Below are 49,523 nucleotides of genomic sequence, written 5' to 3' on the forward strand. Positions count from 1 at the left end.
TTGGGTGTTTGCTTTGCAATTTGCTGATTTTCAGCGTTTATTGCGGAGAGACAGGGATTCGAACCCCGGGTACCTCGCAGTACAACGGTTTTCAAGACCGCCGCAATCGACCACTCTGCCACCTCTCCAAAACTCCTTCTTCAGGGAGTGCTTTTCTCTTAAAGCGGTGCAAAGGTACAAATCATTTTTAATTCTACAAACTTCCTGCCGTTTTTTTCGCAAATAAATATTACTTTTGCATCATGATATACCCACAGAACTTTGAACATAAAATAGGTTTCGACCAAATACGCCAGTTGCTAAGCGAAAAATGCCTTAGTACGTTAGGCGAAGAAAGAGTGACCGATATGACATTCTCCGACTGTTATGAAGAAGTAGAAGAACGTCTGAATCTCGTCACCGAATTTGTCCGTATCATAGAAGAGGAAGATAATTTTCCGGCCCAATACTTTTTTGATGTGCGACCGGCACTGAAACGCATACGTGTAGAAGGAATGTATTTAGATGAACAGGAATTGTTCGACCTACGCCGCTCGCTGGAGACAATACGCGACATCGTGCGGTTTCTGAAGAAAGAAGATACAGAAGAGGAAGAATCCCCCTACCCTTGCCTATGCCATCTTGCCAAAGATATCTTAGCCTTTCCGCAACTTATTCAAAAGATAAACACCATATTGTCACCTTACGGAAAGATAAAGGATAACGCTTCTGCCGAACTGGCACGCATCCGCCGCGAACTGACAAATACCATGAACAGTATTTCCCGTTCGCTGAACAGCATCCTGCGCAATGCCCAATCGGAAGGCGTCGTAGATAAGGACGTTACCCCTACCATGCGCGACGGTCGTCTGGTGATCCCTGTAGCACCGGGACTAAAACGAAAAATCAAAGGTATCGTGCATGATGAATCGGCAAGCGGAAAGACTGTCTTCATCGAACCTGCCGAAGTCGTAGAAGCCAACAATCGTATCCGGGAACTTGAAGCTGACGAACGTAGAGAAATAATCCGTATCTTAATCGAATTCTCCAATCTGTTGCGCCCTTCCATTCCGAGTGTATTGCAATCGTATGAGTTTCTGGCAGAAATAGACTTCATCCGCGCCAAAAGCCTGTTTGCCCTACAAATTTCAGGCATAAAGCCCACATTGGAACACACGCAAATACTGGATTGGACCATGGCTGTGCACCCGTTGCTACAGCTCTCTCTCGCCAAACATGGCAAGAAAATAGTTCCACTGGATATTGAATTGAACAGACAGCAACGCATCCTCATCATATCCGGTCCGAATGCCGGTGGCAAATCTGTCTGTCTCAAGACTGTAGGCCTGCTGCAATATATGCTGCAATGTGGTATGCTTATCCCCATGCACGAACGCAGCCATGCAGGCATCTTCAGCAGCATATTCATAGACATAGGCGACGAGCAGTCCATAGAAGACGACCTGAGTACCTACTCCTCCCATCTTACAAACATGAAAATCATGATGAAGAACTGCAACGAGCGGAGCCTCATCCTGATTGATGAATTCGGTGGAGGTACGGAGCCACAGATAGGAGGCGCCATTGCCGAAGCCGTATTGAAGCGTTTCAATCAGAAAAAAACTTTTGGCGTCATCACTACGCACTATCAGAATCTGAAGCATTTTGCCGAAGATCATGAAGGCGTAGTCAATGGAGCCATGTTGTACGACCGCCACCTGATGCAAGCACTCTTCCAACTCCAAATAGGTAATCCCGGAAGTTCGTTTGCTGTAGAGATAGCCCGGAAGATAGGCCTTCCGGAAGACGTCATTGCCGATGCATCGGAAATCGTAGGCAGTGAATACATCAATGCCGATAAATACTTGCAAGACATCGTACGCGACAAGCGCTACTGGGAAGGAAAACGCCAGACCATCCGCCAACGCGAAAAATACATGGAAGAGACCATCTCACGTTACCAGACCGAGATGGAAGACTTGCAGAAATCCCGCAAAGAGATCATACGAAAGGCCAAAGAGGAAGCCGAACAGTTGGTAAAGGAAGCCAATGCCCGAATTGAAAATACCATTCGTACCATCAAAGAGGCACAGGCAGAAAAGGAAAAGACCCGTCAGGCACGCCAAGAACTGATTGACTTCCGTGAATCGATGGAAGCCCTCGCCTCTAAAGAACAAGAAGAAAAGATAGCCCGCAAGATGCAGAAACTGCAAGAAAGGCAGCAACGGAAGAAAGACAAAAAAGCAAAAGAGACAAAAAACGGTCTTTCAGCACAGGAACAGGAAGCACTAAAAGCCAAACAAGAGGCTGAACGCCTGGCAAGCATCGTTCCTGGTGCAATGGTGAAGATAAAGGGACAGAGTTCGGTGGGCGAAGTAATGGAAGTGAATGGCAAGAACGCCGTCGTTGCTTTCGGCAGCATAAAGACTACCGTGAAAGTGGAACGTCTGGAACGCACCAATGCTGCTCCTCAAAAGACAAACAGCTCTGCCAAAAATACATTCCTCAGCACTCAGACGCAGGATAGCATGTATGAGAAGAAGCTGAACTTCAAACAAGACATTGACGTGCGCGGAATGCGTGGCGATGAAGCACTTCAGGCAGTGACCTACTTCATTGACGATGCCATCCTTGTCGGCATGGCACGCGTACGTATCCTCCACGGAACGGGTACAGGCATTTTGCGTACCCTTATCCGCCAATACTTGCAAACCGTTCCCGGCATAAAGCACTTTGCCGACGAACATGTACAGTTTGGCGGTGCAGGCATTACAGTAGTCGACCTATAAACATATATCAGACATGAAATCAATCAAAGAACTCTATCGTATCGGCATAGGTCCTTCGAGCAGTCACACAATGGGACCTCGCAAAGCCGCTGAATTGTTTCTGAAGAAACACCCGGAAGCCTCTTCTTTTGAAGTCACTCTATACGGCAGCCTCGCAGCTACAGGCAAAGGGCACATGACCAATATCGCCATTACGGAAACGCTGCAACCCGTTGCTCCGGTAAAGATCATTTGGGAACCGAAAATATTCCTCCCTTTCCACCCCAACGGGATGAAGTTTGTATCCTTGGATGCAGAAGGTAAAGAGACTGATTCTTGGACAGTCTTCAGTGTGGGTGGCGGAGCTTTGGCTGAAGAGAACAATGACACTTCCGCCGTCAACACGCCAGACATCTACGACATGAACCACATGACCGAAATTCTGCAATGGTGCGAAAGAACCGGAAAAAGCTACTGGGAGTACGTAAAGGAGTGTGAAGAGGAAGACATTTGGGACTATCTGAACGAAGTATGGAAAACCATGCAGGCGGCTGTTCGCCGTGGATTGGAACAGGAAGGTGTATTGCCCGGTCCGCTGAATCTGCGCCGAAAAGCCTCAACCTATTACATACGTGCCAGTGGCTACAAGCAATCCCTGCAATCACGCGGATTGGTATTTGCCTACGCCCTTGCCGTAAGCGAAGAGAACGCTTCGGGCGGAACCATCGTAACTGCCCCTACATGCGGCTCATGTGGTGTAGTACCGGCAGTACTTTATCACCTTGCCAAGAGTCGGGATTTTAGTGATGTACGCATTCTGCGTGCCCTTGCCACGGCCGGCCTTATTGGAAATATTGTGAAGACCAACGCCTCTATTTCAGGAGCGGAAGCAGGATGCCAGGCAGAGGTAGGTGTGGCTTGTTCCATGGCTTCAGCAGCTGCCAACCAACTGTTCGGCGGCAGTCCCGCCCAGATAGAATATGCAGCCGAAATGGGGTTAGAACATCATTTAGGTATGACGTGCGATCCTGTTTGCGGGTTGGTGCAAATCCCTTGCATCGAACGGAATGCATACGCTGCCGCCCGTGCTTTGGACGCCAATCTTTATTCTTCTTTTACCGACGGAATGCACCGTGTTTCTTTTGATAAAGTAGTGACAGTAATGAAAGAAACCGGAAATGACCTGCCTTCACTCTACAAAGAAACCAGCGAAGGTGGATTGGCTAAAGATTATCATCCTATGGGAGAGTGATTCATTCACTCCCCCTTCCCTTTAGTTTAGTTCATGCTGTCCGTCGGATGTAAATCTTCCAACAGTTCTTCTTTCATCATGGTTATTTTCCCATCCGGCGTTATAGTCAACGACAAAGGGATATAAAGGTCGGTCTGCGGATAACAGATACTTGCTGCGTACACAATCCCTTTTGGAGTCGTTTTATCATACACAAGACCTTCCAGGATAAATTGTTTCATATATTTAGCGTCTACCAATGAAGCGAAGTCTCCTTTGGTGAAAACTTTATCTACAATGGTTTTTCCGCCGGAAGTTAAGCGCAATGAAATACTGTTATCCACGAATTTTTCTCCTTCTTCATTGGTCACAATGGGTAAATGGTCATCGGGACGACGAACCACTTTGGACTGATAATCTTTGCCTCTATAAGTAAACGTTGTTTTAATATCAGATACCTGCATGCGTTGTAGACCATTAGCATCTACAGAATCTTTCATCAGTACCTGTATATCCGAGTCATCTCCTCTTTTCTGTGAAGAACAAGCAGTCAGCAAACACAACGCTACCCCTATACAGAAGTAAAAAATGTTTCTCATCACATCATTTGTTTACAATTAATGGGAACAAAGAAACAAAAAGAGAGGCAAAAATACAAGAAAAAGACAAAATAAATAAAAGACGGGCGAACCACCGTCCGCCCGTCTTAAACTAATACCTGTTTATGTATATCATACCTATTGAATTATATATTTATAAGACAAAAAGCAAGATAGAAGGTTTAATAGAATGTTCTTCTTTAACAAAAAACAAGATAATGAAACATATAACCTATAGTAATGGTACGCTGATGCATCTTTACTAATCCTTTGAAAGTAGCGTAATAGTTGGATACCGAGTTGATAGACATTAGCGATTATTATGTTCAAGTTACTTGGTGTTCAACAAGTATTCACGGAACTTCAAGTCCATATTCACATCGCCAAAGGTGCATTACCCTTTGACGAATCACTAAACCAACAATAATAGAATGTCCGTATTCTGAGTATGTTTACATAAATAGCCGAGTATGTTTACATAAATAGCAAAGTATCTTAAGATACTTTACTGAACATCTCTACATGCTATTTTTCCTGATTTCTTCTTGTCTGGTAGAAAACAGCACTATCGTATTCATATAGTCCATTGATAGATTCCATCACACGGCTTACCCGTTTAGAACTTCGCTTTGTAAACTGGTACTATTCCACAATCAACAACCATGTTCCCATAAATACAAAAGCTTGCAGCTCAATGAGCTGCAAGCTTTTGCTTATTGTTTATTATCTATTTCCTTATCGAAATCATTTGACCTCCTCAAAATCAACATTATCTCAGTATGAGCAACTTGCGTACACGTGTTGCAATTATATCGCAAATCCGAAAATAAGCACCCATAAGCAACCACAACTCTTGACTGTAAAAGTACGATTTTTGTTCATAAATAAAGAGATGTAAACGCATAAAAATCAAAAGTATGGCACAAATTTAACAGAATCTCCACTTTTATCCTTACCTTTGTACATGATATTGGGGAGTTGTACCCTAACAATTATAAGGAAACGATGCAGATATATAACAAATTCAAGTTGTAAAACTATTTATTATATTGAGATATGTCAATATGGAGCAAACTCATAGGAATCAAGAAAACCGAGGATAGAAACAATATCATCGGCAATAAAACCACCTCTGTACCATGTAGTGCCCACAATTATGCCATAGTAGATGTTGAAATAGGCTTGAAAGACCATAGAATCCATGATATAGGAGCCCTCAAGCACGATAACACGACATTTCATAAAACCTCAAAAGAAGAACTATTCATTTTCTTAAACGATGTAGACTACATCTGCGGACACAATATCGTTCACCATGATGCTAAATACTTGTTTACGGACAAAATATGCCGTTGGATTTTAGTTGATACACTTTATGTTTCCCCTTTACTGTTCCCTGAACACCCTTACCACAGGCTTGTGAAAGATGACAAACTGATGAGCGAACAAATGAACAATCCGGTGAACGATTGCAAGAAAGCAAAAGACTTATTGTTGGATGAAATAGCATGCTGGCATTCATTACGGAAAGAAAAGTGTATACTATTTGCATCGCTGCTGAAGGGCAAGAAGGAATTTGAAGGATTTCTCAGTATGGTAAGTGCGGAGTATATCCATAAAGGAATACCTGAACTTATTAAAGAACTTTATGCCGGAAAGATTTGCCAACATGCCGATCTTAACATGCTCATCAACCAATATCCATGCGGATTGGCATACGCATTGGCTCTGATTGACACCACCGATTACCGCTCCATCACTCCCGGATGGGTACTTTATAATTATCCGGAAGTGGAATTTATCATAAAACTCCTGCGATACACAACTTGTAAAGAAAGCTGCGACTACTGCCATACGCAATTGGATGTGCTCCATAACCTAAAAACATTTTTCGGATATGAGCGCTTCCGGACATACGAAGGCGAGCCACTACAAGAACGTGCTGCCCAAGCTGCGGTAAAAGGGAAATCGCTGCTGGCAATATTTCCTACTGGCGGTGGTAAATCACTTACCTTCCAACTGCCTGCACTCATGGCGGGACATTCCGTGCACGGGCTTACGGTTGTCATCTCCCCCTTGCAGTCCTTGATGAAAGACCAGGTAGATAACCTTGCCGACAGAGGCATCACGGATGCCGTAACCATAAATGGGATGTTAGATCCCATCACAAGATCGCTGTCAATACAAAGAGTACAAGACGGAGAAGCCTCGTTGTTGTATATCTCTCCCGAGATGCTCCGTTCAAAAACAATCGAGAAAATATTGATGACGCGCCACGTTGTAAGGTTTGTGATAGACGAAGCGCACTGCTTTTCTTCATGGGGGCAGGATTTCAGAGTTGACTATCTCTACATTGGCAAATTCATCCAAAAATACCAGCAAAAGAAAAAATGCAAAACCCCGATACCTATATCCTGTTTCACGGCCACGGCAAAACAGAAAGTAATCCAAGACATCTGTGACTATTTCAAGCAGACTTTGGATTTGAACTTGGAATTATTCGCATCAACAGCCTCAAGAACAAATCTACACTATTCCGTCATACATGTAGAGAATGACAATGACAAATATTTAAAACTGAGAGAACTTGTAGCAGAAGCCTATTGTCCGACAATTGTTTACGTGTCACGCACTAAATGGACAAAGGAACTGGCTGCAAAACTGACTCGTGACGGTTACAAGGCACTCCCTTTCAATGGGAAAATGGAAGCCGATGAAAAAATTGCCAACCAAGATGCTTTTATGAACGATCAGGCACACATCATCGTGGCTACGTCTGCATTTGGTATGGGAGTCGATAAGAAAGATGTCGGTCTTGTAGTTCATTATGATATTTCCGATTCGCTGGAAAATTATGTACAGGAAGCTGGCAGGGCAGGTCGTGATCCTGGCCTTAGCGCACGTTGTTATGTGCTTTACAGTGACAATGATTTGGACAAGCATTTTATATTGCTAAACCAAACGAAACTTAGCATTAGTGAAATACAACAGATATGGAAAGCCGTCAAAGACCTTACCAAACACCGTATGAAAGTCAACTGTTCTGCGTTGGAAATTGCCCGACAAGCAGGATGGGATGATTCGGTATCTGACATTGAGACCCGTGTACGAACAGCATTAGCTGCTTTGGAACAAAGCGGATACTTGGTAAGAGGGAACAATGTACCTCATGTATATGCCACGGGAATAATGGTAAAGAATATGGATGAAGCAAGAGAACGCATAGCAGCATCACTACTTTTTGGCAGCGATGAAATGGAAAAGGCAGTACTTATCATCAAGTCATTGATTTCTCAAAAACATATCGCCAAGGCTCAGGATTCGGAAGCAGAATCACGAATCGATTATCTAGCAGACATGTTGGGACTGAGCAAAAGAGATGTTATATCTGTAGTGGAGCGCATGCGACAGGAAGGTATATTGGCAGACAGCAAAGATATATCTGCCTATTTGCAGGATGCAGGTGATTCGGAACGAAAATCGCAATTGCTTCTTGAACGTTTCGCCAAACTTGAGCAATACATCCTCAATCACATTCCCGATGAGTCTTTACGAATATCATGCAAACAACTGAATGAGAATGCCGTGAACGACGGTATCAACACCTCCAAAGAAAAAGACATTCGGACATTACTCTATTTTCTCACCGTCAAGGGATATACGCGTAAAAAAGAAGATGCGGTTCATAATATAGAAATAAGTCGTCAGGCAGACTTAGAGTCTACCATCAGGCGATTTGAAAAACGATTGGAGATAAGTCGCTTTTCCGTGGAGTGGCTATACAGATTGGCTTTAGATGCAGAAGCGAAAAATGTACCCAGCAAAGCCATCCAATTCTCCGTGGTAGAACTTTTGAACCAAATAAAATCAAGTTCTCAATCTCTTTTCGGGGGACTTGACGACATTCAATTGGAAGACGTGGAAGAAGCACTTCTGTATTTGTCGAAAATCGGTTCACTAAAACTTGAAGGCGGATTTTTGGTACTTTATAATGCCATGAATATCCAAAGAATAAAGGATAACAAGTCGAGATACAAGCAAGACGACTATCGGATGCTCAACGAATTCTACAAGTTGAAAATCCAGCAAGTGCATATTGTAGGTGAATATGCCAATCTGATGGTAAGAGATTATCATGCTGCCTTGCAATATGTTCAAGATTATTTCCAGATGGACTATAGGAAGTTTGTCGCAAAATATTTTAAAGGAAACAGAGTAAGCGAGATACAGCGTAATTTGACACCACAGAAATATGAGCAATTGTTCGGACAATTGTCCAAACGGCAAATGGAAATCATTTCCGACAAGGTTTCACGTTGCATTGTAGTTGCTGCCGGTCCGGGCAGTGGGAAAACACGTGTATTGGTTCACAAACTGGCCTCACTCCTGTTACTTGAAGACGTGAAACATGAACAGCTCTTGATGCTGACATTTTCAAGGGCAGCCGCTACGGAGTTCAAACAACGGCTTATGGAGTTGATAGGTAATGCGGCCCATTTTGTTGAAATAAAGACATTCCACTCCTATTGCTTTGATCTACTGGGACGGATCGGAAATCTTGAAGATTCAAAGAATGTCGTTTCAAAGGCTGCTGAAATGATATGTCAAGGAGAAGTGGAACCCAATAAGATTGGCAAGACGGTATTAGTCATAGATGAGGCTCAGGATATGGGAGCTGAAGAGCATGCACTTGTAAAGGCATTAATGACTAATAATGAGGAAATGCGTGTGATAGCCGTGGGAGACGACGACCAAAACATCTATGAATTCCGCGGTTCCGATTCCGGTTATATGTACCGATTGGCACAAGAAAGCGGAAGCACGTTTGTCGAAATGACCGAAAATTACCGCAGTGCACGCCAGCCGGTGGATTTTGCCAACGGATTCTTAAAAAACATACATAAAAGGATAAAATGTACACCAATTATCTCCATGAGAAAAGAAAAAGGTTGGGTTGAAGTGATACGCTATCAATCAGAATATATGTATCAGCCACTCGTCGAAAACTTGCTTCAACATAGGGGTAAAGGAACTTCTTGTGTACTGACCCAAACAAATGAAGAGGCCGTTATCCTGATGGCTCTTTTGCGGAAACATGGCATAAATAGTAAACTGATACAATCAATGGACGGCCTGCGTTTTTGGAATATGGCCGAAATGAGATATTTCCTGAGGTATATAAACAAGCGGATAAAAACACCGTTAATCACGGAAGAACTGTGGGAAGAAGCCAAGCATAACACCTTCTCTACTTATGACAGGAGTCTAAGCTTGATGTATGTGAAACGTTGCATAGCCCAGTTTGAACAAACCAACAAGAGTAAATATTTCAATGACTTCAAAGAATTTGTATTTGAGTCATCAGTGGAAGACTTCTGCGACGTATCAGGGGCCGACGTTGTGGTATCAACTATTCACAAGGCCAAAGGCAGAGAGTTTGACGATGTGTATATGCTCATATCCGACAATTATGTCAAGGATGCCCATCTGATGCGTCGATATTACGTAGGAATAACCCGTGCGAAAAACAGGCTGTTCATACATACAAACGGTGATTGTTTCAATCATCTGAGTGCAGACCGATATCTTATGGATCAACGACAATATGATATGCCCGAAGAAATCGTACTACAACTCTCTCACAAAGATGTCAATTTGGGATTCTTCAAAGAACGAAAACAAGAAATCCTGGCATTGAGAGGTGGAGATTCTTTGACCTACAGAAATTTCTTTTTGTATAGTTCATTGACAGATAAACCCATAGCTAAGTTGTCATCAAAAATGCAGGATACATTATCCGAATGGGAACAAAGAGGTTACCAGGTGAAATCCGCATCTGTACGGTTCGTGGTGGCATGGAAACCTAAAGATGCACAAAAGAATGAACCAGAAACAGCTGTTCTTTTGGCCGACTTGATACTTTCTTTGTAAGCTAAAACGTTTGAAATTATCACAATATAATTATCTTTGTGATAAGAATTAAAATATTATACGAATAATAAGGGAATAATGCAAATTCAAAACAATGCATTGATAGCAGAATGCTCGGCTTACGATTTCAAGGAAATGCTGGAACGTAAGAAAGTGAAGTCATGGCTCAAATCCGTATCGGCTTTTGCCAATACGGATGGTGGCAGTTTGTTCTATGGAGTGAACGATGACGGAGTGATTGTGGGTTTGGAAAATCCACAATCCGATGCTGGCTTTATCAGCGAAACGATAAAGGCAAGACTTGACCCTGTACCGGAAATACAACTTATCCCGATAGAGCACGAAGGACATACGCTGCTCGAAGTGAAAGTAAAGGCAGGAACGCTTACACCTTATTACTATTATCAGGATGGGACACGTACTGCATATGTACGAGTTGGCAATGAAAGCGTAGAGTGTAATTCGCAGCAACTTCTTTCACTGGTATTGAAAGGTACGCACATGACATGGGATTCACTGCCTACACAAGTGGATGCCAGCAAACACTCTTTCATCATCCTTACCAATACTTTCCGTGAACAAACCCATCAGGAATGGAATGACAAGTATCTGGAATCATTCGGTCTGGTTACTCCTGAAGGTAAATTGACCAATGCCGGATTGTTGTTCGTGGATAACTGTACCGTATTCCAATCGCGTATCTTCTGCACCCGTTGGACCGGACTTTATAAAGATGATGCCATCAGTTCCGTAGAACATCGGGCTAACCTAGTATTGCTATTGAAATACGGCATGGACTTCATCAAGAACTACACCATGAGCGGATGGGTGAAAATGCCGAACTATCGTCTGAACCTCCCCGATTATTCCGACCGTGCAATCTTTGAAGGGTTGGTAAACCATCTTATCCATAGAGATTATACCGTGATGGGTGGCGAAGTACATATTGACATTTACGATGACCGAGTGGAACTGGTATCGCCCGGTGCCATGCTTGACGGTACACAAATTCAAGACCGTGACATATACAAAGTGCCGTCCATGCGCCGCAATCCCGTCATTGCGGATGTGTTCACACAGCTGGACTATATGGAGAAACGTGGCTCCGGTTTGCGCAAGATGCGAGAGCTTACGGAGAAACTACCCAACTTCCTGCAAGGAAAAGAACCGCAATATCAAACGGAAGCGACTTCTTTCTATACCACTTTCTATAATCTGAACTGGAGTGAGAACGGCAGAATACCTGTTGAAGAAGTGGCAGAGAGAATAAATAGTTCGGTGAAAAAGTTCGGTGTAAGTGACAAAAGTTCGGTGAAAGGTTCGGAGATAATGCAAAAAGGTTCGGAGAAAACCTTCGGTGAGAGAAAAAAAACTTCGGTGAGAATCTTCGGTGACAGGGAAAAAACTTCGGTGACAAAAGGGAATTCTTCGGTGAAGTCCAAACGCTTAGGACGAACAGCCCAAAGTATCATTGATTTGGTTATAGCTGATGCACTGATTACTGAAGAAAAAATGGCAGAGAGAATCGGTGTAAGCAAACGTGCCATTGAGATGCAAATAGCCAATCTTCGTGCCAAAGGGATTCTAATTCGTGAAGGTGCTGATTTCGGTGGCTATTGGCGCATTTTAACCAATCCTCAAACAAAACAATAACCTTATGGGAACATCTTTCATACATAGCAACCATGAACCCCATAAACGCAAAAAGCGTGCAACTCATTGAGCTGCACGCTTTTGCTTATTGTTTGTTATCTGTTTCCTTATCGGAATCATTTGACCTCCTCAAAATCAGCATCCTGCACGTTATCACCATGCTTATTGCTGTCTTGAGCACCGCCTTGCTGACCGGCATTCATATCAGGACCAGCCTGTGCACCGCTTTGAGCATACATCTCAGCACTTGCAGCCTGGAAGGCAGTGTTCAGTTCTGCCATTGCAGCATCTACAGCAGCCAGATCTTGAGCCTTATGAGCATCTTTCAGTTTCTGCAGAGCAGCCTCAATCGGAGCCTTCTTGTCGGCAGGTAACTTATCGCCCAATTCCTTCAATTGATTCTCAGTAGTAAAGATCATTGAATCCGCCTGGTTCAACTTATCAATTTTCTCACGCTCTTTCTTGTCGGCTTCAGCATTTGCTTCGGCTTCAGCTTTCATCTTTTCGATCTCTTCCTTGCTCAAACCGCTGGAAGCTTCGATACGGATGGCCTGTTCCTTACCCGTAGCCTTGTCCTTAGCAGAAACCTTCAAGATACCGTTAGCATCAATATCGAATGTCACCTCAATCTGAGGAACACCACGGCGGGCAGGAGCAATACCTGTCAGATTAAACTGACCGATAGACTTGTTCTGGGCAGCCATAGGGCGTTCGCCTTGCAGCACGTGGATGGTAACTTCCGTCTGATTGTCGGCAGCCGTAGAGAAAGTCTCGCTCTTCTTGCACGGAATAGTAGTGTTGGCATCGATCAACTTGGTCATTACACCACCCAGTGTCTCAATACCCATTGACAATGGAGTAACATCCAACAATACCACACCCTTGATTTCATCCGTCAACACGGCACCCTGTACGGCAGCACCAACTGCTACCACTTCATCCGGGTTCACACCTTTAGAAGGAGCTTTGCCGAAGTAGTCTTCAACCAACTTCTGTACGGCAGGAATACGAGATGAACCACCTACGAGGATTACCTCGTCGATATCGGCATTGCTCAGACCGGCATCAGACATGGCTTTCTTGCAAGGTTCGAGACAAGCCTGAATTAAGTTGTGAGCCAAAGCCTCAAATTTAGCACGCGTCAACGTCTTAACCAAGTGCTTGGGTACACCACCTACCGGCATAATGTACGGCAAGTTGATTTCGGTGCTCGTAGAAGAAGACAGTTCAATCTTAGCTTTTTCTGCAGCTTCTTTCAGACGTTGCATTGCCATCGGATCTTGAGTAAGGTCGGCTCCTTCATCGTTCTTGAACTCTTCTGCCAACCAGTTGATGATCACTTGGTCGAAGTCATCACCACCAAGGTGTGTATCACCGTTCGTAGACAATACTTCGAACACACCACCACCGAACTCAAGGATAGAGATATCAAACGTACCACCACCAAGGTCGAATACGGCAACTTTCATATCCTTGTTTGCCTTGTCGATACCGTAAGCCAATGCTGCGGCTGTCGGCTCGTTGACAATACGTTTCACTTCCAAACCGGCAATCTGACCGGCTTCTTTGGTTGCCTGACGCTGAGAGTCGGAGAAGTAAGCCGGAACTGTAATAACAGCTTCTGTCACTTCTTGTCCCAAATAATCTTCAGCAGTCTTCTTCATTTTCTGAAGAATCATAGCCGAAATTTCCTGCGGAGTATATAAGCGTCCGTCTATATCTACACGAGGCATATTGTTATCGCTCTTCACTACCTTGTAAGGCATACGGTCTACTTCTTTCTGTACCTGATCCCAAGTTTCACCCATGAAACGTTTGATGGAGAACACAGTTCTGGTGGGGTTTGTAATAGCCTGACGTTTAGCAGGATCACCTACTTTACGTTCACCACCATCCACGAATGCTACAATAGAAGGAGTAGTACGTTTACCTTCGCTATTTGCTATTACTACAGGTTCGTTTCCCTCAAATACGGAAACACAAGAGTTTGTAGTTCCTAAGTCTATACCAATAATTTTTCCCATAATCGTTACTATTTTTATTTGTTATTATTCAAATTCTGTTTGTCCGCCTTAGCGGTGGACGACAATAAAAATACAAACGTCGTGCCAAATTGTTCGAGAAGTTTTTTTATTTTATGGCATGACAGAATTGCTGCCAGTTTGGCAGTATTTCCGTTCCTATATTAAGGAAGAAAAGGTACAGCATGTATGACAGAATATCATACTACCAGAAAGAAAACGATTATACAACCGAACCTTACAAAACAAAAGCAGGATGCCAACCCTTTCATTGACATCCTGCTCTGCTCTTTTTCCGTTCATTCGGACTATTTCTTTATCAGCACCATCACCAACACATTATCCGCATCATATAGACCAATGCCCCTACCCTCCAACTGACCGAAGGATTGCACATCATCCAAAGCTTTCAGTACACGGCTTTCCACTTCCATATTGGGACAAGCCATCATCGTAGTTATCAATTGTGAAAAAGAGATTTCAGACGGTTTTTCACTATCTGCCACAAAATCGCCATTGATCAGATTGCAACCGGCATTGCCATGTATTCTCTTCTCATTTAGATTAAACTCGATAAAGGGCTGCTTCTCCATTCCCTCAGGGATGGCTTGACCACCTGCTTCCACAATCATCCACTTTCCATTCAAATCTGATAGTTTCACTGTTGGAGTTTTCTTTTGTAACACAATAACAGGACGACGGGAGGAACCGCACAGAGCGATGTTCTCCTTACCCAATTCCTTATATTTCTTCACCTGTCTCAAAGTTGACAATACGTTTTGCTCTAGCGTCATGTCCGGACACATCATACGTGTACTTGCCATAGTTCCGAGATCGATTGTACCGGGTTTGGCATTCACATCGAACGAACCCATCATACGATTGCAACCACTATTACCAGATACTTTTCCGGTAGTGGTATCAAAACTGATAAAAGGGAATGCTTGATTAGGCGAAGGAACTACGGCTACGCCATTTATTTCTATAATATTCCATTCACCATTGATGGAAGACAACATCGCTGCATCTTTTGATGAGCGACATGATGACATAGTAGTAACTAAAACTCCTGCCATAAAGAGAGAAACAAATACATTTTTCATTATCATTCGTTGTTTAAGTTTATTTTCAATGTGCAAATATAACACAAAACAGACACATATACAAATATATCCGTATCATGTTGAGATGCAACAAAAAAAACGGTATACACCTTATTTATATTATATCCGAACCAGATGCAGCAGAAACAAAATCCGCAAAATCTGTCCGATCCTGTTCTCTATAAACCAATAACCCCAAGAAAAAGCAGTTTGTTCGATGATAAATACTTTTTTCTGAAAGTATTTGGCGGAATTTTAGAGCCTGTTTAAATTTTGTTCAGCCTTCTTTTGAGAGTGCCTTTTGAGGATGTTTTTCTGTTTTTATGAGAAGCATAGCGGGCTATGTGATGGATAAAAAGAGGAAAACAAACCGAGAAGAAACTCAAAAGCAGCTGAATAAAAAAACTTTTTGAAGAAAAATTAAACAGGCTCTTAATGTTTATCTGCGAATTAAATCCTATATTTGCTCACCAATTAAACAGGTGGCAAGCACAAGCTACGGGCAACAGGTCGTTTTCAGTATGATAGTCGAAAAAAAGAGGTATCAGACCACCCGAACAGTCCGGCTATCGACAGGTCCTAGCGTAAGCTCGTCACGAATCAATGCAATATGAATTTAACTTTAACAATGTTACTAAAAAATGGGTAAAGTTCTTATTATCGGTGCAGGCGGTGTAGGTACCGTCGTTGCGCACAAAGTGGCTCAAAATCCGGATGTATTCACAGACATCATGATTGCAAGCCGCACAAAGTCTAAATGTGACGCTATCGTAAAAGCAATCGGTAACCCCAACATCAAGACCGCACAGGTGGATGCCGACAATGTAGACGAACTGGTAGCTCTGTTCAATGACTTCAAACCCGAAATCGTGATAAACGTAGCACTCCCCTATCAGGACCTCACCATCATGGAAGCTTGTCTGAAGAGCGGAGTAAACTATCTGGATACAGCCAACTACGAGCCGAAAGATGTAGCCCATTTTGAATACAGTTGGCAATGGGCATACAAGAAACGTTTCGAAGAGGCTGGTCTGACTGCTATCCTCGGTTGTGGTTTCGACCCGGGAGTGAGTGGCGTCTACACTGCATACGCAGCCAAGCATCACTTCGATGAAATGCAATACCTGGACATCGTGGACTGCAACGCTGGTAACCATCACAAGGCATTCGCCACCAACTTTAATCCAGAAATCAACATCCGCGAGATTACCCAGAACGGACGCTTCTACGAAAACGGCGAATGGATAACCACCCAGCCAATGGAAATACACAAAGACCTGACCTATCCCAACATTGGGCCGCGCGACTCCTATCTGCTCTATCACGAAGAGCTGGAATCGCTGGTGAAGAACTTCCCCACCATCAAGCGCGCACGCTTCTGGATGACATTCGGACAGGAATACCTGACCCACTTGCGCGTAATCCAGAATATCGGCATGGCGCGCATCGACGAAGTGGACTATAATGGAATGAAGATCGTTCCGTTGCAATTCCTGAAAGCCGTATTGCCCAACCCGCAAGACTTAGGCGAAAACTACGAGGGAGAGACCTCCATCGGATGCCGCATCCGTGGCGTGAAGGACGGAAAAGAGCGTACGTACTACGTCTACAATAATTGCAGCCACCAGGAAGCCTATAAGGAGACCGGCATGCAAGGCGTGAGCTACACTACGGGCGTTCCTGCCATGATAGGTGCCATGATGTTCCTGAAAGGTTTGTGGAAAAGACCGGGTGTATGGAATGTAGAGGAGTTCGATCCCGACCCGTTCATGGAGCAACTGAACAAGCAGGGGTTGCCTTGGCATGAGGTGTTCGACGGAGATTTGGAGGTATGACCCTAATCCGCCATTCTTAGTTTTTAGGTTTAATCATATATTCTGATATCGAATAGATTATGCAAATCGGAGATAAAGCGCCCGAAATACTGGGCATCAACGAGAGAGGCGAAGAAGTCCGTCTCAGCAACTATAAAGGGAAGAAGATAGTACTCTACTTCTATCCCAAAGACATGACCTCAGGATGTACGGCGCAAGCCTGCAACTTGCGGGACAACTACTCTGAACTGTGCAAGGCCGGCTACGAGGTAATCGGCGTAAGCGTAGACAACGAGAAGTCGCATCAGAAGTTCATTGAGAAAAATGAACTCCCCTTCACCCTCATTGCAGACACGGAGAAGAAACTGGTGGAGCAATTCGGAGTATGGGGAGAAAAAAGCATGTATGGACGCAAGTATATGGGAACCTTCCGCACTACTTTCATCATCGACGAAGAAGGGGTGATAGAGCGCATTATAACGCCCAAGGAAGTGAAGACCAAAGACCATGCCGCACAAATCCTGTAAATGTAACTTCACGACGGAGCGAAAAGGAGTTATCGGAACGGATGATGCGATAGCTCCTCCGGTTCCGACTATTAAATAAACAACTAATCATTAATCACTAAAATAATGGCAAAGAAAGACGAACTTAATTTTGAGAGCGAAAATAATACGGCTCCCAGCGAAAAGCTGAAAGCGCTGCAAGCTGCAATGGACAAGATAGAGAAGAGCTTCGGTAAAGGCTCTATCATGAAAATGGGAGATGAAAGCATTGAGCAAGTAGAAGTAATCCCCACAGGTTCTATCGGACTGAACGTGGCACTTGGCGTGGGTGGTTATCCACGCGGGCGTATCATCGAGATCTATGGTCCGGAATCTTCCGGTAAGACCACACTGGCAATCCATGCCATCGCTGAGGCGCAAAAGATGGGGGGTATCGCCGCATTCATTGATGCAGAACATGCCTTCGACCGTTTCTACGCTGCCAAGCTAGGTGTGGACGTAGATAACCTGCTGATTTCGCAACCGGACAACGGAGAACAGGCATTAGAGATAGCAGAACAGTTGATCCGTTCTTCCGCCATCGACATCATCGTGGTGGACTCTGTGGCTGCCCTGACCCCGAAAGCTGAAATCGAAGGAGACATGGGTGACAATAAGGTAGGCTTGCAGGCACGCTTGATGTCGCAGGCTTTACGCAAGCTGACCTCTGCCGTCAGCAAGACGCGCACAACGTGTATCTTCATCAACCAGTTGCGTGAAAAGATCGGCGTAATGTTCGGCAATCCGGAAACGACTACCGGTGGTAATGCACTGAAGTTCTATGCTTCCGTACGTTTGGACATCCGTGGTGGTCAGGCTATCAAGAATGGTGATGAGGTACTGGGCAAACAGACCAAAGTGAAAGTCGTGAAGAACAAAGTGGCACCTCCTTTCCGCAGAGCAGAATTTGACATCATGTTCGGCGAAGGTGTATCCCGTTCTGGCGAAATCATCGATTTGGGTGCTGAGTTGGGTATCATCAAAAAGAGTGGTTCTTGGTTCAGCTACAACGACACGAAGCTGGCTCAAGGGCGTGATGCAGCCAAGCAAGTCATTGCCGACAACCCTGAATTGGCAGAGGAACTGGAAGGACTGATTTTCGAGGCTTTGAAGAAAGAGAAATAAACAAATTCATTCGTATAAGGAAAAGGGGAGCCGGTTTCGGTTCCCCTTTTCTACAACCATTTACACCTATCAGCTGACGCTTCACTCCCAGTTCTTAAAACGCTCTTCCAGCATCTCCATGCTCTTTTCAAAGCGCTTCCACTGATCAGCATTCATCCGCTTTTTCAGATATTCGCTATCTTTCAATTTAGTTATGTCTTTCAGGCTCTCCAATCCTTTTAGGCCCTCCAGGTTCTTCAGATTCTCCAGACCTTCCAATCCTTTCAGTTCTTCCAGTCCCTTTAGGCCGCCCCATATATCAGCACTACCCAAGGTGCTATTGCCATCAATGTAATAGATGCTACCACCCTCGTTCATGCTGGTATTCTGATACATCATGATGTTCTGAATGTCTTTCAGAGTCATCTCTCCCACCAAATAAATGAACTTCAAGGTAGCGGCACCGTCGATAATCATGATCAGCTCCTTCACTTTGTCGCCCTTCCTATTGATGTAGAACTCGGAACTTGAGACGTTTCCTTTCTGCTTCATCAACAGTTCATATTTGGAAGCCTGCACCAGCGTACGCAAGTCCTTACGCATGTCCTTCTTGACAATGTTGTCCATCGTAGAAAGAATCTGCACACAATCCAACTGACCGGACACCTTTCCTATATAGATATCCTTCGTGAAGAGATTGGAGTTCATTTCGATCATTGCCTTCGAGATATAGACCGAAGAGACTCCTTTCATGTCATTGTAAGTATTGAATATGTTTTTCTGCGCATGGCAGAGCAGGGGTAACATCAGCAACACACCTGCCAATAAGATCTTGTTGAGTTTCATAATCGTTTATCTTTGTATTTCCTTTTTCACTTCTTGCACCACTTTCCTCATATCAGCCTGAGTCTCTTCCACCTGCGTGATGCCTTGGTTTAGGTTGGTTGAGACCTCTATCAGCGTTGCCTGTAGCACGCGATAGGCTTCTTCCGGATCGGAGAATGTATCTTGTGGCGTAGGCACGCAGACATCATGCCTCATCCAACCGACTCCATAGCCGATGCCGACAAGCAACAATACGGTAGCGGCAACGCCCCTGATCCAACGCCAGTTGCGTTTGGCCCTGTTCACACGGAAGAAATGACGTTCTTCTTCCGCCTTTTCATCAATCAGCAGGGTCAGTTTGTCTTCCAATCCCGCAGGTACCTTCATATCCATTTCTGCCGCCTGACAAAGGGTGAGAAAAATCTCTTTCTCCTTCAGCAGCCGTTCGGGAACCTCCTTTGTCCTGAAATAATCTCTCAGCGCCTCTTCTTGGCTCTCGGTAGTGTTCCCCTCATAAAACTCGGCGAGTAGCCTTTCAATTTCCTCAACTTTCATTGTTATTCCATTTATTAAATTCCTCACGTATCTTCTTCCTCGCCCGGGACAGCAGTACACGGACGTTCGTAGCATTCAGACCGGTCAGCCGTTCTATCTCCTCGTAAGAACAACCTTTGACGTCACGCAGATTCACAATCCGTTGCTGTTGCTCAGGCAGATGGGAAATGATGTCTTTCACTTGCCGTACTTCGTCGCGCATTTCCAGATTGTCTGTTTGAGAGACGTCCTGTATGGCGGTCAACTCTATCGTCTGCCTGGACAAGAGGTACTTTCCCGAACGAAGCAAGTCAAAGCACATGTTCTTCACCAGAGTGACACTGAATGCTTCCGGATTGCTGATAGCCGTCAGCCCTTCGCGCTTGTCCCACAGCTTCAGATAGGCTTCCTGCACCAAGTCTTCCGCATCCGCCGCGTTCTCCAGCAGGCGGTAGGCTACGCAGTATAACTTGCGGTGATAGGGCAAAAACTCTTTTTTAAAATGCTCAGCATCCATCGGCTTTTCTGTATCTCGATCCTGTTTATTTATGGTATTTGCTGATTAGACGTACGAAGGCGGTATTTTGTTACAGGAAAGAGAGAAAAAAAATCGCTCCTGCCAGTTTCATGAACTTGCAGGAGCGAAATGCCTTCATCTGAGATGCAGATGCTTTTTACCCGAAAGGCAGACGGTCTTTTCCGCACAAGCCTCTTCCGAAGAGAGGAATTATGCCAATACGGGTACCAGATATTTAGTCAGCAGATAGCCTCCGCCCACCAGCCAGATGTAGAGAAGGAAAGCCAAGACAAACGGTTTGGCACCTGCCTGTTTGAACTTGTCAATGCTGGTGTCTGTTCCCAGTGCCGTCATTGCCATGGTCAGCATAAAGGTGTCAATGTATTCTATCGCACCATTCAGAGGGATGTCTTTCACAGTCTCCGCCCCCGTCAGGTATTGCAAGAGGGAGTTCAGACAGATGATGCCAATGAAACCAAACGCGAACCAAGGGATAGTAATCTTGCTCTTCACCGGACGACCCTCGGCGTCTGCACGCTTACGCCCTGCCAAGGCAAAACTCATGATGACCAATACGGGCGCCAACATCATCACGCGTATCATCTTGGTAATCGTAGCCGGACCAGCAATACCCAGAGCATCCGTTGGGTCCATCGCATTGCCTGCACCTGCCACGTGGGCTACTTCGTGCAGGGTACTTCCCGTATAAATGGCCACTCCCATGTTGCCCAGCCCGTCAAGCAGTCCGGCGCGATACATGATGGGGTATAAGAACATGGAAATCGTACCGAATATAACTACCGTAGAGACGGCAATGGCTGTCTTATGCCCTTCACATCTCACCACCGGCTCGGCACCCAGCACGGCTGCCGCACCGCAGATGGCACTGCCGGTAGAAGTCATCAGTGCCGTATCTTTATCTATCTTCAGCAGACGGCCGAACCAAATACCCAGAAATATGGTGCCTGCAACGATAATCGTATCAATGACCACCGCCGGAAGCCCCACTTCTGCCACCTGCGTCAGTGTCAGGCGAAACCCATACAACACGATGCCGGCACGCAGCACTTGCTTGGTACAGAACTTGATGCCTGGCACCCACGTCTCCGGCAAGCGGTTGCGAAGACTGTTGGCATACACCATACCCAGGATGATGCCGACGATGAGCGGACTGAATGACAGGCTCTTTACGAAGGGAATATCAGCTATGTAGAAAGCTGAAAAAGAAAATAAGGCAATCAGCAAAATACCATGCAGGGTGTTGCCTCTGTTTCCATGACTGAACATATTGTTTTGATTTAGTATGAATAATATTTATGTTTTAACTGGTGCAAAGATAAACCTTTCCATCTGTCTATGCTATTTCCATCTGATTATACATGATAACCGAAAGTAATAATTGCCACTAAAGCGTCCGGCTATGGTGTATGGCAAACTGCATGAAAGCGGGCACAAGGCCACTCTCCTGCCCTTGCTGACGGACAAAGCAGAAGTCACGGAGCATGGAAATATCCTTCAGTTCCACCACACGGAAGGTCCCTGCCGCCAGCTCCTTGCAAATAGAACGGATAGAGATGATGCCCATGCAGTCGGTGCTCTCTAAAAAGAGTTTGATGCTTTCTGTACTGCCGAGATACATCAGCACATGAAGCGCAGAAAGCTTGATGTTATGCTGAGACAGGGCGCGTTCTATGACGTCGAGCGTGCCGGAGCCTCGTTCGCGGAGGACAAGAGGAATGTCCGTCAAATCTTCGGGAGCCAGTTCGTCGGAAACGGAAAGCTTGCTCTTGGCATGTACTACGGCAACCAGTTCATCTTCCAGAAACGGAGTATATTTCAGGTTGGGCGAACGGTGGACACCTTCCACCAGTCCCAAATCGATACGATGTTCCTGCAAAGCAGTCTCTACCTCACGCGAGTTCCCGTTCATCAACGAAAGGTTTACCTGCGGAAACTTCTTGATGAACCGGGCAAGCAAAGGAGGCAAAACGTACTGGGCTATCGTAGTACTGGCTCCCAAACGCAACTCTCCCGTATATTCGTTATTCAGCAGATGCATCTCATACTCCAGCCGTTTGTAGTCTTCCAGAATCCGGTCGCAATGTTCCAACAGTAATTTGCCGGATTCTGTCAGGCTGATTTTGTTGCCTTGTCTGTCAAACAGACGTGTCTGATAGGCACTCTCCAGCTCTTGTATATGCTTTGTGATGGCAGGCTGACTGACGAACAGCTCCTGCGAGGCTTTCGTGAAGCTCAGATTCTTCGCTACGGACCGGAAAACTCTTAAACGAAAATCGGACACAACGGTAATAGGAATTAAATGTTAATAATAGAGATGTTCAGTCACAATGCATTATTTCAGTTCTTCAGCCTTAATACCCAAAGCCCGCATCACGGAGTATCCCAACGAATCCCACCGGCATGCCGACGGGTGTTGTAACTTGTCCATACTGAACAAAAACACTTCTTTGGCTTTCTCGGGAGTTCTTTCTTTCAGGTTCTCGTTCAGGATATCCGTCAGTTTACCGCCATAGTTCTCCACCGAAGGCACCAACATCAGCCGTTTCACATCAGCAGAATTCAAAGCGATCGTCAAGAGGTCAAGATAGAGGTTCTCGCGTGAAACAAATCCTTCAGAAGAAACGGAGGTAAAGGATAATTCGCCCAATGAATTGGAAATCCCCACACCGTTCAAGTCGTTTTTCAAGTCGGATGGGTCGCAATGAGACAACGAACCAGCCTGTCCGTCATAGACAAACAGCACTTCTATCTGATTACCACCCTCGCGGACGCCGGAATCCAATGCCACGTAAGTAGCCCACTCTTCCACATAAATGTCCTGCAATGGACGATTCAGCTGCATCTCAAAGTATTTCTTCATTCCTCCAACCACGGCATTAAAACATGCCACATCTACTAATATCACGTTCTCTGCGAGCTTTATATCATCAGTCATAACATTTTCTTTTTTACATTCGAGCGATAAAGATACAATAATACTTTCATCCATGCATGCGATTTACTTAAAATTTGCATGTTACGGAACGGTTCCTCCACTTAAAGTGAGGTAGAGAAGAAAAGAATTAGAGAGGTTAAAAGAGTTAGAGAATTAACAAGGAGTTATCAGCCGATCTCTCGGCTTAAGAGTTTAAACCGAGAGCTTTATTAAGTGGAGAACCATATTAAGTGGAAAGTAGAAAATGGAGAATGGAGAGCTAATGCATAAGGGAATAAAACCGTATGAGTCCCTATGCAAAGGAGTATCTTATGCCTTACAAAGATATTTTTCCTAGAATAAAAACTCTATCTCAGCCCGCGAGATGTACATCTCAGCAGGCGAGATTTGTATCTCGCGAACTGAGATGTACATCTCGCCTGCTGAGATTAACTTTTCTCCCTAAGTCTAACCACTTCTCTCAGTATGCGAAATGGTTTCGTTTGCCGTCTCTTTCATCTTTATTACGTATATATAATATATAAGAAAGCCTCCTATATAGCTGGATAAGTATCATATCGTCACTCAGGAGAGACATTTTGTCATCTCACAGCTCCTTTTTGCTGTAATTTTGTCATAAATAAGCAATTGGCAAATCTTTTGCGCCTCGTCAGGTGTTATTGAAAAAGAAAAAAGAAAGGAGACATCAAATATGAATTTCAACAACTTTACCATCAAATCGCAAGAAGCGGTACAAGAAGCGCTGAACCTCGCCCAAAGTCGCGGGCAGCAAGCCATTGAACCGGTTCATGTGATGAAGGGAGTGATGAAGGTGGGCGAGAACGTCACTAACTTCATCTTCCAGAAGTTGGGCATGAACGGACCGCAAATAGCCATCGTGCTTGACAAGCAAACGGATTCCCTGCCTAAAGTTTCGGGCGGAGAACCTTACCTGAGCCGTGAAACAAACGACGTATTCCAAAAAGCGACACAGTATTCCAAGGAAATGGGCGACGAATTCGTTTCACTGGAACATCTGTTGCTGGCGTTGCTCACCGTAAAAAGCACCGTCTCCACCATCCTGAAAGATGCGGGAATGACGGAACGCGAATTGCGAAATGCCATCACCGAACTGCGGAAAGGTGAAAAGGTGACGTCACAATCCAGCGAAGATACTTATCAGTCATTGGAGAAGTATGCCATCAACCTGAACGAGGCTGCGCGAAGCGGCAAGCTCGACCCTGTTATCGGACGCGATGAAGAGATTCGCCGAGTACTCCAGATCCTGAGCCGCCGCACCAAGAACAACCCTATATTAATAGGTGAACCGGGTACCGGAAAGACTGCCATTGTAGAAGGGCTTGCCCACCGTATCCTGCGCGGCGACGTTCCTGAAAACCTGAAAAACAAACAGGTCTATTCGTTGGACATGGGTGCACTGGTGGCAGGTGCAAAGTACAAAGGCGAGTTCGAAGAGCGCCTGAAGGCAGTCATCAATGAAGTGAAGAAATCGGATGGAGACATCATTCTGTTCATTGACGAAATACACACCTTGGTGGGTGCCGGAAAGGGAGAAGGAGCAATGGATGCCGCCAACATCCTGAAACCGGCACTGGCACGTGGCGAGTTGAGAAGCATCGGCGCCACCACCCTCGACGAATACCAGAAATATTTCGAAAAGGACAAGGCACTGGAACGCCGTTTCCAAATCGTCTATGTGAATGAACCAGACACGTTGAGCACCATTTCCATCCTGCGCGGATTGAAGGAACGTTACGAGAACCATCACCACGTCCGTATCAAAGATGACGCCATCATTGCTGCCGTAGAACTGAGTAACCGCTATATCACAGACCGTTTCTTGCCGGACAAAGCCATCGACCTGATGGATGAGGCTGCCGCCAAACTCCGTATGGAAGTCGACTCTGTTCCGGAAGAGTTGGATGAGATCTCACGCAAAATCAAACAGCTGGAGATTGAACGCGAAGCCATCAAACGGGAGAATGACCAACCGAAGTTGGAACGTATCGGCAAAGAGCTTGCCGAACTGAAAGAGCAGGAGAAGTCATACAAGGCAAAATGGCAAAGCGAAAAGACTTTAGTCAACCGGATACAGCAGAATAAGATAGAAATAGAGAACCTGAAGTTCGAAGCCGACAAAGCGGAACGCGAAGGAGACTACGGTAAAGTGGCAGAAATCCGTTACGGCAAGTTGCAGGCTCTGAACCGGGAGATTGAAGATACCCAAAAGGAGTTACATGCCATGCAGGGCGACAAAGCCATGATCAAGGAAGAAGTGGATGCCGAAGATATTGCAGATGTAGTATCCCGCTGGACCGGAATTCCCGTTAGCAAGATGCTGCAAAGCGAAAAGGAGAAATTGCTGCATCTGGAAGACGAGCTTCACCAGCGTGTCATCGGACAAGATGAAGCCATCCAAGCCGTGTCGGATGCTGTCAGACGTAGCCGCGCGGGCCTGCAAGACCCCAAACGTCCTATCGGTTCGTTCATTTTCCTCGGAACAACAGGTGTAGGTAAAACGGAACTTGCCAAGGCACTTGCCGAGTTTCTCTTCGACGACGAGAGCATGATGACACGTATCGACATGAGCGAATATCAGGAGAAGCATAGTGTATCGCGCCTGGTCGGAGCGCCTCCGGGATATGTAGGCTACGATGAAGGTGGTCAGTTAACAGAAGCTATTCGCCGGAAACCTTACTCTGTCGTACTGTTCGACGAAATTGAGAAAGCCCATCCGGATGTTTTCAACATCCTGCTGCAAGTGCTGGACGACGGACGGCTGACTGACAATAAAGGACGTGTGGTGAACTTCAAGAACACTCTCATCATCATGACCTCCAACATGGGAAGTGCATACATCCAAAGCCAAATGGAGAAACTGAACGGTAACAACAAGGAGCAAGTGATTGAAGAGACGAAAAATGAAGTGATGAATATGCTGAAGAAGACTATTCGTCCGGAGTTCCTGAACCGTATAGACGAGACCATTATGTTCTTGCCTCTCAACGAAAGTGAGATAAAACAGATTGTGACACTACAGATCAAGAATGTGCAGAAGATGCTCGCCCGAAATGGCGTGGAACTGGTATTGACAGAGAAGGCTATAGAATTCCTGACGAAAGTGGGATATGATCCGGAGTTTGGTGCCCGTCCTGTGAAACGAGCCATACAGCACTATCTGCTGAACGATTTGTCGAAGAAGTTATTGGCACAAGAAGTGGATCGCAACAAACCCATTACTGTAGATGCCGACAACAAAACATTGGTTTTCAATAACTGACTTCAGACATTTAGAGCCTGTTTAAATTTTGTTCAGCCTTCTTTTTGAAGAAAATTAAAACTGGCTCTTACATGATAAAAAAGAAAAAGGAGGGTGAACATTCCTTCATCCTCCTTTTTTCTTTTTTTATCAAGCTTCTTCTTCTGATGTCTCTGCGGCATCTTCAAAATCTGTCATTCCACAGGATACCAGCAAGTTGTACCAAGAAATAAGTTTCTTTATATCCGTCACGTAAACACGATCACGGTCAAAGTTAGGCAATACTTCCGCCAAATAAGCACGAAGTTCGTCAGCAGTGGCTTTCTTTAAATCAATTGCCACAGCCGCGCCATTCTCCTTTGTCTTCATGGCAAGAAAGACATTCTTCAAAGGCACATCTTCCGTATCTGTATACATGGCTATATCACTCAGAGAGATTATTTTTTCATTGCCATAGGCAGGAAAACGCCTTTTATCCATAAGAGACTCAACAATCAGCATATTTCTACCTTGCGAAACAAGTTTATACAACCCCGGCTTACCGGAGATAGACAAAATAGTCTTCAACATAGTATATTCTATTTTTTATTAGTAATGTTTTTATTTTTTCGATGGGCAAAGGTAATCAATATTTTTAGATAGAGAAGTCATTACTCCTAAAACCTGCGGAATTAACGGAGTTTCACCATCGTTTACAATTACAAAATTGGCCCTGTCGCGCTTCTCTTCATCGCTCATCTGACTACGAATACGACGTTCCACCAAATCCCGCAAAGCAGCATCCCGCCGCATGGCACGTGCTATACGCACTTCCTCAGAGGCATAAACCATCATCACGACATCCACTTCATCAGAGAAACCGGATTCAATCAGTATGGCAGACTCCATCGCCACAATTGGACAAGCAGAATGCCTTCCTACCCAATTGCGGAAATCATCGCGCACTCGCGGATGAATAATACCATTCACCGTATGGATATGTTCCGGATTGCCAAAAATATAAGAAGCGAGCAAAGGTCTGTTCAACTCCCCTCCCACATAAACTTCTTCGCCCAGCAAAGCTATCAGTTCCCTACGAATCGAAGGATCTGAAACAGTCAGACGTTTCGATTCCGTATCAGAGATGTAAACGGGTATCCCCATCACCTCCAAGAGGCGGGAAACTACACTTTTTCCACTGCCGATTCCCCCAGTTATACCTATTTTAATTGCCATATTCAGGAGATACTTGTTCGATAAGAAAATCAACTTGCTCCGGAGTAATACGAACCTGGTTAACTCCTTTCGGTAACGATTTCAATTTCACTGTGTACTTATCCGACCCCAGCTTCAATAGTTCTTCATAAGAAACATGCACATGAAAATCATTTGCCGATATCTGTCTGAAACGACTTAATCCCACCTGAAAAGTAACATTCACCTTGGAAGGAAATGCACGCAACACTTTACCTGCCGGGAAATTGATACCCAGCAACGGCACTTCCACTGTTTTCTCAGTATAAATATCCACCGGAAAAACGATTTCTACCGAAGCTGGTGAAAACTTGACTCCCTTCTGTCCAAGCAAGACAACCTGTTGTTTCAATGTGTCAGAGATGTCTTCGAACTTCACAGGTTGAGTGTAAGCAACAGTTATGGTGTCCAACACTCCTTTCGGAGCATAAGCAAGTACAGAATCAGGTTTGCAGATCGTATCGGAAATATAATATTGCCGACCGGCACTCACCGTTCCCTGCAACTTGACCGGCACCAATTTAGAGTCTCCCGTAGAATAAATATACTCCAACGTATCCGGCTTTACGGAAAGCAATTTGGTAGATATGTTCAACTGGCTAAGCAATCTCTTCTCAAATTGTGAAGAGTAAATACGGACATGACTATCCTTCCCTTTATAATCGGAAAAATCAAGAGTAAGAGGAAAGAAACTCTTTCCTAACATGTAATTGAGCAATACTGTCCCCTTGTCTTTTACCCGAATATACAATTCAGATGGTGGTTCGGAAGTAATGACTACATCATCAGGCACACCTTTCAGACGTACCGGAATTGAGAATTCAGTCTCATAATCATTATTCAGCGTTTGAAGTAACCAGAACCCACTCGCAACAAAGAAAAAAAATAAAAAAATTAAGAACTCCCTGCTCTTGTCACTGAGCAGAAAGTCCTTAACTTTTCTTACTGTAGTCAAATATATACGTTGTATGTTCCTACGATTAATCATAGGCTCACCTTTTCATATTTATTTAGCAGTCTGATTGCCATTCACATCAGCAGCCGCCGCAAATATTGAATTCTTGTCTATTCTGATCTTGACACCAGAAGCTATCTCAAGCAGGATATCATTGTCGTTAATCTCCTTAACCACACCATGAATACCACCGGCAGTAATCACTTTCTGATTTACCTGCAATGATTTACGAAAGTTTGCAATCTCTTTCTGCTTCTTGTTCTGTGGACGAATCATAAAGAAATACATGATGGCAAACATGGCTATTAACATAATCCACATCATGCTTCCATTAGCTCCTGCCGCAGGGGGAGCCTGCAGAAAAAATACAGTCATTAAATTCATAATTTATTCAGTTTTAATTTTTAATACTCAACAAAGGTATCAGTTTTTCGTCAACTTACCCTCTTTTTTCAATTGATTAACTATTCCGTCCAACGTACCATTGACAAAGCTTCCGCTTTTTATCGTACTATAAACCTTAGCTATCTCAACATACTCATTCAACGAAACACTCACCGGAATGTTCGGGAAACTTAAAATTTCGGCTAATGCACACTGCATGACCACCACATCCATAAAGGCGACACGGTCCAAATCCCAATTACGCGTATTTTCACTAATCAGATGACGATAATAATCACAATTCAATATAGTGCGACGGAACAACCTGCGTGCGAACTCCTGGTCTTCTTCATCCTTGAACTCCGGCAACAAAGTCTGATTGGCACCGTTCTTTTCTTCGAAACGCTTAATAGTCTTCAGCACAAAAGTGTCCACAATCTCTTTATCGTCATTCCAATAAAGACTCTGATCCTCAAGTAATGCATCCAATCTCTCATTATTGAAAACAAACGTCTTGTAGAGTTTCCTCCATAATTCACGGTCGGCTTCGTATGATCTATCAGCCGAAGCCATATATTCCTTATATATATCGGAAGCTATAATCTTCTCATACAATCCCTTGATAAAATCCTCATCGTTATCCCAAGAACGCTTCTGATTGGCAGCGAAATCAAGCAACTGCTTGTTCACCTCCAATTGAGAAATGAACTTGTTTTCTACGAATTTCATGTTGGGATACAACTCCTCGGCAGTCGGAGCAAACTTAGCTTTTGCAGCATCAATACGTTTTTGTGCGTAGGTCGTCAGAGCTACCATCAACATCAGCAGATAATTATAAAGGTCGTAGGCTTTGGAAAGACTAAAGAACAACTCTTTCTCCGCTGAGTCTAAATTTTTACTGCCATTTTGATAATAAGCGTATACAATCTGTATAATCTTAAGACGAATAAGAACTCTGTTTATCATAAATCTATTTAATCGTTACAGTTTTAACGAATGCAAAAGTAGATATTTTTAATGAGTTTACGCAAATAAATCACATTTTTTAATGCAGATATTCATTATCCGGGCATTTTCTTTTGACAATTTAAAAAAAATCTTCAATTTTGAAGCCAAAATAAAAAGAGACCTATTAGAAAATATGGAAGAGTTAAAAAAGAAAAACAGTGCAGACCTGAATGATAAAGAGATTGTATTCTCAAAACCCATTAAGGCAGGTAAACGAATCTATTATCTGGACGTAAAGAAGAACAGAAAAGACGAAATGTTTCTCGCCATCACCGAAAGCAAAAAAATTGTAAACGGTGAAGGTGAAGATGCACAGGTAAGTTTTGAAAAGCATAAGATATTCTTATATAAGGAGGATTTCGATAAGTTCATCAACGGTCTGATGGAAGCGGTTGACTTTATTAAAGAAAGGGAAACACCAGAAAACGAAAGTGACACGGACGAGGAGATCGAAAATGGTGCCAATGGCAAGACAGTCTCTACTTCGACGTCTCAAACGGACGAAAAAGAGATAAAGTTGGATGAAGAAATCAAGATTGACATCGATTTTGAATAGACAACTCTTTGATTATTCAAAAAGAAGCTGTATTTTTGCACCGCTTTTTGAAACATCGTATGGTAAATCCATATCGTGTGATGGTGAATTAAGCAACCTAATAACTTAATTTAGAGTAACACAAAAAAAATTAAAAGAATGAGATCTATTGAAGTAAAAGGTACTGCAAGAACTATTGCAGAACGTTCTTCGGAACAAGCAAGAGCTTTGAAAGCTATTCGTAAAAACAATGGTGTACCCTGCGTACTCTACGGAGCAGGTGAAAACGTTCACTTCACTGTGCCCGCTGAAGGTCTGCGCAACTTGGTTTACACACCGCACATTTATGTAGTAGACCTGATCATCGATGGTAAAAAAGTCAATGCCATCATGAAAGATATCCAATTCCACCCCGTAAAAGATACAATCCTGCATGTTGACTTCTATCAGATTGATGAGGCTAAACCCATTGTAATGGAAGTTCCCGTACAGATGGAAGGTTTGGCAGAAGGTGTGAAAGCCGGTGGTAAGTTGGTACTGCAAATGCGTAAACTGAAAGTTAAAGCTTTATACAACGTTATTCCTGAAAGATTGATCGTAAACGTTGCTCACTTAGGACTGGGTAAAACTGTCAAAGTTGGCGAACTGAAGTATGAAGGCTTGGAATTGATGAATGCTAAAGAAGCTGTTGTATGCGCCGTTAAGCTGACTCGTGCTGCAAGAGGTGCTGCTGCTAACGCCGGCAACTAATCGGGCGTTCTCTCAAGAGAATAATAAAATTCCGGAATGCGGATTAACGCAGACAACGCAGATGAATCAATCCGCGGACTGCGATAATCCGCATTCTTTTTTGATAGACATCAAGAAGTAAATGGAGTTCCGGAAGCAACATGTTCGTTACACACCATTTTATAAGAAATATAATTCTTCAAAGAAATGAAATATTTGATTGTTGGATTAGGAAATATCGGACCCGAATATCACGAGACACGCCATAATATAGGCTTCATGGTAGTAGATGCACTGGCTAAAGAAGCTGGTATTTCCTTTGCAGACAAACGTTATGGCTTTACCGCCACTCTATCCGTCAAAGGGCGTCAACTACTGTTATTGAAACCTTCTACATTTATGAACCTCAGTGGAAACGCTGTACGTTATTGGATGCAGAAAGAAAATATTCCACTGGAAAATGTGTTGATTATAGTAGATGACCTTGCCCTACCATTCGGCTCTTTACGCCTGAAAGGAAGAGGCAGCGATGCCGGTCACAACGGCCTTAAACACATTGCCGCTACCTTAGGGACCCAAAACTATGCGCGGCTACGTTTCGGTATTGGGAATGAATTTCCCCGAGGTGGTCAGATTGACTATGTGCTGGGACACTTCACCGAAGAGGACTGGAAAACCATGGACGAGCGTCTGAAAACAGCCGGAGAAATAGTTAAAAGCTTTTGCTTGGCTGGAATCAATATCACTATGAATCAATTTAATAAAAAATAGTTTCTCTTGAGCAACCGGAAGGTAATGGACACTTGCAGTCAACTAATTAACTACAGCATACTTACAACCAAAACAATATGAGTGAAGCAAGAATAGATAAATGGATGTGGGCTGTACGCATTTTCAAGACGCGTACTATCGCAGCCGAAGCATGCAAGAAGGGGCGAATAAATATCAACGGTGCATTGGCAAAGGCTGCCCGTACTGTGAAACCAGGAGATGTGATACAAGTACGGAAGCCTCCTATCACCTACTCTTTCAAAGTCCTGCAACCCATCGAGAAACGTGTCAGCGCAAAGTTGGTGGCAGAAATGATGGAGAACGTAACAACTCCAGACCAATATGAATTGTTGGAGATGAGCCGCATCAGTGGCTTTGTGAACCGCGCTAAAGGAACCGGACGTCCTACCAAGAAAGATCGCCGGAATTTGGAAGAGTTCACCACTCCTGAATTTACAGATGACTTCGACTTTGAATTTGACTTCGAAGAAGAATAAAGAAAGAAATAATATGAGTATGAGTGTAAAAAAAGTAAAATGGGGATTTATCGGATGCGGCGAAGTAACCAAATACAAAAGCGGCCCCGCCTTCCAAAAAGTGGAAGGTTCGGAAGTGATTGCTGTCATGAGCCGCGATGGTGCCAAAGCCAAGGCATATGCCAAAGAGAGAGGCATCCCCAAATGGTATGACGATGCACAGGAATTGATTGATGACGAGGAAGTAAATGCTATCTATATCGCCACACCCCCCTCTTCACACGCCACTTATGCCATTATGGCAATGAAAGCCGGCAAACCAGTCTACATAGAAAAACCGATGGCAGTGACATACGAAGAATGCTGCCGTATCAATCGCATATCCAACGAAACCGGCGTTCCATGCTTTGTCGCCTATTATCGCCGTTACCTACCTTACTTCCTGAAAGTGAAAGAATTGGCGGAGAGTGGCACGATTGGTAATATCATCAATATACAGATACGTTTTGCCCAACCACCCAGAGCCTTGGATTACAACAAAGAGAACCTGCCTTGGCGCGTACAACCCGACATTGCAGGAGGCGGCTACTTCTACGACTTGGCTCCACACCAGATAGACCTGTTGCAAGACATGTTCGGCTGCATTCTCGAAGCCAGCGGATATAAGAGTAATCGTGGCGGACTTTATCCGGCAGAAGACACCTTAAGTGCCTGCTTCCAATTCGACAGCGGACTGGTAGGCAGTGGTTCGTGGTGCTTCGTAGCACATGATTCAGCACGAGAAGACCGTATAGAGATCATCGGAGACAAAGGAATGATCTGCTTTTCTGTATTTACCTATGAACCCATTGCACTGCATACGGAAAAAGGAAGAGAAGAAATCCCCGTCGCTAATCCGGAACATGTGCAACAACCGCTAATCCAGGCTGTTGTCGATCATCTCTTAGGAAAATCCATCTGTACTTGCGACGGCACCAGTGCCACATTGACGAACTGGGTTATGGATAAGATATTAAATAAGTTATAAGAACCCGTTTACATCCTACTCACCAAACAGGCTCAAAAGAACGTTGGACAAAATCCAAGCAGGCTCAAAAAAAAAGAACCCATCCGACATTCGGATTGCCCCAAACTCCGATAATCTATATTGAATTATCAATGCTTAGGGAAGTCTTATAAATTACTGATTATCAGAATAGCCCAACAACCTGCATTCACTACCGTACTGAAGCCCATTCAGTACGGTACTTAATCGTATTCAATACGGTACTGAATGGGCTGTAGTATACGACTTATCCGGAATTCGTCCGGTTTGTCTATCTTCTTTTAAAAGTATATACAGGCAGAATGCAGTAGAAACAACATCGTTCTCTTTGAGGAAGCATCTATTGCTTAAAGATATTTCTTTACCGCCTCAATCAACTCCTGATATTCAGCATCCGTCAGATATACCTTTCCCGGATTCATCTGGAACGTACCTCCATAATCAGGACCGTCTACATACTTCGGGGCAAGATGGAAATGAAGATGAGACAGTTTATCGGAATAAGCACCATAATTAATCTTTTCGGGATTAAACGCCTGCTGCATGGCACGGGTAACACGGGTAACGTCTTCCATAAAGGCATTACGGTCTTCATCACTCAACTCATTCAAATCGTTCACGTGGTCCTTGTATGCTACGAGGCAACGTCCTCTATAAGTCTGTTCCTTAAATAAAAATACGCGAGATACACTCAATTCTGCAAATTCAATCATCAGATTGTGCAATGTCTCATTGTTCTGACAATACAGACATTCTTTCGGGTCACTTCTCATGATACTATTAGTTTATTATTTATTTACGGAGCAAAGATAACTCTTTCCAAGCTCATTCCATATCAATATTTTCATTCTTTTGACCGACAAGTTCATACACATCGACATTTTCTCCTACTACCCAAACAACATCACCCTCCATAAACGGTTCGTGCGGATCGGGCGCATGCAAAGCTTCACCTTCTCTTTCCACTCCCGCAATCAGGCAACGATACCGTTCACGAATACCCGACTCACGCAGCGTCTTACCCAAGAACGGAGAATCGGCTGTGATACAAAACTGCCGTAAAATCATCTCACTCTTCTCTATGACATCCGCCTCTAGTGCAGCAGCCTTATCCATCGCCTCCCCAAAGAGATTCAACTCCTCATCTGTCGCTATGACCTGTATCTTGTCTTCTGGGAAAAGACGCATGGAAGCACCGGGAATATTAATCCGCTTCCGCCCACGAAGGATAGAGACGACATGCACACCATATTGTTTCCCGAAGTTAAGTTCGGCAAGCGTTTTTCCTGCCCACTCGGACTCACCGGGTATTATAAAGTCAGTCAGATGCAAATCGCGAGACAACAAACGTCCTGCATACTCAGGCTTCTTCTCACCCAAATACTCGGCACGCATATCTCGAGAGCGCAAATTCTGGAAAAACTTTCGCTCTATCATAATGGATTGTTTCTTTAACTGACGAGAAAGAATCATCATCGTAACCAATAGAACCGCCACCCCCAGCAGCAAGCCTACAGAAATCTCAAACAGACCCGCTATCACAAACATCACAAACGAAACCGCTATCAAGATACGTATGACAATCGTTGCAACCAATGGCGCCCTGTTTGCACGATTGTCATTCCACAACGTGACAAACTCTATCGAATGGTTTTTCTTAATCATGATAGCCCGCAAGAAAGGAGCTATAAACAGAATGACAACCACAGCAGACAACAGCCGTCCCCAGATTCCGGGCAGATGCGCTTGGAACAAAGGAACCAAAAAGCGAAAAGAGAGGGCTACGACTGCTATGCTGACAATGGAATAGACAATCGTAATCCGCGTCAAAGCAAACATAAGCTTCTTCCACAAACTCTCATGATTCATGGTCCGGGAACCGGAAGCATAGCGGTCCAGGAAATTCATCCAACGCTCCGGCAGATGGCTATCGACAAAGTTAGATGCCGGTTCCGCCAAGCGAATCATATAAGGCGTCAGGAAAGTGGTGATGACCGAAACTGCCACAACAATAGGATACAAGAAATCGCTCGTCACATGAAGCGAAACTCCCAGTGAAGCTATGATGAAAGCAAATTCCCCAATCTGCGTCAAACTGAATCCACACTGCATCGCCGTCTTCAACGGTTGCCCGGAGAGCAGCACACCCAACGTTCCGAACAGGGACTGCCCCAAGATGACTGCCAAAGTAATCACAATAATAGGAAGCGCATACTCCACAATCATAGCAGGATTGACCATCATACCCACAGATACAAAAAATACGGCACCAAAAAGATCCTTCACCGGTTTCACCAGCCGTTCAATACTTTCCGCCTCCACTGTCTCTGCAAGGATAGAGCCCATTATGAAAGCCCCGAATGCGGCAGAAAAGCCCGTATGTGCCGCCATGACCACCATACCGAAACAGAGGCCGAGCGAGACAATCAGCAAGGTTTCCTCACTCATCAGCTTACGACAACGCTTCAGCAGTTCCGGTATCAGATAGATACCCACAACGAACCACAGAATCAGGAAGAAGAGCAGTTTCCCAATGCTTTCCAACATTTCCGTTCCCTCAAAATTGTGTCTCACCGCCATAGTGGAAAGCATTACCATCAGAACGATAGCAAGAATATCTTCAAGTATCAGTACACTGAGCACAATTCCGGTAAACTGTTTCTTGCGCATGCCCAAGTCGTCAAAAGCCTTATATATAATAGTAGTGGAAGACATGGCAATCATTCCTCCCAAAAAGATACTATCCATACGCTGCCACCCAAAACCAGTTCCGACAGCAATACCCAAAAGAATCATGCAGAATATGATTGTGCAGGCAGCAATGATGGCAGCCCCACCCACTTTGACTATTTTTTTGAAGCTAAACTCCAGTCCCAAAGCGAACAGAAGGAAAATCACTCCGATGTCTGCCCAAGTCTGTATGTTTGCCGTGTCCATAACCGAGGGAGTATATGGCATATGCGGACTGGCGAGAAAACCTGCCACCACATATCCTAATACTAACGGTTGTTTCAGTTTCTTGAACAATAGCGTCATGACACCCGCACAAATCAGTATCAGCGCCAAATCGTTTATTAAAGTAGCCAAATGTGACATATTATCCGTCTTTCTATGATTTTGCTGACAAAAGTAATAAATTCTACAGCAAAAAGCGATTATTTTCTCCGGAAAAAGAAAAAAAAGAGAGACGTATTCTCTTCTGGAATACGTCTCTCTTACTTCTTGAGCCTCTTGTCGGATTCGAACCAACGACCCCGAGATTACAAATCACGTGCTCTGGCCAACTGAGCTAAAGAGGCGGGGTGGGCAAGCTTACTATATCGCGCCGCTACAACCAACTACCTTTGCTGCGATCAAGCCCTGGAGGATTCGAAGGGAGCTGGCCGTATAGGACTTACCCGTATTTCTTGTTTGCGGGTGCAAAGGTAGGCATTTTTATTAAACCTGCAATAGTTTACCCAAACTTTTTTCAACTTTAACAAGAATACAACTGCTACAAACAATATTATTTATACCTTTGCGCCCATATTTTTAATGAGAGATGACAGAAAATAGAGGTAACTTACAACAATATGCCATGCTGTTCGGCACCTACATGGGAGGATTCTGGATTTTGAAATTCATTCTGTTCCCTTTGGGATTGACCGTACCGTTCTTGCTTTTCCTGTTTTGGGGACTGACGATATGTGTTCCGTTCATGGCATATTATTATGTACGCATGTATCGCAACCATGCATGCGGCGGCTCCATCAGCTTCTTCCACGGATGGATATTTACCATATTCATGTACATGTTTGCCGCATTGCTGGCGGCAGTGGCACACTACGTCTATTTTGAGTATATAGACCAAGGTTTCGTGTGCAACACAATAGAGAATGTATTGAATGAAGGTATAAGACAAAACATCCTTCCCAATAACTCCACCCTGACGATGTACAAGGAATACATCAATGAACTGCGCTCTTTGTCGTCTATCGAAATCTGCATGCAACTCATGTCGATGAATGCATTCTACGGCTCTCTCGTAGCGATTCTTATTGCCCTGTTCGTCATGAAGCGTCCGCCAAGCACTCCCGCTTCCGCGGAGTAGGACGCCAGAAGGAGAATTAAAAGTATTTTCAACCGCTAACTATTAAATTGTAAACAAGATATATGGATATTTCAGTTGTCGTTCCTTTGTATAATGAAGAAGAATCTCTTCCCGAACTGTACGCACGGATTGAGCGGGTCATGAAGGTAAACGGTTTTTCATACGAAGTGATTTTCGTGAATGACGGTAGTACCGACCGTTCCTGGCAGATTATTGAAGAACTAAGCCAAAAATCGGATGTAGTGCATGGCATTAAATTCCGCCGTAACTATGGTAAGTCGCCCGCTTTATTCTGTGGTTTTGAAAAAGCGCAGGGAGACGTGGTCATCACAATGGATGCCGACCTGCAGGATAGTCCCGACGAGATTCCTGAACTCTACCGCATGATAACCGAAGAGGGATACGACCTAGTGTCCGGCTGGAAAATGAAACGCTACGACCCACTGTCGAAAACCATTCCGACCAAGTTGTTCAATGCCACCGCACGAAGAGTATCACACATCCACAACCTGCACGACTTCAACTGCGGACTGAAAGCCTACCGGAAAGAGGTGGTGAAGACCATTGAAGTATATGGGGAAATGCATCGTTACATCCCCTATCTCGCCAAGAATGCAGGATTCAATAAGATTGGAGAAAAAGTAGTGCAACATCAGGCACGCAAATTCGGCAAGACGAAGTTCGGGGGGATAAACCGGTTCTTCAACGGATATCTGGATTTGATTTCCTTGTGGTTCCTGTCTACTTTCGGAGTAAAACCGATGCACTTTTTCGGTCTGTTGGGGTCGCTGATGTTCGTTATCGGCTTTATCTCGGTGATCATTGTGGGCGTTACAAAGATGTATTACATGCACAACGGAATGCCTTACCGCTTAGTGACGGATTCTCCTTACTTCTACCTGTCGCTGACCTCCATGATTATCGGAACCCAACTGTTCCTTGCGGGCTTTTTGGGTGAACTCATCTCACGCAATGCTCCCGAACGAAACAAGTATCAAATAGAAAAAACAATATAAGGTCATGAAAAAATTAGTAAAACTGATGTTGCTTTGCCTGATCGCATACCCCATTGCCGGCATCATCACTTCGTGTTCGGAAGAGGAGGATTGCTCAATGAACGCACGCCCGATGATGACATGCTACCTCTACACGATAGACAGCGAAATCAACAGAGTATTGAACGATACCCTCGATTCGCTGACCATCACAGCCATAGGCACGGACTCCATCATTCTGAACAACGAGAAAGATGTGCACAAGCTGTCATTACCGTTGCGCTATACAGCCGACTCCACGGTACTGGTATTCCACTACAGTAAAAGGCCTGAGATAAAGAAAGATACCATTATCATCTATCAGAAGAACACCCCCTATTTTCTTTCGATGGACTGCGGCTATCAGATGAAGCAAAGCATCACGGGCAAAGAATACAGCCGTCACATTCTTGACTCCATACATATTCAAACTCAAGAAGTTAGTATCAATGAAACGGAAAATCTCAAGCTCTTTTATCGCAATTAGCCTGGTGGCGGCTTGCCTGCTGACGGGGCTTCCGGTGCAAGCGCAGAACCGCAACCAGTCTCCTGCCTCCCAGCCAGCCCCAAAGGAGCAAAAAAGTACGGATGAAGTAAGTTTTCCGCTCTACAACGGGATAAACGTCAGCGTAGATCTATGGGGCATCGGAAGCAAGGTGCTCGGAGAAGACTTCCTCAGTTCGGAAGTGGCTGTCGATGTCAATCTGAAGAACCGCTATTTTCCAGTAGTGGAACTGGGTTACGGTGGTACTGATACCTGGAATGACTATGGCACGCACTACAAAAGCAATGCGCCCTATTTCCGCATCGGCATGAATTATAATGCTTTCTACAAAAAGAAATTCGATAACTACCTGTTTGTAGGCCTACGCTATGCCATAAGCAGCTTCAAGTATGACATCGAAGCGCTTTCCGTCAGCGACCCCATCTATGGCGGAGAAACCGGAAATCCCAACCAACCGGACGACATCTGGGGCGGCAACGTTCCTTTTGACCATAAGCTGAAAGGCACGATGCAATGGTGCGAGCTCTATGCAGGCATCCGTGCACACATCTGGAAACGGCTCTACATGGGCTGGGGAGTACGTTTCAAGTTTCGCCTCAGTTCATCCAACGGCGAATATGGAAACCCATGGTACGTGCCGGGATTTGGGAAATATGATTCAAAAGCAATGGGCATAACCTATACAATCACTTATAAACTACCTTTCTAAATTATGACCGGATTAGAAATTTGGCTGCTTGCCTTAGGCCTTGCAATGGATTGCTTTGCCATTTCCATAGCCAGCGGCATTTTATTGAAACATACGCAGTGGCGTCCCATGTTTATCATGGCCTTTTTCTTTGGATTGTTTCAGGCTGTCATGCCACTTTTGGGATGGAGAGGTGCCAGCACGTTCAGCCATCTGATAGCAGAACTGGATCATTGGATCGCTTTTGCCATCCTTGCTTTCTTAGGCGGACGCATGGTCAAGGAATCATTCAAAGATGAAGAATGCAAAGAAGAATTTGACCCGAAAAACCTGAAAGTGGTGTTGGCACTGGCCGTGGCAACCAGCATCGACGCATTGGCTATCGGCGTATCGTTTGCCTTCTTGGGCATACAGCATTTCTCGGAGATATTGGCGCCCGTATCTATCATCGGCTTTGTCTCCTTCGCAATGTCTATGATAGGACTGATGTTCGGCATCCGTTTCGGTTGCGGCATCGCACAGAAACTGCGTGCAGAGTTATGGGGAGGCATCATCCTGATTCTTATCGGAGTAAAAATATTAGTGGAACATCTATTTTTCGGTTAATCACGCTTTATGGAAAAGAAGGCACAACAAAATTTTTTATGGATTGCCCTGCTTCTATTGGGCACCATCTGGATACTGGCACGCCACAACCGGATCGTACCTTACCACTCTACGGACGGACTGATATTCGGCACAATGTATAGAATCACTTATCAGTATGATGGCGACCTGAGCGGCGAAATCAAGGACGAGTTGAGACGCTTTGACGGTTCACTGTCTCCCTTCAACGATACGGCTACCATTACGCGAATCAACCGCAACGAGGACATTGTGCCCGATACCCTCTTCACCAATGTCTTCAAACGCAGCATGGAGATCTCCAAAGAGACAAACGGTGCATTCGATATCACAGTAGCCCCGTTGGTAAATGCATGGGGATTCGGCTTCAAGAAGGGTATGTTTCCGGATTCGTTGCAGGTAGACAGCCTGTTGGAGATAACCGGATACACCAAAGTCACCCTTTCGGTAGACAACAAAGTGGTGAAACAGGATGAGCGCATAATGCTTTCGTGCAGTGCCATTGCCAAGGGATATGCAGTAGACGTCATTGCCAACCTGCTTGCCAAGAAAGGGGTCGGGAGTTTCATGATAGACATAGGCGGTGAAATCGTGGCACGTGGCACGAATCCTCAGAAACGACCGTGGAGAATCGGCATCAATAAGCCGGTGGACGATTCACTGTCCATCAACCAAGAGCTGCAAATGGTGCTGAACATCACCGATGTAGGTATTGCCACCTCGGGAAACTACCGTAACTTCTATCACAAGAACGGAAAGAAGTATGCACATACGATAGACCCTCGAACGGGCTACCCCGTGCAGCACAACATTCTGTCCGCCACCGTGATAGCCAAGGACTGCATGACGGCCGATGCGTACGCCACCGCGTTCATGGTCATGGGCCTGGAAGAGGCGGAACGCTTTGTCAACGCCCATCCGGACATCGACGCCTGCTTCATCTATACGGATGAAAAAGGAAATCCCGGCGTCTACTCTACCAAGGGAATGGAAAAATGGATAAGCGACTGATAACGGACGGACAGCGACGGGCAAACGAGCATACGCCTATTTGCAGAAGACAAAGTAGACCGCCAGTACCAGACAAACGAATGCGGCAAGATGGTTCCAGCCGAGGCTTTCGCCCTTGAAGAGGACTGTAGTGAATACAGTAAAGACAACCAGAGTAATCACTTCTTGGATAATCTTCAACTGAATCAGCGAGAAAGGACCGCCATTGCCGGCGAATCCGATGCGGTTGGCCGGAACCATGCAACAATATTCCGCAAGGGCTATGCTCCACGAGAATAAGATGATGGCATAAAGGGGCCAGTTTGTGCTCACTTTCATTTCCTGTAGTTTCAGGTGACCATACCAAGCAAAAGTCATAAAGATATTAGAGGAAATCAAGAGCAAGATAGTATAAAGTCCTTTCATATGGGCAGTAAGTTTATTAAGTAATTATTCATCTGATTTATCTTTCTTGTTAGGAAGCAACTCTTCCTGCACATTAGTCATGCTTCCCCAAAGGCTGTAACGGGCTTCCGGATTCATCGCTTCCAACTGACGTAACACCTCTTTCATATCACTACGATGGGACTGCTCCTCGTACGGACAGTTCTTCACCAGCTTGCGATACCCCCTGAGCAGTGCCAGTGCCGCCAGATCGGATTCATGCACCAGACACATGGGACGGATGATCGTCATGTCAAACTTCTTCATCACCAGGCACGGAGGCATGGAACTGAATGTGCCCTGAAAGGTGATGTTCATCAGCAGGGTCTCCAGAATGTCATCCATGTGATGTCCCAATGCGATCTTGTTGCATCCATGCTCCTTGGCTATGGTAAAGAGTGCCTTACGCCGGTTCCACGAACAGAGGAAGCAGGGCGATTTGCGTGTATCCGTACTGGCGTCGAACTCCGTCTCGTATAGGACGAAAGGCAATCCCCACGCCTCCACATATTCCTTCAAATAGGCCATATCGCTTTGGTAAGGGATATTCTTCATGACCACATGCGCCACTACGACCGAAAAACGGGGCTTATAGATGCGGGCACGTTTTGCCAACAGTTCCACTAGCGCCAAAGAGTCCTTGCCGCCGGAAAGCCCGACCAGGATCTTGTCGCCATCTTCTATCAGGCCATATTCCACCACTCCTTTGCTAAACCGCTTCTCGATGCGGCGAATGATTTTCTCTTCTTCTGCCAATTCTGCCATAATGATTCATTTCTGTTCTTTCCTACACTTTCTCCATACCTGCTCCATACCAACTCCATACCAACTCCTTAATTTCTCCATACTATAGGACACAGAGCTTTTATGGAGAAATGAAGGACCGGATAAGGCGCGGACATAGGGCAGACATAAACTCATGCAACACCAGGCACCCTTTCAAATGCTGGAAACTGCATCCGCAACTTGAGCCATTCAATCGGCGGGACACTTACCCACCCCGATTTTCTGCGCTTTTTGCGGTGCAAAAGTAAGAGAAAAGAATGATTTAAAGAAGAATTAACATAATAGAATAGCAGAAAACTGCAATATTCATGATTAATTTGTATTTTTGAACATCAGAAACTGTAAGTTGGATAAATAGTATGAGAAGAAGATATATTTCATTTTTTGCTTTTTGCCTTCTATTCGTCAGTGCTTCTGCACAGACCTTGGAACAAGCCAAAGCATTCTATCAGAAAAAACAATACGAAAAGGCCAAACCCGTCTTCAAGAAGTTTGTCAAGTCGCAACCAGCAAACGGGAACTACAACCTGTGGTACGGCGTATGCTGCCTGGAGACAGGGGAACCGGATGTCGCCTTAAAACATCTGGAGATGGCGGTAAAAAAGCGTATTCCGAGCGGACAGTTATACCTGGCACGCACCTACAACGACCTCTACCGCTTTGAAGATGCCATCAAGTGCTATGAAGAGTACATCACTGAGTTGAGCAAAAGAAAACGACCGACCGCGGAAGCGGAAAGACTTCTGGAGAAGAGCAAGACCAACTTCCGCATGCTGAAAGGCATCGAAGAGGTGTGCATCATCGACAGCATCGTAGTGGACAAGGAACATTTCCTGAAGGCATATAAAATCAGCCCCGAATCGGGCAAACTATTCATGTACAATGACTTTTTCAAGAAGAAAGAGGAGGTGGAAGCCACTGTCTATGAGACAGAGCTGGGTACCAAAATCTACTATGGCGAACGTCAGCCCGACGGCAAACTCAGCATCCTGTCATGCAACAAGATGCAAGGCGAATGGGGAAAAGGTAGCCTGTTGCCCGGCAGCATCAACGATTCCATCAATGCCAACTACCCGTATGTGCTGACCGACGGAGCGACCATCTATTACGCAGCCGACGGCGAAAACTCAATGGGTGGCTATGACATCTTCGTCACTCGCTACAATACAAATACCAACACTTATCTGGCACCCGAGAACGTGGGTATGCCGTTCAACTCTCCTTACAACGACTATATGTTCGTCATAGACGAGTTCAACAATCTCGGATGGTTCGCCTCCGACCGCTATCAGCCGAAAGGGAAGGTGTGCATCTACATCTTCGTACCCAACTCATCCAAGCGGGTATATAACTACGAAGGTATGGACCCCAAGAAAGCCGTCCGGCTCGCGCAGATTCACTCGCTGAAAGAGTCGTGGACAGACACCAATGTCGTATCCGATGCCAAGCACCGCCTGCAGGCCATTGCAAACGAAAAGCCACAGGCTGAACGGACCAATGATTTTGAATTTATCATCAACGACCAAATCACATACTACCAATGGAACGACTTCAAATCGCCCCAGGCCAAAGAATTGTTCGGCAAGTACCGCCAACTGGAAAAGAGCTACAGGCAGCAGCATAACAAACTGGAAGAACAACGTTCGTGGTACTCGCGCGCCAAAGATGTGGACAGAAAGAAACTGGCTCCTGCCATACTCGACCTGGAAAAGCAGGTGCAGCAATTGTCAAAAGAAGTGGAACGTGCCGCCATTGAAGCACGGAACACGGAAATAAAGAACCTAAAAAATCGATAATCATGGACATATTTATTATTGCAGTACTCATCATCGCAGCAGCGCTATTGTTTCTGGTAGAGCTATTCATCATCCCGGGTATCAGTATCGCCGGATTGCTGGCAGGCGGTTGCATCATCTTTGCCAACTATTATGCCTTTGCCTATCTGGGCAGCACAGACGGGTTTATCACACTGGGCATATCGGCAATAACTTGCATGGGGTCGCTGTACCTGTTCATGCGTTCCAAAACCCTGGATAAGGTTGCGCTGAAAATGAATATCACATCGAAAGTGGACCGGACGGCAGAAGCCAAGATAAAGGTCGGTGATACGGGCGTGGCCATCACACGGTTAGCCCTGATCGGTAATGCCGATATAGAAGGACACATCGTGGAAGTAAAATCCGTGGACGGTTTCCTGAACGAAAAGACCCCTATCACGGTGAGCCGCATTGCCGATGGTATCATCATGGTAGAAAAGAAGAAAATTTAATATTCACACATAATATCGTATAATTATGAATCCTGATTCCATGTACCTGACAGCCTTTCTTGTAATAGGGGGCATCATTTTCATCGTACTGTTTTTCCATTACATCCCCTTCTTCCTATGGCTTTCCGCCAAAGTTTCAGGGGTAAGAATTTCGCTGATACAGCTGTTCCTGATGCGCATCCGTAATGTACCTCCCTACATCATTGTACCAGGCATGATTGAGGCACACAAAGCCGGATTGAGCAACATCACACGTGACGAACTGGAGGCTCACTACCTTGCCGGCGGACACGTGGAAAGAGTGGTCCACGCCTTAGTGTCCGCTTCAAAAGCCAACATCGAGCTTTCCTTTCAAATGGCTACTGCCATCGACCTTGCCGGACGCGATGTATTCGAAGCAGTTCAAATGTCTGTAAACCCCAAAGTGATTGACACCCCGCCCGTGACAGCCGTAGCCAAAGATGGCATTCAGCTGATAGCCAAGGCTCGTGTCACAGTACGCGCCAACATCCGCCAATTAGTGGGAGGTGCCGGCGAAGACACCATTCTGGCACGTGTAGGAGAAGGCATCGTATCTTCTATCGGTTCGTCCGAAAACCATAAGTCGGTACTGGAAAATCCGGATTCAATCTCCAAACTGGTACTCCGCAAGGGACTGGACGCCGGCACGGCATTTGAAATCCTATCCATTGATATCGCCGACATCGACATAGGTAAGAACATTGGTGCCGCACTACAAATAGACCAAGCCAACGCTGACAAGAACATCGCCCAAGCCAAAGCGGAAGAGCGTCGCGCAATGGCCGTAGCCAGCGAACAGGAAATGAAAGCCAAAGCCCAGGAGGCCCGTGCCAAAGTGATCGAAGCGGAAGCAGAAGTGCCCAAAGCCATGGCAGAAGCATTCCGCAACGGCAACTTAGGCATCATGGATTATTATCGGATGAAGAACATCGAAGCCGATACCTCCATGCGCGAAAACATAGCAAAGCCTGTAGGAAACGCTTCCAATCCTTCGCTAAGCAAATAACCGGTAAGAGCCTGTCTGAATTTTGTTTTGCATCATCGTGAGAGTTCTTTTCGGAGTTGTTCTTCTGTCTTATGAAGAGTATGTTATATGAGAAACAAGAACAAGCTATATGACAAGCCCAAAGAAGCTATATGAGAGAGCGAAAGGAGGCAGATGACATATAAGAAGAAGAGAACCATCTGAAAAGAAGTTTAAGAAAAAAGCAGATAGAAAACTTTTCAGCAAATGGCAAACGAACTCAGAAACAGATCTTAGATATTTCTTCTAAAAACGTCGGAACCGGTGAACAGTACTCACATTCCGACGTTTTTATTTTATAGATGTTTCAGCACCGCATCACAAAAGAGCGGGCTAAGACATTCGAACCATTACTCAACCCTTAAAATTCCAGAATATGAAAAAGTATTTTGCATCCTCCGAACTCATCATCAACGACGATGGATCCGTATTCCACCTGCATGTAAAACCAGAATGGCTGGCAGACAAAGTAATCCTGGTGGGTGATCCGGGACGGGTAGCACTGGTTGCTTCACACTTCCAACACAAAGAGTGCGAAGTGGAAAGCCGTGAATTTAAAACCGTAACAGGTGTCTATAACGGCAAGCGAATCACTGTAGTATCCACCGGTATCGGTTGCGACAACATAGATATCGTAATGAACGAATTAGACGCCCTTGCCAACATCGACTTCAACACACGCGAAGAGAAATCTCAACTTCGCCAACTAGAATTGGTACGCATCGGCACCTGTGGCGGACTGCAACCCAATACCCCAGTAGGCACCTTTATTTGTTCGCAGAAATCCATCGGTTTCGACGGACTGTTAAACTTCTATGCAGGACGTGACGAAGTGTGCGACCTGGACTTCCAACATGCCTTCCTGAATCACATGGAATGGACCGGAAGCATGTGTGCCCCCGCTCCTTACGTAATCGACAGCAATGCCGAACTTATCGAACGTATTGCCTGCGATGACATGGTACGTGGCGTAACCATTGCCGCCAACGGCTTCTTTGGTCCCCAAGGACGCGAGCTGCGCATCCCCTTGGCAGACCCAAAGCAGAATGAGAAAATCGAAAACTTCGAATACAACGGGTATCGAATCACCAACTTCGAAATGGAAAGTTCTGCACTGGCAGGTCTAAGTCGACTGATGGGGCACAAAGCAACCACAGTATGCATGGTCATTGCCAACCGACTGATTAAAGAAGCCAACACAGGTTATAAGAATACCATCGATACGTTAATCAAAACAGTGTTGGATAGAATCTGACATCTCTCTTCCCCTATCATCAGATACTTCTCCCAACACACAGCTGTGTATCTTATAATCCATCAAATAAAAGTGAACAGTACTTCGAAAATCGATCCTTCAACTTTTGGAGTACTGTTTAACATAACCTTCGCAAAGATATTCTTTTAAAGAAACACATGCCAATCTCCTCCTACCACATTATCTTCCGTTCCTCCCTCTTTCTTCCAAAAGCCTGTTTTAGTTTAGTTCTGCATTTTTTTAAAATTCTTTTATACGAAAAAGAATCACCCAATAGGCCGAATAAAAAGCTTTTCGAAGAAAATCCAAATCAATCATAAAGTAAAATATACCTTTCAGCACAAAGTACCAGCAATTTTATCTAAATTTGCAACGTAAAATAATAGACTTTAAAATGAATCAGGATACAATCTGTGCAATCGCAACAGCTCAAGGGGGAGCAATCGGTATCATACGTATCTCCGGACCGGATGCTATCAACATAACCAGCCGCATCTTCATCCCCGCAAAAACCAGTAAAACGCTAACCGATAGCAAACCCTATACACTGACCTTCGGACACATACGCAATGAGAAAGAGATCATAGATGAAGTGCTTGTCAGCCTCTTCCGTGCCCCCCATTCCTACACAGGAGAAAATTGTACAGAAATCACCTGTCACGGTTCCAGCTACATCCTGCAACAAGTGATGCAACTACTCATCAAGCACGGTTGCCGCATAGCCCAACCGGGCGAGTATACCCAGCGTGCTTTCCTGAATGGCAAGATGGATCTAAGTCAGGCAGAAGCTGTAGCAGACCTCATAGCCTCATCATCTGCAGCTACACATCGCCTTGCCATGAACCAAATGCGCGGGGGATTCAGCAAAGAATTAGCCAACCTGCGTAACCAGTTACTTCACTTCACCTCTCTCATCGAGTTGGAATTAGACTTCAGCGACCATGAAGAGTTGGAATTTGCCGACCGGACAGAGCTTTGTCAACTGGCAAACAACATCGAGGCAGTCATCTCCCGCTTAGTAAATTCATTTAATGTAGGAAACGCGATAAAGAATGGCGTTCCCGTAGCAATTATCGGAGAAACCAACGCAGGAAAATCAACTTTGCTCAACGCTCTATTGAACGAAGAAAAAGCCATAGTAAGTGATATCCACGGTACCACACGAGATGTCATCGAAGATACCATAAACATAGGTGGCATCACCTTCCGCTTTATAGACACAGCAGGCATCCGAAAGACAGATGATGCCATTGAAATATTAGGAATAGAACGTACATTCCTCAAATTAGAACAGGCAGAGATTGTACTCTGGATGATAGACGCAACAGATGCAGCCTCACAAATCAGCCAACTATCCGATCAGATCCTCCCGCGTTGCCAAGGGAAACATCTGATCTTAGTATTCAACAAAGCAGATTTAGTACTTGACATTAATCTTTCGACCCTCTCCCCTACTCATCTACCGGACAATGTACAATCCATTTCACTTTCCGCCAAACAACGGATTCATATCAACGAATTACAACAAATGCTAATAGCCGCCGCCAACCTGCCATCAGTAACACCCAATGACATAATTGTAACAAATATCCGCCATTACGAAGCCCTTACTCATGCCCTGGAGGCCATAAAACGCGTACAACAAGGTTTGACAGACAATCTTTCTGGCGATCTCGTATCTCAGGACATCAGAGAATGCATCTTTCACCTAAGTGATATCGCAGGAGAAATAACTAATGATATGGTGTTGCAGAGTATATTTGAGAATTTTTGCATCGGCAAATAAGTGGTGATTACCAACGATTAGCATATATCATC

General features: G+C 44.8%; 42 protein-coding genes and 2 tRNA genes. 24 read left to right on the top strand and 20 right to left on the bottom strand.

Features of this window, described 5'->3' with window-relative positions:
- Nucleotides 1-43 precede the first annotated feature (43 nt).
- Nucleotides 44-128: transfer RNA gene (locus QZ323_RS08385), tRNA-Ser, on the bottom strand.
- A 114-nt stretch (nt 129-242) separates the two neighbouring features.
- On the opposite strand from QZ323_RS08385, the gene QZ323_RS08390 reads away from it, so the two are divergent.
- Entirely contained in the window at nt 243-2,768 is a 2,526-nt protein-coding gene (locus QZ323_RS08390) for a Smr/MutS family protein (protein ID WP_294634152.1), read from the top strand.
- Nucleotides 2,769-2,781: 13 nt separating this feature from the next.
- Entirely contained in the window at nt 2,782-3,999 is a 1,218-nt protein-coding gene (locus tag QZ323_RS08395) for an L-serine ammonia-lyase (RefSeq protein ID WP_294634153.1), read from the top strand.
- Between the two features lie 26 nt (nt 4,000-4,025).
- Here QZ323_RS08395 and QZ323_RS08400 read toward each other — a convergent pair whose 3' ends face one another.
- Nucleotides 4,026-4,577 (bottom strand): DUF4738 domain-containing protein, encoded by a 552-nt coding sequence (locus QZ323_RS08400; RefSeq protein ID WP_294634154.1) that lies wholly within the window; start codon nt 4,575-4,577, stop codon nt 4,026-4,028.
- A gap of 1,056 nt (nt 4,578-5,633) precedes the next feature.
- On the opposite strand from QZ323_RS08400, the gene QZ323_RS08410 reads away from it, so the two are divergent.
- Together QZ323_RS08410 and QZ323_RS08415 are read left to right on the top strand one after the other, a co-directional pair.
- Nucleotides 5,634-10,508 (top strand): RecQ family ATP-dependent DNA helicase, encoded by a 4,875-nt coding sequence (locus tag QZ323_RS08410; RefSeq protein ID WP_298130465.1) that lies wholly within the window; start codon nt 5,634-5,636, stop codon nt 10,506-10,508.
- A gap of 78 nt (nt 10,509-10,586) precedes the next feature.
- Nucleotides 10,587-12,161: an ATP-binding protein gene (locus tag QZ323_RS08415; RefSeq protein ID WP_294634157.1), complete on the top strand. Its 1,575-nt coding sequence runs from the start codon at nt 10,587-10,589 to the stop codon at nt 12,159-12,161.
- A gap of 116 nt (nt 12,162-12,277) precedes the next feature.
- On the opposite strand, the gene dnaK is transcribed toward QZ323_RS08415, so the two are convergent.
- A complete protein-coding gene (gene dnaK / locus QZ323_RS08420) occupies nt 12,278-14,185 on the bottom strand; it encodes a molecular chaperone DnaK (protein WP_294634158.1) in 1,908 nt (635 codons plus the stop codon).
- Nucleotides 14,186-14,490: 305 nt separating this feature from the next.
- On the bottom strand, nt 14,491-15,285 hold the full coding sequence (locus QZ323_RS08425; protein WP_294634159.1) for an META domain-containing protein: 795 nt from the start codon (nt 15,283-15,285) through the stop codon (nt 14,491-14,493).
- A gap of 641 nt (nt 15,286-15,926) precedes the next feature.
- Between QZ323_RS08425 and QZ323_RS08430 the strand changes: the two genes are divergently transcribed.
- From QZ323_RS08430 to recA, 3 genes are all read left to right on the top strand, one after another.
- A complete protein-coding gene (locus tag QZ323_RS08430; protein ID WP_294634160.1) occupies nt 15,927-17,120 on the top strand; it encodes a saccharopine dehydrogenase family protein in 1,194 nt (397 codons plus the stop codon).
- Between the two features lie 59 nt (nt 17,121-17,179).
- A complete protein-coding gene (bcp, locus tag QZ323_RS08435) occupies nt 17,180-17,626 on the top strand; it encodes a thioredoxin-dependent thiol peroxidase (RefSeq protein ID WP_294634161.1) in 447 nt (148 codons plus the stop codon).
- Between the two features lie 105 nt (nt 17,627-17,731).
- Entirely contained in the window at nt 17,732-18,769 is a 1,038-nt protein-coding gene (gene recA / locus QZ323_RS08440; RefSeq protein WP_294634162.1) for a recombinase RecA, read from the top strand.
- A gap of 81 nt (nt 18,770-18,850) precedes the next feature.
- Here the strand turns inward: recA and QZ323_RS08445 are convergent, their stop codons facing one another.
- The 6 genes from QZ323_RS08445 to QZ323_RS08470 form a co-directional block, all read right to left on the bottom strand.
- Entirely contained in the window at nt 18,851-19,594 is a 744-nt protein-coding gene (locus QZ323_RS08445; protein ID WP_294634163.1) for a DUF4252 domain-containing protein, read from the bottom strand.
- A gap of 6 nt (nt 19,595-19,600) precedes the next feature.
- On the bottom strand, nt 19,601-20,128 hold the full coding sequence (locus QZ323_RS08450; protein WP_294634164.1) for a hypothetical protein: 528 nt from the start codon (nt 20,126-20,128) through the stop codon (nt 19,601-19,603).
- Entirely contained in the window at nt 20,118-20,624 is a 507-nt protein-coding gene (locus QZ323_RS08455) for an RNA polymerase sigma factor (RefSeq protein WP_294634165.1), read from the bottom strand. The genes QZ323_RS08450 and QZ323_RS08455 overlap by 11 nt, the downstream gene beginning before the upstream one ends.
- A gap of 210 nt (nt 20,625-20,834) precedes the next feature.
- Nucleotides 20,835-21,911: a YeiH family protein gene (locus QZ323_RS08460; protein ID WP_294634166.1), complete on the bottom strand. Its 1,077-nt coding sequence runs from the start codon at nt 21,909-21,911 to the stop codon at nt 20,835-20,837.
- 118 nt (nt 21,912-22,029) lie between these two features.
- Nucleotides 22,030-22,926 (bottom strand): LysR family transcriptional regulator, encoded by an 897-nt coding sequence (locus tag QZ323_RS08465; RefSeq protein WP_294634167.1) that lies wholly within the window; start codon nt 22,924-22,926, stop codon nt 22,030-22,032.
- Between the two features lie 51 nt (nt 22,927-22,977).
- A complete protein-coding gene (locus QZ323_RS08470; protein ID WP_294634168.1) occupies nt 22,978-23,580 on the bottom strand; it encodes a DUF6621 family protein in 603 nt (200 codons plus the stop codon).
- Nucleotides 23,581-24,271: 691 nt separating this feature from the next.
- On the opposite strand from QZ323_RS08470, the gene clpB reads away from it, so the two are divergent.
- Nucleotides 24,272-26,860 (top strand): ATP-dependent chaperone ClpB, encoded by a 2,589-nt coding sequence (clpB, locus tag QZ323_RS08475; protein ID WP_294634169.1) that lies wholly within the window; start codon nt 24,272-24,274, stop codon nt 26,858-26,860.
- 129 nt (nt 26,861-26,989) lie between these two features.
- Here clpB and QZ323_RS08480 read toward each other — a convergent pair whose 3' ends face one another.
- From QZ323_RS08480 to nusB, 5 genes are read right to left on the bottom strand one after another with little or no spacing between them, the layout of a single operon-like run.
- Nucleotides 26,990-27,409 (bottom strand): DUF5606 domain-containing protein, encoded by a 420-nt coding sequence (locus QZ323_RS08480; RefSeq protein ID WP_294634170.1) that lies wholly within the window; start codon nt 27,407-27,409, stop codon nt 26,990-26,992.
- A 30-nt stretch (nt 27,410-27,439) separates the two neighbouring features.
- On the bottom strand, nt 27,440-28,054 hold the full coding sequence (coaE, locus tag QZ323_RS08485) for a dephospho-CoA kinase (protein ID WP_294634171.1): 615 nt from the start codon (nt 28,052-28,054) through the stop codon (nt 27,440-27,442).
- Nucleotides 28,044-29,060, bottom strand: coding sequence for a CdaR family protein (locus QZ323_RS08490; protein ID WP_294634172.1), 1,017 nt, complete (start codon nt 29,058-29,060; stop codon nt 28,044-28,046). Before QZ323_RS08490 ends, coaE begins: the two co-directional genes overlap by 11 nt.
- 18 nt (nt 29,061-29,078) lie before the next feature.
- Complete coding sequence (gene yajC / locus QZ323_RS08495; protein ID WP_294634173.1) at nt 29,079-29,411, bottom strand: preprotein translocase subunit YajC; 333 nt, start codon at nt 29,409-29,411, stop codon at nt 29,079-29,081.
- Nucleotides 29,412-29,450: 39 nt separating this feature from the next.
- Nucleotides 29,451-30,377: a transcription antitermination factor NusB gene (gene nusB, locus QZ323_RS08500; RefSeq protein ID WP_294634174.1), complete on the bottom strand. Its 927-nt coding sequence runs from the start codon at nt 30,375-30,377 to the stop codon at nt 29,451-29,453.
- Nucleotides 30,378-30,552: 175 nt separating this feature from the next.
- Here nusB and QZ323_RS08505 point away from each other — a divergent pair, with 175 nt between their 5' ends.
- The 5 genes from QZ323_RS08505 to QZ323_RS08525 all read left to right on the top strand — a co-directional run bounded on the left by QZ323_RS08505 (nt 30,553) and on the right by QZ323_RS08525 (nt 33,957).
- Nucleotides 30,553-30,975 (top strand): DUF3276 family protein, encoded by a 423-nt coding sequence (locus QZ323_RS08505; protein WP_294634175.1) that lies wholly within the window; start codon nt 30,553-30,555, stop codon nt 30,973-30,975.
- A gap of 138 nt (nt 30,976-31,113) precedes the next feature.
- Nucleotides 31,114-31,704: a 50S ribosomal protein L25/general stress protein Ctc gene (locus QZ323_RS08510; RefSeq protein ID WP_294634176.1), complete on the top strand. Its 591-nt coding sequence runs from the start codon at nt 31,114-31,116 to the stop codon at nt 31,702-31,704.
- 186 nt (nt 31,705-31,890) lie between these two features.
- Nucleotides 31,891-32,454, top strand: coding sequence for an aminoacyl-tRNA hydrolase (pth, locus tag QZ323_RS08515; protein WP_294634177.1), 564 nt, complete (start codon nt 31,891-31,893; stop codon nt 32,452-32,454).
- 77 nt (nt 32,455-32,531) lie between these two features.
- Nucleotides 32,532-32,951 (top strand): RNA-binding S4 domain-containing protein, encoded by a 420-nt coding sequence (locus tag QZ323_RS08520; RefSeq protein WP_294634178.1) that lies wholly within the window; start codon nt 32,532-32,534, stop codon nt 32,949-32,951.
- 19 nt (nt 32,952-32,970) lie between these two features.
- Nucleotides 32,971-33,957: a Gfo/Idh/MocA family oxidoreductase gene (locus QZ323_RS08525; protein ID WP_294634179.1), complete on the top strand. Its 987-nt coding sequence runs from the start codon at nt 32,971-32,973 to the stop codon at nt 33,955-33,957.
- Between the two features lie 365 nt (nt 33,958-34,322).
- Here the strand turns inward: QZ323_RS08525 and QZ323_RS08530 are convergent, their stop codons facing one another.
- The 3 genes from QZ323_RS08530 to QZ323_RS08540 all read right to left on the bottom strand — a co-directional run bounded on the left by QZ323_RS08530 (nt 34,323) and on the right by QZ323_RS08540 (nt 37,274).
- Nucleotides 34,323-34,748, bottom strand: coding sequence for an HIT family protein (locus QZ323_RS08530; protein ID WP_294634180.1), 426 nt, complete (start codon nt 34,746-34,748; stop codon nt 34,323-34,325).
- Nucleotides 34,749-34,800: 52 nt separating this feature from the next.
- The gene (locus QZ323_RS08535; protein WP_294634181.1) at nt 34,801-37,071 is read right to left on the bottom strand and encodes a cation:proton antiporter; all 2,271 of its coding nucleotides are present in this window, start codon (nt 37,069-37,071) and stop codon (nt 34,801-34,803) included.
- A 129-nt stretch (nt 37,072-37,200) separates the two neighbouring features.
- Nucleotides 37,201-37,274, bottom strand: a tRNA-Thr gene (locus tag QZ323_RS08540).
- 242 nt (nt 37,275-37,516) lie between these two features.
- On the opposite strand from QZ323_RS08540, the gene QZ323_RS08545 reads away from it, so the two are divergent.
- From QZ323_RS08545 to QZ323_RS08570, 6 genes are all read left to right on the top strand, one after another.
- Nucleotides 37,517-38,065 carry a DUF4199 domain-containing protein gene (locus QZ323_RS08545; RefSeq protein ID WP_294634182.1) on the top strand — a complete coding sequence of 183 codons (549 nt, stop codon included), beginning with the start codon at nt 37,517-37,519 and terminating at the stop codon, nt 38,063-38,065.
- Between the two features lie 62 nt (nt 38,066-38,127).
- The gene (locus QZ323_RS08550; RefSeq protein ID WP_294634183.1) at nt 38,128-39,081 is read left to right on the top strand and encodes a glycosyltransferase family 2 protein; all 954 of its coding nucleotides are present in this window, start codon (nt 38,128-38,130) and stop codon (nt 39,079-39,081) included.
- A 4-nt stretch (nt 39,082-39,085) separates the two neighbouring features.
- Nucleotides 39,086-39,586, top strand: coding sequence for a DUF6452 family protein (locus QZ323_RS08555; protein ID WP_294634184.1), 501 nt, complete (start codon nt 39,086-39,088; stop codon nt 39,584-39,586).
- Nucleotides 39,549-40,313: a DUF6048 family protein gene (locus QZ323_RS08560; protein ID WP_294634185.1), complete on the top strand. Its 765-nt coding sequence runs from the start codon at nt 39,549-39,551 to the stop codon at nt 40,311-40,313. Before QZ323_RS08555 ends, QZ323_RS08560 begins: the two co-directional genes overlap by 38 nt.
- Before the next feature lie 3 nt (nt 40,314-40,316).
- Nucleotides 40,317-40,898 (top strand): manganese efflux pump MntP family protein, encoded by a 582-nt coding sequence (locus QZ323_RS08565; protein ID WP_294634186.1) that lies wholly within the window; start codon nt 40,317-40,319, stop codon nt 40,896-40,898.
- 9 nt (nt 40,899-40,907) lie between these two features.
- Entirely contained in the window at nt 40,908-41,927 is a 1,020-nt protein-coding gene (locus tag QZ323_RS08570; RefSeq protein ID WP_294634187.1) for an FAD:protein FMN transferase, read from the top strand.
- A 36-nt stretch (nt 41,928-41,963) separates the two neighbouring features.
- Here QZ323_RS08570 and QZ323_RS08575 read toward each other — a convergent pair whose 3' ends face one another.
- Complete coding sequence (locus QZ323_RS08575; protein WP_294634188.1) at nt 41,964-42,332, bottom strand: DMT family protein; 369 nt, start codon at nt 42,330-42,332, stop codon at nt 41,964-41,966.
- A gap of 24 nt (nt 42,333-42,356) precedes the next feature.
- The gene (locus QZ323_RS08580; protein WP_294634189.1) at nt 42,357-43,115 is read right to left on the bottom strand and encodes an ATP-binding protein; all 759 of its coding nucleotides are present in this window, start codon (nt 43,113-43,115) and stop codon (nt 42,357-42,359) included.
- Nucleotides 43,116-43,495: 380 nt separating this feature from the next.
- Between QZ323_RS08580 and QZ323_RS08585 the strand changes: the two genes are divergently transcribed.
- From QZ323_RS08585 to mnmE, 5 genes are all read left to right on the top strand, one after another.
- On the top strand, nt 43,496-44,932 hold the full coding sequence (locus QZ323_RS08585; protein ID WP_294634190.1) for a tetratricopeptide repeat protein: 1,437 nt from the start codon (nt 43,496-43,498) through the stop codon (nt 44,930-44,932).
- A gap of 2 nt (nt 44,933-44,934) precedes the next feature.
- On the top strand, nt 44,935-45,405 hold the full coding sequence (locus tag QZ323_RS08590) for an NfeD family protein (RefSeq protein ID WP_294634191.1): 471 nt from the start codon (nt 44,935-44,937) through the stop codon (nt 45,403-45,405).
- Between the two features lie 25 nt (nt 45,406-45,430).
- Entirely contained in the window at nt 45,431-46,432 is a 1,002-nt protein-coding gene (gene floA, locus QZ323_RS08595) for a flotillin-like protein FloA (RefSeq protein WP_294634192.1), read from the top strand.
- 394 nt (nt 46,433-46,826) lie between these two features.
- On the top strand, nt 46,827-47,705 hold the full coding sequence (locus QZ323_RS08600; protein ID WP_294634193.1) for a nucleoside phosphorylase: 879 nt from the start codon (nt 46,827-46,829) through the stop codon (nt 47,703-47,705).
- 394 nt (nt 47,706-48,099) lie between these two features.
- Complete coding sequence (gene mnmE, locus QZ323_RS08605) at nt 48,100-49,491, top strand: tRNA uridine-5-carboxymethylaminomethyl(34) synthesis GTPase MnmE (protein ID WP_294634194.1); 1,392 nt, start codon at nt 48,100-48,102, stop codon at nt 49,489-49,491.
- Nucleotides 49,492-49,523 lie beyond the last annotated feature (32 nt).

This window comes from uncultured Bacteroides sp. (genome assembly GCF_910585845.1).
In the GTDB taxonomy this organism is placed as follows: Bacteria; Bacteroidota; Bacteroidia; order Bacteroidales; family Bacteroidaceae; genus Bacteroides.

Coding starts and splice junctions, on each gene's coding strand:
- QZ323_RS08580 (WP_294634189.1), bottom strand. CDS start 43,115: ATGGCAGAATTGGCAGAAGAAGAGAAAATCATTCGCCGCATCGAGAAG.
- QZ323_RS08510 (WP_294634176.1), top strand. CDS start 31,114: ATGAGATCTATTGAAGTAAAAGGTACTGCAAGAACTATTGCAGAACGT.
- dnaK (WP_294634158.1), bottom strand. CDS start 14,185: ATGGGAAAAATTATTGGTATAGACTTAGGAACTACAAACTCTTGTGTT.
- nusB (WP_294634174.1), bottom strand. CDS start 30,377: ATGATAAACAGAGTTCTTATTCGTCTTAAGATTATACAGATTGTATAC.
- QZ323_RS08520 (WP_294634178.1), top strand. CDS start 32,532: ATGAGTGAAGCAAGAATAGATAAATGGATGTGGGCTGTACGCATTTTC.
- QZ323_RS08535 (WP_294634181.1), bottom strand. CDS start 37,071: ATGTCACATTTGGCTACTTTAATAAACGATTTGGCGCTGATACTGATT.
- QZ323_RS08555 (WP_294634184.1), top strand. CDS start 39,086: ATGAAAAAATTAGTAAAACTGATGTTGCTTTGCCTGATCGCATACCCC.
- pth (WP_294634177.1), top strand. CDS start 31,891: ATGAAATATTTGATTGTTGGATTAGGAAATATCGGACCCGAATATCAC.
- floA (WP_294634192.1), top strand. CDS start 45,431: ATGAATCCTGATTCCATGTACCTGACAGCCTTTCTTGTAATAGGGGGC.
- QZ323_RS08450 (WP_294634164.1), bottom strand. CDS start 20,128: ATGAAAGTTGAGGAAATTGAAAGGCTACTCGCCGAGTTTTATGAGGGG.
- recA (WP_294634162.1), top strand. CDS start 17,732: ATGGCAAAGAAAGACGAACTTAATTTTGAGAGCGAAAATAATACGGCT.
- QZ323_RS08430 (WP_294634160.1), top strand. CDS start 15,927: ATGGGTAAAGTTCTTATTATCGGTGCAGGCGGTGTAGGTACCGTCGTT.
- QZ323_RS08545 (WP_294634182.1), top strand. CDS start 37,517: ATGACAGAAAATAGAGGTAACTTACAACAATATGCCATGCTGTTCGGC.
- QZ323_RS08570 (WP_294634187.1), top strand. CDS start 40,908: ATGGAAAAGAAGGCACAACAAAATTTTTTATGGATTGCCCTGCTTCTA.
- coaE (WP_294634171.1), bottom strand. CDS start 28,054: ATGGCAATTAAAATAGGTATAACTGGGGGAATCGGCAGTGGAAAAAGT.
- QZ323_RS08490 (WP_294634172.1), bottom strand. CDS start 29,060: ATGATTAATCGTAGGAACATACAACGTATATATTTGACTACAGTAAGA.
- QZ323_RS08505 (WP_294634175.1), top strand. CDS start 30,553: ATGGAAGAGTTAAAAAAGAAAAACAGTGCAGACCTGAATGATAAAGAG.
- QZ323_RS08390 (WP_294634152.1), top strand. CDS start 243: ATGATATACCCACAGAACTTTGAACATAAAATAGGTTTCGACCAAATA.
- QZ323_RS08480 (WP_294634170.1), bottom strand. CDS start 27,409: ATGTTGAAGACTATTTTGTCTATCTCCGGTAAGCCGGGGTTGTATAAA.
- QZ323_RS08410 (WP_298130465.1), top strand. CDS start 5,634: ATGTCAATATGGAGCAAACTCATAGGAATCAAGAAAACCGAGGATAGA.
- QZ323_RS08590 (WP_294634191.1), top strand. CDS start 44,935: ATGGACATATTTATTATTGCAGTACTCATCATCGCAGCAGCGCTATTG.
- QZ323_RS08550 (WP_294634183.1), top strand. CDS start 38,128: ATGGATATTTCAGTTGTCGTTCCTTTGTATAATGAAGAAGAATCTCTT.
- QZ323_RS08565 (WP_294634186.1), top strand. CDS start 40,317: ATGACCGGATTAGAAATTTGGCTGCTTGCCTTAGGCCTTGCAATGGAT.
- QZ323_RS08600 (WP_294634193.1), top strand. CDS start 46,827: ATGAAAAAGTATTTTGCATCCTCCGAACTCATCATCAACGACGATGGA.
- clpB (WP_294634169.1), top strand. CDS start 24,272: ATGAATTTCAACAACTTTACCATCAAATCGCAAGAAGCGGTACAAGAA.
- QZ323_RS08455 (WP_294634165.1), bottom strand. CDS start 20,624: ATGGATGCTGAGCATTTTAAAAAAGAGTTTTTGCCCTATCACCGCAAG.
- yajC (WP_294634173.1), bottom strand. CDS start 29,411: ATGAATTTAATGACTGTATTTTTTCTGCAGGCTCCCCCTGCGGCAGGA.
- QZ323_RS08425 (WP_294634159.1), bottom strand. CDS start 15,285: ATGAAAAATGTATTTGTTTCTCTCTTTATGGCAGGAGTTTTAGTTACT.
- QZ323_RS08415 (WP_294634157.1), top strand. CDS start 10,587: ATGCAAATTCAAAACAATGCATTGATAGCAGAATGCTCGGCTTACGAT.
- QZ323_RS08530 (WP_294634180.1), bottom strand. CDS start 34,748: ATGAGAAGTGACCCGAAAGAATGTCTGTATTGTCAGAACAATGAGACA.
- QZ323_RS08470 (WP_294634168.1), bottom strand. CDS start 23,580: ATGACTGATGATATAAAGCTCGCAGAGAACGTGATATTAGTAGATGTG.
- mnmE (WP_294634194.1), top strand. CDS start 48,100: ATGAATCAGGATACAATCTGTGCAATCGCAACAGCTCAAGGGGGAGCA.
- QZ323_RS08400 (WP_294634154.1), bottom strand. CDS start 4,577: ATGAGAAACATTTTTTACTTCTGTATAGGGGTAGCGTTGTGTTTGCTG.
- QZ323_RS08585 (WP_294634190.1), top strand. CDS start 43,496: ATGAGAAGAAGATATATTTCATTTTTTGCTTTTTGCCTTCTATTCGTC.
- QZ323_RS08525 (WP_294634179.1), top strand. CDS start 32,971: ATGAGTGTAAAAAAAGTAAAATGGGGATTTATCGGATGCGGCGAAGTA.
- bcp (WP_294634161.1), top strand. CDS start 17,180: ATGCAAATCGGAGATAAAGCGCCCGAAATACTGGGCATCAACGAGAGA.
- QZ323_RS08445 (WP_294634163.1), bottom strand. CDS start 19,594: ATGAAACTCAACAAGATCTTATTGGCAGGTGTGTTGCTGATGTTACCC.
- QZ323_RS08395 (WP_294634153.1), top strand. CDS start 2,782: ATGAAATCAATCAAAGAACTCTATCGTATCGGCATAGGTCCTTCGAGC.
- QZ323_RS08575 (WP_294634188.1), bottom strand. CDS start 42,332: ATGAAAGGACTTTATACTATCTTGCTCTTGATTTCCTCTAATATCTTT.
- QZ323_RS08560 (WP_294634185.1), top strand. CDS start 39,549: ATGAAACGGAAAATCTCAAGCTCTTTTATCGCAATTAGCCTGGTGGCG.
- QZ323_RS08460 (WP_294634166.1), bottom strand. CDS start 21,911: ATGTTCAGTCATGGAAACAGAGGCAACACCCTGCATGGTATTTTGCTG.